This window comes from Citrobacter sp. Cpo148, assembly GCF_030332375.1.
Taxonomy (GTDB): Bacteria; Pseudomonadota; Gammaproteobacteria; order Enterobacterales; family Enterobacteriaceae; genus Citrobacter; species Citrobacter portucalensis.
The window spans coordinates 692,058-749,728 of sequence record NZ_JAOWHY010000043.1 but is presented as its reverse complement, the minus strand read 5'-3'; the positions used below and the strand labels follow the sequence as shown (position 1 = coordinate 749,728).

The window sequence follows — 57,671 nt, the reverse complement described above, 5'->3', positions numbered from 1 at the left end:
TCTCTTCTTCAATGAAGCGGAAAGGACGTTCTTCTCCCAACAGACGGTCTACGGTATCAGCATAGGCTTTACCGGCATCAGCATTGATGTCGAGAATAACCGGCTCACCCTGGTTAGACGCGCGCAGGACTGACTGATCTTCAGGAATCACGCCAACCAGCTTGATTCGCAGAATTTCCAGTACGTCTTCCATGCTCAGCATGTCACCTTTATTTACGCGGCCAGGGTTGTAGCGCGTCAGCAACAAATGCTCTTTAATTGGATCTTCACCGTTTTCCGCGCGACGAGATTTCGACGCCAGAATACCCAGTATGCGGTCAGAGTCACGTACAGAGGAGACTTCCGGGTTGGTGGTAATAATCGCTTCATCGGCAAAATACAGGGCCATCAGCGCACCAGTTTCAATACCCGCCGGAGAGTCGCAGACGATGAAGTCGAATTCCATCGTTTTCAGGTCGTCCAGAACTTTCGCGACGCCTTCACGCGTCAGCGCGTCTTTATCGCGAGTTTGTGAGGCCGGAAGAATAAAGAGATTTTCGGTACGCTTATCTTTGATTAGCGCCTGATTTAACGACGCATCGCCCTGAATAACGTTGACGAAGTCGTAAACGACGCGGCGTTCACAACCCATAATCAGATCGAGATTACGCAGGCCGATATCGAAATCAATAACGACAGTTTTCTTTCCCTTCTGGGCCAAACCTGTAGCGATGGCCGCGCTGGAGGTGGTTTTGCCAACGCCCCCTTTACCCGAAGTAACAACAATAATGCGTGCCATAGAAATTCCTTGTTAAAAAGGGATCAATTCAACGGTTGAACTGTCAAAGCGTTCTCTGCTAATTGCAGACGTGCCGCTTTGCCATAAAATTCTGCTGGGATTTTATCACTCAGCCAATAAACACCTGCGATAGACACCAGTTCTGCCGTCAGATGGGTACAAAAAATTTGCGCTTCCCGGTCACCGCTTGCGCCTGCCAACGCACGGCCTCTCATCATTCCATAAACATGAATATTGCCATCAGCGATAAGCTCTGCGCCTGCACTGACGTGGCTTGTAACAATCAGATCACATTGTGGTGCATAAATGCGCTGACCGGAACGAACCGGCACATTTATTAATCGTGTTTTTGTGATGGGAGTAACGTTTTGTGGCGGAGCGACGGGAGCCGGGGCCTCAACGGGCGCAGGACGAATAGCTTTTTCTTTACCTTCAGTCAGTAAAGGAAGACCCATTTCGTCGATTTCTGCCTTGAGTCTGGCGTCTTTGCATCCGCTAACGCCGATAATGCGCAATCCGGTAGACGCGACAACCTTCTGCAGCGCTGACCAGTTTACCGGGCTTTCAAGACCACTCACGTTAACCACTACGGGAGCATGTTTTAAAAAAGCAGGTGCCTGCGCGATTTTGTCTTCCAACGCCTGACGAATAACCTCGGGTTCTGCTTCATGTAAATGAACCACTGATAAGGTGAAGCTACTGCCTTTAAGCTCGATTGGCGTGTTTGACATCCTGGCCTTACTCAATTTGCTATTTATCATCCCCAGCGCGGGGTGATATTCCGAAGACTATAAGGCATGTTATAGTCAGTATTATATTGAGGCAAGCCACCATTCCGTGAATTCAGAGTAAAAGATATGTTTTGTGTGATCTACCGAAGCAGTAAACGTGACCAGACCTATTTATATGTCGAAAAAAAAGACGATTTCTCGCGAGTTCCTGAAGAACTGATGAAAGGATTTGGTCAGCCGACGCTGGCAATGATGTTGCCGCTTGATGGCCGTAAAAAGCTGGTTAATGCCGATCTGGAAAAAGTAAAACAGGCACTCACCGAGCAGGGCTATTATTTACAAATACCACCGCCGCCAGAAGATTTACTTAAACAGCATCTGGCCGCGACGAAACAAAATACACCAGACGATAAACGTTAAACTGCATCCGGCAGCAGCACGCCCCATCGATGCAGTACCTGAAATTGATAACTACGTTAGGGGAAAGTAATGTATCAACATCATAACTGGCATGGTGCTCTGCTGGATTATCCGGTGAGTAAGGTGGTTTGCGTAGGGAGTAACTATGCCAACCATATTAAAGAGATGGGTGGAACGCCTCCGGAAGAACCGGTGCTGTTTATTAAACCGGAAACCGCGCTGTGCGATTTACGCCAGCCGCTGGTGATCCCATCTGATATGGGTTCGGTTCACCATGAAGTTGAGCTGGCTGTTTTGATTGGCGCGACCCTACGTCAGGCGACGGAAGAACATGTGCGCAAAGCCATTGCGGGCTATGGCGTCGCGTTGGATCTGACCCTGCGTGATATTCAGGGTAAAATGAAGAAGGCGGGGCAGCCGTGGGAAAAAGCGAAGGGTTTTGATAACTCTTGCCCGCTGTCAGGGTTTATTCCGGTAGCGGAATTTAATGGTGATCCTCAGGATACGATGCTCGGGTTAACGGTTAACGGTGAGCAGCGCCAGCACGGCACCACGGCGGATATGATCCATCAAATCGTGCCTTTGATTGCCTATATGAGTCGTTTCTTTACCCTCAAAGCGGGCGATGTTGTGTTGACGGGGACGCCAGCAGGAGTTGGGCCGTTAAACAGCGGTGATGAACTGGCTATTAGTTTTCATGGTCAAACGCTGACGACACGCGTGCTGTAATCTCTTCTTGCCGCCTTTTCGGGCGGCAAAACTTGCATCAGCGTGCCAGACTGGTTATAAGGTGCAGCTTTATTGCAATAGCGGATACCCTGATGAGCGACATACCTTTCTGGCAAAGTAAAACCCTGGATGAAATGACCGATGCCGAGTGGGAGTCATTATGTGACGGGTGTGGTCAATGCTGCCTGCATAAGCTGATGGATGAAGACACCGACGAAATCTATTTTACTAACGTCGCGTGTAAGCAGCTCAATATCAAAACCTGTCAGTGCCGTAATTATGAACGCCGATTCGAGTACGAGCCTGACTGTATCAAACTGACGCGCGATAATCTGCCCACCTTTGAATGGCTGCCGATGACCTGTGCGTATCGTCTGCTAGCGGAAGGTAAAGGGCTGCCGGAGTGGCATCCACTGCTGACGGGATCAAAAGCGGCGATGCACGGTGAACGTATTTCAGTACGTCATATTGCGGTGAAAGAATCGGAAGTGCGTGATTGGCAGGATCATATTTTGAACAAACCTTCATGGGCGGACTAAACCGCCCATCGATTAGCAGGCGTTAAGGCTTAAGACTTTTTCGCCTGATACATCTCATCGCCATGGTTGTCATCTTCAACCCAGAAATTGATGTTGAATTGGGCGTCGTCGCTTAATTCAACGCGATGCCAGTACTGCGGTGGACTGGTCGCAAACTGACCGGCATTAATCACCACTTTCACTTCAGGCTCTTTTGCGTCTTCATTGGCAAAGCCGTAATACGTTACCGTACCTTCCATCACACAAAGCTGGCCAAAAACGCCTGCTGCAGTGTTATGGTGAGAAAGAAGTGCTGCCGGGACGTTGTCTTTCGTGAAGAAGGGAGTAGAGCGTTTAACTTTCCAGTTTGCCGGGATGCGTAAATGGGACATAAGACATCTCCTTGGTGTGGCATCTATAAGATGTATTTAATATACATCTTATAGATGCCAGCAGGCAATGAATTTAAGGCAAAAAAAACGCTCCCGAAGGAGCGTCTCTGTTAGCGACCGAAGAGGTCACGTTTTTTCGGTTTGAACGGCTGTGCTATCACTACCAGCACGGCGACCACCAGGTAGGCGGCGAAGATCCCCAACAGCCACTGCGGCATTTCCAAGGTTAAAAAAGACCACTGGCGCTCAGCACAGTCACCGGACGCTAAAAACACCTGCGGCAGCCATTTGTCCAGCGGCAGCCAGCTTGGGAAGCGTGCGGCAAAATCACAGGTCATAAACGGGGATGGGTGCAGCTGAATCATGGTGTGCTCATACGCTAACTGAAGTCCGCGCCAGGCACTGTAAATCCAGATTATCATCGCCACATAGCGCAGCGGTGTTTTTGGTGCGATAGCACCCACCAGCCCTGCACCCATCACGCCAAATAATGCGCTACGTTCGTAAATACACAACACGCAAGGTTTTAGCAGCATGACGTGCTGGAACCACAGCGCGACGAGCTCCAGCGCAAAGGCGGTTAACGCCAACAATAACCATGCTCCACGACCTCGGGAGCACTGGTTTAAAAATCGCAACATAATCATTTCCCTGCAACATGCGTAGAGACCGCAGTTTAAACCAATTCACTTTATGCGCCACTAGCGGGAATTGAAAATTTGCGTAATCGGATATTTATCATGCAAAAAGTCAAACCGGGCAGTGATTTGCCCGGTTAATTGTTATGAAAGTGTAGCTAACCAGCCCGTTTGGGTCATCCACTCGGTCACCGGAACTAGCGTGAACTCGACGCAAAGCAGGCCGACGAGCGTCAGGACGAGAGTATAAGGCAGGGCCATCCACACCATGCGACCATAAGAGAGGCGAATCAACGGCGCCAGTGCAGAGGTCAGCAGGAACAGGAATGCAGCCTGGCCGTTTGGCGTGGCCACCGAAGGCAGGTTGGTCCCGGTATTGATCGCCACTGCCAACAGCTCAAATTGGTTAAGGCTGATGGTCCCATGTTCCATCGCGGCTTTGGCTTCATTGATATAAATCGTACCAACAAAAACGTTATCAGAGATCGAAGACAGCAGGCCGTTGAAGAGATAAAACAGCGTCAGTTGTGCATGTTCAGACGACTGCAACACAAACTGAATAATCGGTGAAAAGAGTTGTTGATCGATAATCACCGCGACAATAGAGAAGAACACGGTCAGCAGCGCGGTGAAGGGTAGCGACTCGGTAAAGGCCTTACCTATCGCATGTTCGTCGGTTACGCCGGTCAACGAGGTTGCCAGAATGATGACCGACAAACCGATCAATCCGACTTCTGCCAGATGCAGGGCCAAAGCAACGACCAGCCAGACGCCAATAATCGCCTGGACAATCAGTTTGATTTTGTCCTGGCGGGTACGTTGTTGGCGGCTCTGATCGTCAAACTGTTGCAGGACATCACGGACGGTCTCCGGCAGCGTTTCGCCATAGCCAAACCAGCGCAATTTCTCGACCAGTACACAGGTTAACAGGCCGCAAATCAGTACCGGGACGGTAACTGGCGACATGCGCAGGAAGAAGTCGCCAAAATGCCAGCCAGCCGCTTTGGCAATAATCAGGTTTTGTGGCTCGCCCACCATGGTCATCACGCCGCCTAACGCCGTACCGACACCCGCGTGCATCATCAGGCTACGCAGAAAACCGCGGAACTGCTCAAGTACGACTTTATTGTGCTGATCGATATGGCTGTCATCAAGCATGTTGTTGTCTTCCGCGCGAGAAGATGCAACGCGATGGTAGATACCATAAAACCCGACCGCAACGCTGATTACCACGGCAACGACGGTCAACGCATCGAGGAACGCCGAGAGAAAAGCGGCTGCAACACAAAAAGACAGTGACAGCAGCGTCTTGGAGCGAATAGTGAGCAGCAGACGAGTGAAAATAAACAGTAATAGCTGCTTCATAAAGTAGATGCCTGCCACCATAAACATCAGCAGCAATAACACCTCAAGATTTGCGGCAACCTCTTCACGCACATGCGTGGCGCTGGTCATGCCAATAATGACAGCTTCGATAGCCAACAGCCCGCCTGGCAGCAGTGGGTAGCATTTTAACGCCATCGCCAGCGTGAAAATGAACTCGGCCACCAGCAACCAGCCGGCGATAAAAGGGTTGATGAAAAAAATAATCGGGTTAACGGCTAAGAAGACAAGCAGTGCAAGTTTGTACCAGTCTGGTGATTGACCTAAAAAATTACGCCACATAGCGCGGCCCCATGATAGCTCCATGGTGATTTCCCTACCTTTAAAAATGAAATCATGTTTTTATGTTTGACCGCAAAGCTTAGCGGGAGGAGGGAGTACAGGCAAGCTATTCACGAGACTGGCAAGGTTGGCTGTGCTGTAGCGTTATTTGGAAAATGAAGCCTTGATCCACTTTTTCTTCATTGCGTCAGCTATCAGCTAAGATACCCATCTGGTATGATGTGTGTAACTATGTTTTGCTGTGTAATGGAATTTTTACTATGGTCATTAAGGCGCAAAGCCCGGCTGGGTTCGCGGAAGAGTACATCATTGAAAGTATCTGGAATAACCGCTTCCCACCTGGCACTATTTTGCCCGCTGAACGTGAACTCTCCGAACTTATTGGGGTGACACGTACCACGCTACGCGAAGTATTGCAGCGGTTGGCGCGAGATGGCTGGTTGACCATTCAACACGGCAAACCGACGAAGGTGAATAACTTCTGGGAAACTTCCGGGCTGAATATTCTTGAAACGCTGGCGCGTCTCGATCACGAGAGTGTCCCGCAGTTGATTGATAATCTGCTGTCCGTGCGTACCAATATTTCGACGATCTTTGTTCGCACTGCGTTTCGCCAGCATCCTGATAAAGCACAGGAGGTTTTGGCGACGGCAAATCAGGTGGCCGACCACGCTGACGCATTTGCCGATCTGGACTATAACATTTTCCGCGGCCTGGCATTTGCCTCCGGCAATCCGATTTACGGTTTGATCCTCAACGGTATGAAAGGATTATATACCCGCATTGGTCGTCATTATTTTGCCAATCCGGAAGCGCGCGCGCTGGCGCTGAGCTTCTACCGTAAACTGTCAGAACTCTGCGAGCAGGGCGCTCATGAGCAAGTGTATGAAACGGTGCGTCGCTATGGTCATGACAGTGGCGAAATTTGGCATCGCATGCAAAAGAGCCTGCCGGGCGATTTGGCGATTCAGGGCCGTTAATTGCTCAAAGCCGGATGGCGACGCCAAAGCGTCTTATCCGGCCTACAATACGTGCACTTCGTAGGCCGGATATGGTGTTTACACCGCCTCCGGTAATAAGATTTACAGACCGTTCATCCTTGGCGGGCAACGCTCCAACAGCTCCACGCTACCATCTTCATTCTGTTGCTCCAGCATCACGTCAAAACCCCAAAGCCGGTGTACGTGCTTGAGCACTTCTTTGCGTCCTTTATCCAGCGGTGCGCGATTATGCGGAATATAGCGTAAGGTGAGCGAACGGTCGCCACGCAGATCGACATTCCAGATTTGAATATTCGGCTCCAGGTTGCTGAGGTTGTATTGCGACGACAACCTGTTGCGGATCTCACGATATCCTTCCTCGTTATGAATCGCAGAAATCTCCAGATAGTTGTGACGATCGTCATCCAGCACGGTGAACAGACGGAAATCACGCATCACCTTTGGCGACAGGAACTGGCTGATAAAGCTCTCATCTTTGAAATCGCGCATCGCGAAATGCAAGGTTTCCAGCCAGTCGGAACCCGCTATGTCCGGGAACCAGTATTTGTCCTCCTCGGTCGGCGACTGACAAATACGTTTGATATCCTGGAACATGGCAAACCCCAGAGCGTACGGGTTTATCCCGCTATACCATGGGCTGTTGTAGGGCGGCTGAAATACCACATTGGTATGGCTATGCAGAAACTCCAGCATAAACCGTTCGGTGACTTTACCTTCATCATAAAGATGGTTCAGGATGGTGTAATGCCAGAAAGTGGCCCAGCCCTCGTTCATCACCTGCGTCTGTTTCTGCGGATAAAAATACTGGCTGACCTTGCGTACAATGCGCAGGACTTCACGTTGCCAGGACTCCAGCAGCGGGGCGTTCTTCTCCATGAAGTACAGCAGGTTCTCCTGTGGCTCAGAGGGATAACGCCGGGCTTCCGCCACGGTTTTCTCTTCCTCTTTCTTCGGCAGCGTGCGCCACAACATATTCACCTGGCTTTGCAGATACTCTTCACGGCTTTTCTGACGGGCTTTCTCTTCCTGTAGGGAGATTTTTTGCGGGCGTTTGTAACGGTCAACGCCGTAGTTCATCAGCGCATGGCAGGAGTCGAGCAGCTTTTCGACTTCATCCACGCCGTAACGCTCTTCACACTGGGTAATATAGTTTCGCGCGAAGATCAGGTAATCGACAATGGAACTGGCATCCGTCCAGCTTCGGAACAGGTAGTTGTTTTTGAAAAAGGAGTTGTGTCCGTAGCAGGCATGCGCCATCACCAGCGCCTGCATGGTGATGGTGTTCTCCTCCATCAGATACGCGATGCACGGATTGGAGTTGATAACGATCTCATAGGCCAGCCCCTGCTGACCATGCTTATACAAGCGCTCGGTTTCAATAAACTTTTTACCAAACGACCAGTGAGGATAGTTGATCGGCATCCCGACGCTGGAATAAGCGTCCATCATCTGTTCGGAGGTGATCACCTCGATTTGGTGCGGGTAGGTATCCAGTCTGTAGAGTTTCGCCACGCGGTCTATCTCTGCCAGATAGACATCCAGCAGATCAAACGTCCAGTCGGGTCCATCGCTTAACCGTGTGCTGTCCTTGTTCATGGAATCAATCGTAGCCATTCGCGCACCCTCATTGTTGGCGGCACTCTCTGTCTGGAGTACCTCATGTCAAGCATAGATCATGGTGTTAAAAAACGTGCTGCGGCAGAAATTTTTTCTTTGCGATTTCACGTTAGCGAGGCGTCGAAAAATGGCATGGCCGCAAAATTTTATGCTGGATAAAAATAACGCACAGCAGGAGATGCCAAAGCGGAGAGTCCCCAGCCATCACCGCTATATGTGAGGTAAGTCACCATAAAAAAGCCATATGTTGAATAATATTTTCAACTGAGTTATCAAGATGTAATTAGATGATTGTTCTTTTACTGTTAACGGAGTGGCTATGCGAGTTGTCATACTGGGAAGTGGTGTCGTTGGCGTGACCAGCGCCTGGTACTTAAGTCAGGCTGGACACGATGTCACCGTCATTGATCGTGAGCCCGGTCCGGCACTGGAAACCAGTGCGGCGAACGCGGGGCAAATCTCTCCAGGTTATGCAGCACCATGGGCGGCACCAGGCGTACCGCTAAAAGCAATTAAGTGGATGTTTCAGCGCCACGCTCCGCTGGCCGTCCGTCTTGACGGAACCCAGTTCCAGTTGAAATGGATGTGGCAGATGCTGCGCAACTGCGACACCAGCCACTATATGGAAAATAAAGGACGCATGGTGCGACTGGCGGAATACAGCCGTGATTGCCTGAAAGCGCTGCGCGCCTCTACCGGTATCGAGTACGAAGGGCGCCAGGGCGGAACCCTGCAACTTTTCCGTACCGCTCAACAGTATGAGAACGCTACCCGCGACATCGCCGTGCTCGAAGACGCTGGCGTGCCATATCAACTGCTGGAAGCAAACCGTCTGGCGGAAGTCGAACCCGCACTGGCAGAAGTAGCGCACAAACTGACCGGTGGTCTGCGCTTACCGAATGATGAAACCGGCGACTGCCAGCTGTTTACCCAGCGTCTGGCTCAGATGGCGGAGCAGGCGGGCGTTAAGTTTCGCTTTAACACCCCGGTCGATAAGCTGCTGAGCGATGGTGAGCAGATTTATGGCGTCCAGTGCGGCGAAGAGATAGTTAAAGCCGATGCCTATGTGATGGCGTTTGGTTCGTACTCCACGGCAATGCTGAAAGGGATCGTTGATATCCCGGTCTATCCGCTCAAAGGCTATTCGTTGACTATTCCGGTGGCGCAAGACGACGGTGCGCCGGTTTCTACTATCCTTGATGAAACCTACAAAATCGCTATTACCCGCTTTGACAATCGTATTCGCGTTGGCGGCATGGCGGAGATTGTCGGCTTTAATACAGAATTGCTACAACCTCGTCGTGAAACGCTGGAAATGGTCGTACGCGATCTCTTCCCGCGCGGCGGTCATGTGGAGCAGGCAACCTTCTGGACCGGACTGCGTCCGATGACGCCGGACGGAACGCCGGTGGTGGGGCGCACCCGCTTTAAGAATCTGCTGCTCAATACCGGCCACGGCACGCTGGGTTGGACCATGGCCTGCGGCTCCGGTCAGCTGCTGAGCGATATCCTTTCTGGCCGCACGCCAGCCATACCTTATGACGATCTGAGCGTGGCGCGTTACAGTCCGGGGTTTACCCCATCTCGTCCACGGCATTTACATGGCGCACATAACTGATAAGGACGTGAGATGACCCGCCCGATACTGGCCAGCATTGACCTGCAGGCGTTGAAACAAAATCTGACCATTACCCGCCAGGCCGCACCGGACGCCCGCGTCTGGTCGGTGGTGAAAGCCAATGCGTATGGACACGGTATTGAACGCGTCTGGAATGCGCTGGGCACAACCGATGGTTTTGCCATGCTCAATCTTGAAGAGGCGATAACCCTACGCGAGCGCGGATGGAAAGGCCCGATACTCATGCTGGAGGGTTTTTTCCACGCCGAAGACCTGACGGTATATGACAATTATCGACTCACCACCTGTGTACACAGTAACTGGCAGCTAAAAGCATTGCAGAATGCGCGCCTGAAGGCGCCGCTCGATGTTTACCTGAAGGTGAACAGTGGTATGAACCGCCTTGGTTTTTTACCGGAAAGAGTTCCCACGGTCTGGCAACAGCTGCGGGCGATGCCCAACGTCGGTGAAATGACGCTGATGTCGCATTTTGCCGATGCAGAGCACCCGGAAGGTATCCAGGAGGCTATGGCGCGTATTGCGCAGGCGACTGAAGAGCTGGAGTGCAGACGATCGCTGTCGAATTCGGCAGCCACGCTGTGGCACCCTGAAGCGCATTATGACTGGGTTCGTCCGGGCATTATTTTGTATGGTGCGTCGCCTTCAGGACAATGGCGGGACATCGCTAACACCGGCCTGAAGCCAGTGATGACGCTGAGCAGTGAGATCATCGGCATACAGACGCTGAAAGCTGGCGATCGGGTGGGCTACGGTGGACGCTACACTGCCAGCGGCGAGCAGCGCATTGGCATTGTAGCGACCGGCTATGCAGACGGTTATCCACGCCATGCGCCAAGTGGTACTCCGGTGCTGGTGGACGGTGTACGTACCGGGACGGTGGGGACAGTCTCAATGGATATGTTGGCGGTAGATCTGACACCATGCCCGCAGGCAGGGATCGGGACGCCGGTAGAGCTGTGGGGCAAAGAGATTAAAATTGACGATGTGGCCACCGCCGCAGGTACGGTAGGCTACGAGTTAATGTGTTCTCTGGCGCTACGCGTGCCAGTTGTGACGGTGTAACTTTATATAGCATTGCCTGATGCTGCTGCGTTTATCAGGCCTCCAGAGTCAGTGCATTTTGTAGGCCGGGTAAGGCGCAGCCGCCACCCGGCAAAACATCCGCTTTACTCATCCTCATCTTCAGCAACGCGAACACCGACCTTCAGCACCGCATTATCTTCCTTCTCGGCTACGGTCCAGATCATGCCAGCGAATTCCACCTGGTCACCGACGACCGGCGCGGCACCAAGCAGATGCTGGACAATTTCACCCAACGTTTGCTGCTTATCACGATACTCGGTGCCATCTTCCAGGCCATAAATCAGCGCCACATCGGCATATTTTGCGCTGGCTTCAAGAATAAAATCACCGAAGAAGCGCTGGTCTAACGACACAGGTGGCGACTGGCTGAACAGCTTGCCAAGAGCTGGGAGATCGCGCTCGCGGCCAATAACACACAATACGTCGCCTTCGCGCAGACGTGTGCTGCCGGAGGGGTGAAACAGCACGTTGTCACGAAACAGGGCGGCTATTCGCGTTTCTTCCGGCATATGTAGGTCGCGCAATGCGGCTCCTACGCACCACTTATCGGCGCTGAGCTGATAAACAAACTGCTCCCACGGGTTATCCGGATGAATATCCAGGCCAATGCGCGACACGGGCCAGCCAACAGGAGGGACCACCACTTTGGCTTTTTTAGCGGCCCAAGAAAGAGAGGTTCCCTGAAACAGCAACGAGATCAGTACCACGAAGAACGCGACGTTAAAGAACAGGCGCGCGTTCTCCAGACCCGCCATCATTGGGAAGACGGCGAGGATGATGGGTACCGCACCGCGCAGACCCACCCAACTGATGAAAATGCGCTCGCGCAGATTGAAGCCGCGAAACGGCAGCAGTCCGGCGAAAACCGAAAGCGGGCGGGCAATGAATATCATCCACGCAGACAAAATCAGTGCCGGGATTGCGATAGGCAGCAGGTCGGACGGCGTAACCAGCAGTCCGAGCACCAGGAACATGGCGATTTGCGCCAGCCAGGCCAGACCGTCGAAGTTTTGCAGAATGCCAAACCGGTTGCGAATAGGGCGATTACCCAGCAAGAAACCACACAGATAAACCGCCAGAATACCGCTGCCTTCCAGCGCAGTGGTCAGGGCAAAAATCAGGATCCCACCGCTTAACGCCAATAGCGGATACAGTCCGGCAGGCAGAGAAATGCGGTTAATCATCTGCTGGAGCATATATCCACCGCCCAGACCGATAACGATGCCTAAGCCAAACTGCTGGATAATGTGCACCGCGAACATCCAGCTTAAACCGGTTTCGTGGTTTTGGATCATGGCGATGAGCGTGATGGTCAAAAATACGGCCATCGGGTCATTACTGCCGGATTCAATTTCCAGCGTAGAGCCAACGCGTTCGTTAAGCCCCTTACCGCCAAGCAGAGAAAAGACCGCCGCGGCGTCGGTTGAACCAACAATCGCGCCAATCAGGAGTCCTTCAATAAGATCCAGATGAAACAGCCACGCGGCCATCATGCCAGTAAGTCCGGAAGTAATCAGCACACCGACCGTCGCCAACGATAGCGCCGGGCCTAACGCAACGCGAAAAGAGCTGGCCTGGGTGCGCATCCCGCCGTCGAGCAGGATAACTGCCAGTGCCAGGTTACTCACCATGTAGGCGAATGGATAGTTATCGAAAGGTATGCCGCCTATACCATCTACGCCCGCTAACATACCGATAGCGAGAAATATCACCAGGATAGGGATACCAAGGCGTGATGAGAATGAACTGAGTAAGATACTGCAGGTGACGAGAACGGAACCCAAAATAAAAAGGCTAATAATTGCTGCGGCATCCAACGTTCGGTTACTCCTGAATTACGCTGTTTCGTATTAATAAACCCTACCATAATAACGACAGAAACAGCGTTTTGCTTAGCCCCATTAGCCGCTTTTTTTACGATTTTAGTACCGGATGCCCACTTAAGGTGAGCTGAGTGCCGTTTTTATCATTTTTCAGCACCGCATTGGCTCCCAAAGGCAGGGTGACAGTGCGTTGTTCATGGCCAAAATCGAGGCCGCAGATCAACGGTACTGACAATCTGGCGCGTAGAAAATCACAAACTGAATCAAGATTGTAACCGGCATCGTAATCATTGGGTGCGCTACCGCTAAAACTGCCGAGAATAATGGCGTTTTGCTGGGCCAGTATTCCGGCGTGGTACAGCTGCAGCAGCATGCGCTCGACACGGAATGGATGCTCGTTAATGTCTTCCAGCACCAAAATGCCGTTTTTGATGGCCGGCATCCACGGTGTACCCATCAACGAAATGATCATCGCCAGATTTCCGCCCCACAGTGTACCTTCAGTTGCGCACTGTGGACCGTCACCCTGCCATTCGAGGGTAAATTGGGCATTACGCAAAGCCTGCCAGAAATGGTGCTCGGTGAATGCGTTCATTTCTTCGGCGCCGAAGTTCGCCGCCAGCATCGGGCCGCTGAAGCTAATCACATTCCCCTGTGTCAGCAGACCACACTGGATCGCCGTAAAATCGCTGTGTCCGCACAGCAGCAGCGGATCTTGTTGCTGGCGGGCTGCCAGCCCCTGCCAGTCAATTTCTTCCAGTAAACGGCTCGCGCCATAGCCGCCGCGTACCGCCATCACAACGGTATCGGGGGTTTTCAGATTAACGAGCGAGTTCACATCAGCAAGCCTTTCTGCCTCTGTCCCCGCAAAACGCTGGCAGCGGCGCGCAATGACCGCTGAATTGTCGACCTGATGACCGGCCTCAATAAGACGCGCAAGCCCACGTAAGGCAGCCTGCTGATTGATACAGTAGCCCGATGGGGCAATTAAGTGAAACCGGGACATGGCATTTCCTTGCTACAACTAAAACCAAATGTATATCATGCCGCTTAGGTATGTCGTTGTCACCTCAGCGACAGGTTCCGGCTATAAGGATAGATGACGTGAAATTGAGATGGTTTGCTTTTTTGGTTGTATTACTTGCAGGCTGTAGTTCAAAACAGGATTACAAAAACCCGCCGTGGAATGCTGAAGTTCCGGTTAAACGCGCAATGCAATGGATGCCAATCAGTGAAAAAGCCGGTGCGGCCTGGGGTGTCAGTCCACAATTGATTACCGCTATTATCGCCATTGAATCAGGCGGAAATCCGAATGCGGTCAGTAAGTCCAATGCGATTGGTCTGATGCAGTTGAAAGCCTCAACTTCAGGACGCGATGTTTATCGCCGCATGGGCTGGAGCGGAGAGCCGTCGACCAGCGAGTTGAAAAACCCCGAGCGCAATATCTCGATGGGGGCCGCATACCTGAGTATTCTCGAAACCGGGCCGCTGGCCGGGATTGAAGATCCGCAGGTGATGCAGTACGCGCTGGTAGTATCGTACGCCAACGGTGCGGGCGCACTGCTACGCACGTTCTCCTCCGACAGGAAAAAAGCGATCAATAAAATCAACGACCTCAGCCCGGATGAATTTATTGAACATGTTGCGGACAATCATCCGGCGCCGCAGGCCCCGCGCTATATCTGGAAGCTTCAACAAGCGCTGGATGTGATGTAATTCAGGTGATGCTAATCGCGCACCTTGTTCGACTTTTCCCGGGCCTCGCGTTCAAGGGAAAAAATAATCCGCTGTAAGTTCCGCTCCACCGCCGGGCCGACGTTGAGAAAACGAAAGCTCAGGCGGGGAGTGGTAATCGTTTCGTTTTTCCCATCGATAACCTTGCGCTCACTAATGGAAATAAGCTGGGCGTCAACGTGATACACCCCCCATTGCTCCATATTTAGTTCAACCTGCGAGAAGCGCATACCTTCTGCCAACCCCTCTGGTTTTGCCACTTCTAACAGCCCGCCCATGCCGCCGAGAGACAGATCGAATAAGCGAAAATGCAGAATGCTGTTGTCCGGCATTTTTGCCGTGCAGCGATAGGGAGGATGCAGCGGAGCGCCAATGCGGAAATATTCCCGACGCTGCACAAACCACAGAGAAGGCGGCAAGGATGAAATAAAGGCCGGCAGTTGCTGATACTCACCTTTTTTCAGCTGTGGCAGGGTGAATTCTACTTTGGCTCCCTGCGTTTCGGCGATAATTGAGATCTGGCTGGCCCGCTGTACGGCCTGGTTTTCATATTCCTGGCTGCCAAAATCCATGATCAGTTCATCGGGACTGACGGTCAGAATTTTGCTGATGAACTGGCCGCCTGACCAGGAGATACGCAGTGGAACCTGCTGCGACTTCAAGTCCCGAAGTACACCTAACACCGCTAACGGATTTTGCTTCAGGAACTGCTCATTGTAGTTACTCACACCTAATGACTCCTGGATGCCTGGTTTGTCGTTGGGTTATCGGCATTAATCTACGGAACTTAATACAAATGGATGAAATTTTTTACCAAACCCAATGAATTAAGTCTGAGTGATAAAAGCATGTCGCGATGGCTTGCCTATACTTTAAGTGCTGGCGCAGGAATGTCTTGCGCGTGCGTTCACTGGAAAGAGGGCCTGAAAATGGGAATTATTGCCTGGATTATTTTTGGTCTGATTGCGGGGGTTATCGCCAAACTGATTATGCCGGGGCGCGATGGCGGGGGATTTATCCTGACCTGTATCCTGGGTGTCGTCGGTGCTGTGGTCGGTGGATGGCTGGCAACGATGTTTGGTATTGGCGGCGATGTCAGCGGATTTAATCTCCATAGCTTCCTGGTGGCCGTGGTCGGCGCGATTGTTGTGCTGGGTGTCTTCCGGCTTGTACGACGAGATTAATCGAACGGCCCCTGTGGGGGCCGTTTCTCTATGTCGCTAAGTCAGAACTGATACTCAATCCCAGCCCAGTAATTACGGCCTTCTTCGATAAATCCTTCGCTGTACACGTATTGTGTATCGAACAGGTTATTGACCGAAGCGTTGACGCTAAGCCCGTGACCGATGGCGTAGTCGGCGCGTAAATGGGTAATGGCGAAACCTGCGGCTTTCTGCGAGCCGTCGCTATTGCTATAGCTCGATGAGCGGGCCTCTTCAGACAGCGTAATGCTCAGCGGATCCCACGGTTTCAGCGTCATCCATGCGGTGAGGGTTTGCGTCGGCAAATCGGTTATTTTGCCGATGTCGCTGCGTTTGACGTCCGCATGAATCAGGCCATAGCTCAGCCCAACATCCAGCATATCAAAGACTTTACCTTTAACGCCTGCATCCAGACCGGTGTAATCCACCCGGCCGCTGTTCTGATTCTGGATGGTATCGGCATCAATATTGTGTGAAAGAATGGCATCGCTGATGCGGTTGTAATAGACGCTGGCTTCGAATCCCCAGTCTTTGCCAAGTGAACCATTCCAGGTCAGATCCACGCTGCGGGCGCGTTCCGGTTTAAGCTGCGGATTGACCAGCGCCACCTGGTTATAGGCCGGTTTCGAGGTGGTGTAGCGCTCTTTCAAAGTCGGGAAACGTGTTCTGTCAGAGTAGGACAGCGCTAATGTGTCTGAATTTTCAAAGTGATATTTGGTCATCATCTGCCAGTTGAAGGCCGACTGATTGTTGTCATCATAGTGGGTGACGCTACCATTTTTTTCGTGCTTCATGCCTTCCAGACTGTCGCGCCAGTCATAGCTTATTCCAGCTACTACATCGACGTTATCCGCCGCTGCCCACTGGTATTCGCTGGCAACGGACCAGGTGCGGTCTTCGTAACGGTCGTAAGCTGCATTCGGAGCGCCTTTCTCGCGGTGAACATCATCTTTCCAGTTCACGGCGAAAGATAGTAGGTCGTTTTCACGCATATCCGCAGCAAGTTGCAGGCCAGCGCCATCGCTATAGTCTGAATAATGACTGTAGTTGCCTTTCTTGTTTTTCAGATCGGCAAGTGAGTTGTACATCATCAGCGTATTTTCAAAGGTATCGCGATACAGACGGCTTTTCAGGGTGAAACGATCGCCCAGATGGGTGGTGCCCTGATAGTAATAGCTCTCTTTATCGTACTGTGGCCATTGCCAGTAGCGTGATTTCTGACTGCTGGTTCCAGCGTACGGCGGGTTATCTTTTTCACCGTCCTGATTAATATAGGTCAGCACATATTCGTCATTACCACGTGGGGTAAAGCCCAGCTTCACGATACCGCGTTTGTCATCGGCGGAGGAGTTAATCATCTTGCCGTTGCTGCCCGCAATAGGGTTGTCCACACCGTGCGGTAAGCCAAGGAAATCCTGCTTCAACTGACTGCCGCTGAGCTGGATGTAGCCGAGATCATTGCTGGCGCCAAATGAAGCGTGCATATCGTGGGCATTGCCTTTGCTACGACTCCAGCCCTGGCGATAGCCAATGCTGCCTTCAATCGGTTTGGTAGTCTTTTGGGTGGTGATATTGATGGCGCCGCCCATCTGGTTCGGCCCTTGTAACAGCGACGAGTAGCCTTTGGAGACTTCAACCGAAGCGATATCGGAGGTCAGAAAACGGCCTAAATCGAGGTTGCCATCATAGGGGATGTATACCGGCACGCCGTCAAAATAGACGGGAACCTGACGGCTGTCAAAACCGCGGACTTTCACCTGCTGTTCATTGCGGTTGCCTGACTTTTGCAGCACGACGCCGGGGACAACGCTCAGTGCCTGCGCCACGTTTTGCTTATCCAGTTGCTGCATCGTTTCCTGGCCGAGAACCGTGGTGGTTGCGGCGGAGGCCGGACTTGACCAGACGGTCATGGTTTCGCTTTCCTGCCCAGCAAAAGCACTGTGCGCGAAAGCAAACGACAGGGCTGTGTAAAGACAACTTTTGTTGAAATTCATTATTTTTAGTCCATTTATTAATGTTATATGCCACGTGCGTCCGGGCTCAGGCTAACTTTGATATCCGCGGGCGGAGCGTAGTAAGGCGCGGAAGTGATGAAAAGTCTGATGCCACAGTCGAGATAACTCGCCAGCGAGGCGAGGGTAATGCCGCCAGTCAGCGCCAGCGTGCAATGGGGGGCCAGAGAAGGGGCCTGGCGAACAATTTCTGTTGCTTGCTCAGGGGTAAATTTGTCGAGTTGCAGGACATCGGGCGCGGCGCGTAGCGCGGCTAATGCCTCATCTGGCGTATCTGCCTCAACCACAATCTTTTTTTCTGGCGCATGGCTGCGTAAGCGCGCAATCGCACCTGACCAGTCGTTTGGATTGGTAAGAAAATGGCGGTGATTAGCAAACAGCAGTACCGTTTCGGCGCATCCTCCGCGATGGATAATGCCTCCCGCGGCGAGTATTGCTTGAGTCGCCAACAAACGCGTGCCGGGAATGGCTTTGCGGGTACAGGCAATCTGCCCATCAGGATAGCGTTGGCGCAGTTGGCTCAACATGCACTCAAGATAGCCCGAAACCCCGCAGCTCCATTCCAGGACATTTTGTACCGCTTTCCAGCCCTGGTGCAGCGCCGCCGCATTCCCATGTGCGCAAATCAATCGCTGTCCTGCACTTACCTGTTCACCATCGGCAACCATGTCGCTGATGGTCAGCCCTAATGAGGCGAGCATTTGCCTGGCAACGGCGGTGCCGCTAACGCACCCGCCCTGGCGATGGTAAAATTCCATAACGCCCGGCTGTGCGCCGATCCCCAACGCGCGGGTAGTCAGGTCGCCGCCCTGAATATCTTCCAGCAGCAGCGCGTCGGTTTGCGCCTGCGAAAAGTAGATCATCGCAGCGCCTCCCGCGGAACGCTGTCCCACCAGATAAGCGCCCAGTCACGGCTGGCGGGGGCAATCGCGCGTGGATCCTGCTGCTGATACCAGCTTTCCAGACGTTCGACCTCGTCGGCGCTCAGTTCACCCATACTCCAGCGCACGTTTTCCAGAAAACGCGTCCAGGTGCTGTTGTCCTGCTGGCAGTTGGGTCCGCGGATAAAATCAACATGCGCGTGGATCCCCATCTGATACAGGACATTAAGCGCATAGATATAGTTGGGAAGCTCAATCACTTCGCGGCCCAGTGCACGCTGAATGGTGGGGGAAACGAAAGATGAACTGACGAGATGAGTGGTGTAAACCCGCAGTCGGGCCTGATTATTCAGTTTGGTCATCGCCTGGCGCATATCGGCAACCAGCGTAGAGCGCGAGGCGACGGCGATATCGCACTGGGGTAAATCATCCCAGTGTTCCTCCCAGGCCCGCTGCACCCACTGCACGTGACGGGCGTTCATTTGCGCAGCGCGGCGGGCAGCTACGCTAAGCATGCCCTGGCTGTAATCTACGCCGTAAATTATTGGCATCTTTTTAGCCAGCGCCAGCGAGACGGTACCGGGACCGCAACCCATGTCAAACAGCGACTCCGCCCCTTTCAGGTCGATTTTCCCCAGCAGTTGCAGCAGATAGCTGTCGGTTAATGAGGCGCAATTTTCCGCCATTTTTTCCGCACGTTTATCCCAGTGCTCCGGCTTTTTCTCGGTTCTGTTCGCCAGCTGTAACTGTTTACGGTAAAGATCGGCAAAATCAATGTCGTCAATGAGCATTCTTATTCCTTAGTTATGTGAGCCAAAGAGATGGTGAGCGATTTGTGACGGTGTAACGCGATACAGTTCCGCCAGGCGATCGGTGGCGAGCTGATGTTCAGGAAGTCCTTGTGACACTTCGCCATCCGGTTCAACGCGTACCACGCTGTCGGCAATTGCCCGGGCGTGCAACGGATGATGCGTCGACATCAGCAGGGCCATACCCGAATTTTTCAGCGTCACCAGCGTGTCGAGCAGACGGATCTGATGCCCAAAATCCAGGCTGGAAGCGGGTTCATCCAGCAACAAAAGGCGTGGGCGTTGCGCCAGCGCGCGGGCAATTAACACCAGTTGCCGCTCTCCGCCGCTCAGCGTGTTCCAGCGTCGGGGCGCCAGGTGAGAGATTCCCAGCATCGTCATCTGCTGGTGCGCATTTTCACGCTCTTTAGCGCCGGGAACCGCAAATGCCGCCAGTTGCGGGGCCAGCCCCATCATCACCATGTCCAGCGCAGTGAAGGCAAACGCGCCGTCATGTGCCTGAGGAACCCAGGCGATAGCGGCGGCGCGTTGCCGATCGCTGAGATGATTTATAGCGACGCCATCAAGCAGAATGTCACCGTGAAGCGGCGAAAGAACGCCGAGAATGGTGCGCATCAGGGTGGTTTTTCCACTGCCGTTGGCCCCAATCAGACAACAGACGGAGCCGGGCGAAACCTGAAATGAGACATCGCGTAACACGGGCTGGTGACTGTGGTATCCCAACGACGCATGGCGGAGGGTCAGAAGCGTCATGGGCGATTTCCCCGTAGCAAAAGCAGCAAAAAGAACGGTGCGCCAATAAATGCCGTCAGGATCCCCAGCGGGATTTCTGTGCTGCTCAGCGTGCGGGCAAGAGTATCGGTGAGCAGCAGCAAAATGGCGCCGATCCCCATGGAAACTGGCAGCAACTGCTGGTGGTTATTGCCACTGAGGAGTCTGCCGATGTGCGGTACAACCAGCCCAATCCAGCCGATAATGCCCGCGATGGCAACGGTACAGGCGGTGATTAACGTTGCGCAGACGATCAGTCCCAGTCGCAATCGGGAGACGTTGATCCCAAGCGATCGTGCTTCATCATCCGACAGGGTGAGCAGGTTCATGCGCCAGCGCAGCAGCAATAGCGGGACCAGTCCTGCGAAGATCAGCGGTGCCGAGAACCACAGATCGTGCGGCGTGATCGTCGATAAACCGCCAAGCAGCCAGAAAGTGATAGAGGGGAGTTGGGTATACGGGTCGGCCAGCGTTTTGATGAGTGAAATTCCCGCGCCGCATACCGTGCCCAGCGCAATCCCGACCAGCACCAGCGTTAACACCGGGTCGTGTCGCTTGACTCGCCGGGTAATTAACCAGACACCGGCGACCACGAATAAACCGCCTATGAACGCATACAGCTGAATAAACAGGATCGGTAAACCTAACAGGATTGCTAAACAGGCACCTAAACCCGCACCCGCCGCCACGCCGAGAATATCCGGCGAGACCAGCGGGTTGCGGAACATGCCCTGATAGGTGGTTCCTGCGCCCGCCAGCGCCGCGCCGAGCAGCAATGCAGCCAGTATGCGTGGCAGGCGGATTTGCCAGAAGACGATTTTGTCCTGCATTGGAACGCCATCTGTACCGGCCACGAGATTCAGAACCTGCTGTGCATCCAGGCGATACGCGCCTGATACCGCAGCGACGCTCGCGCAAAGCACCACCGCAGCACTCATCAGAAAACCGAGGGTTGATGTTTTCATCAGACTGCCACCAACCTTTGATACTGTGCGTCGCTTAGCGTGGTGTGCCAGAACAATTCACTGTAGCGTTGCATATCGGCTTTAAAGCTCGCGTTAACCTGAGGATCAAGCCAGGCATGCAGGCGGCGTAACCCCAGTAAACGGTTGATGCCAGGAGGTGCATCCAGCCAGCCAAACGGCAGACCGCTGAGAAACAGAATGCGCCGGTCAGCAACCGCTTTGACTCCTTGCCAGACCGGATCTTCTCGTAGGAACTGCGCTGTCACCGCATCCTGCACCAGGATAATATCCGGCTGCCAGCTGAGAAGATTTTCCATTGAGACCTGTGTGAGCCCCTGTCGTCCGGGGATGTGCGCCACATTGTGCAACCCCAATAGTTCTGCTGCTTCGGTATGCAGAGAACCTTGTAAACCAGTCTCCAGTCCTCTGGCACCGCGCGCGGCATAAAAACGCAGATTCGCCGCGGGTGAATGCGAGAAAGCTATTGCATCATCGATAAATCGACGGGCCAGAGCGGCCTGCATTGCGGTTCGCGAGATGACGCCCAATACTTCACCGACTGCGCGCAGCTGTTCTGGGGTATGGCGCAATTCGCCGTTAATCAGCAGCCAGGGAATGTGTGTTTGTGCGCTCACTTGTCTGGCTTGAGAAAGCCAGGTTTCATCGGCATTACCGCAGTCAATAACCAGGTCAGGTTTAAGCGCCAGGAGTGCTTCAAGCGAGAGTGTGCTGGCGCGCCCCGCCAGCCTGCCGAGTTTCGGCAAAGTCCGAATGTTATCGTTAAACGGGATAGCGGTCTGGCGAGAGAAATCAAAGGAGGAAAGTCCCACCAGTTTTTCCGGTGCGACGGCCAGCAGCAGCATGTCAGCAGGTGCGCCCGCGCTGACCACGCGTTGGGTCGTTTCTGGCTTCGGAGAGTCTCCAATGGCCACAGTCAGCGAGGTTTGAGCAAACGCGGGAAGATGGCGTAGCAGCAGTGCAGATGCCACGAGTTGGGCAAACATCCGTCTTGTCAGTGGCATTATTGTTATCCTGAAGGTTACAAAATCGCTATATATTTACATATACAGCGAATAAAAACATGTTCAGAATCAATTTCTCACGGATGAAAACCCCGGATACCCCATAAGGGCTAGAGGCCATAGAGACAGCTGGAAGGGGGAAATATAAGAAAGAAAAATCCGCGACGAAGCGCGGATTCAGGAAGTAAAACGGCTCAGGCTATGATGTTATGGCGTCGGTTGAGTCTGTTTTTTAGACTCGACTGGCGCAGTACTTGCCGGGGTAGGTCGTGATGCGGGTACGTTGTCACAGGGCTTTTCTTTGGCGCAAATCAGGTCGAGCATTTTCAGCGTTACGCCGTTGGTCCAGCCGAAACCATCCTGCAACGGATACTCACCACCGCCACCGCCGGTTCCAGTGGTGCTCACGTCATACTTCTCAACCAGCTTTTTCTCGCGATCGTAGGTGTGTTGAACATTGGTGAGGAATCGCCAGGTCACGTCCATGGCAACAGTATCCTGACCGTAATTCTGTAACCCGGATGCTGCGACCCACTGGAGCGGGGCCCAGCCGTTGGGTGCATCCCACTGCTGGCCGCTTTTCACCGACGTGGTAGCAAGGCCGCCCGGTTGCAGCAGATGGGCCTGGGTGGCCGTGGCGACTTTACTGGCGCGATCTTTTGCCGCTGCATTGACATATAGCGGGAACAGGGCGGCAGCCGTGAGCTGGTTGCGTACTTTGTGGCTTTTCAGATCGTAGTCGGCATACCAGCCTTCTTTGTCGTTCCACAGGTACTTCTCGATCCCTTTTTGTCGGGCATTAGCGAAGCCATCGTACTGCGCCGCTTTGGCATCATCACCGGCAGCCTTGCTGGCGAGGGCGATCATTTTTTCCATTTTGTACATCAGCGCATTGAGATCGACCGGAACGATGCTGGTGGTGCGCAGAGTGCCCAGCTGATTAGGATTGTCCATCCAGCGGGAACTAAAATCCCAGCCGGACGCGGCAGCTGAACGCAGGTCGCGGTAGATTTCTGTGGCCGGGCGGTTTGGGTTGCTTTTAGCGGTGGCAATATCCTCTACCCAGGACTCTGGCCGAGGCGAATCGCGCTCATCCCAGTAGCGGTTCAAAATGGTGCCGTCATCCAGTTTAACTACGCGCTTATTTTGCTGACCGGGCTGGAGTGTTTCGACGCCTTCCATCCAGTAGCTGTACTCTTTGAGCATCTGTGGGAGGTATTTTTTCAGCGCGTCATTCCCGTCGTGCTGCGCCAGTAGTTCAACCATAAAGGCAAAGAACGGCGGTTGCGAACGACTCAGGTAGTAGGTGCGGTTGCCGTTAGGAATGTGTCCCCAGGAATCAATCTCGTAAGCGAAGTTTGCCACCATGTCCGAGACCTTATCCCAGTGATTGCTCTCGGCAAGCCCCAGCATGGTGAAATAGCTGTCCCAATAATATATTTCGCGAAAACGCCCGCCAGGTACCACATACGGTTCCGGGAGCGGCAGCAGCGAATCCCATTTTTCAGCGTCGGTTGTCGAACGGGTGAGTACCGGCCACAGGCCATCGATATGTTCGCGTAATGATTGCCCGGCCGGGGGCACGTATTTCTCGCCGTCTTTCGGCAAGGTGAAATTCACTTGCACAAAATGGCGTAAGTCGAATCCGGACTGGTTTTTCTGCATCCGGTAATCGGCAAGGATCATTAATGGATCGCTGTTTGGCACCGCGTCCGCAAAGGTTTTCTGGTCAGGAAACAGTTTGGCTGTTTGTACATCGTTAAACAGGGGGCCAAGCAGAATATCAGGCGGCGCAGGCGTAGCGGCTGGTGCGTCCTCGGCGTTGACGGCAAAAGAGGAAAGGGCAAAAAAGGTGCTTGCGAGCGTCAGTTTTATTGCAACAGAGAGCAGGCCAGGATGGCGAGTTGCTGGCGTTATCATCGGTTAATCTCCTTAGCGGCGTGCCGAAGTAGCGGCATTTACCATGAGAAAACCTTAGTTCAGGAATGACCGTTGCGCGTGATCGGCTCCCCATTTTGCGAATAAACAGACATTTCCCGGCGTGAATAGAGAAGAAGCACACCCTTTGTTGGAAAGGGTGTGCTTCGGAATCAGTTTGCGCGGGTTATCCGCTGTGTGACACAGTCAATGGTCAGAGTATCGCCCATCTTGATGCTATCGAGAGCCGCGCCTTGCTGACACATCCAGCACAGGCCCATTTCACGAGCGATAATCGCCGGATGTGAGGCTTCGCTGCCGTCCCGCAGGCAGATACCTTTGATGGTCTTCGGATCGAGTTGCAGTACCGTAGACGGATAAATGACATCAGCGACCAGGATAGTGGGGCGCAAGAACGCGGGAATTTGTGCGCTCTCTCCCGTCAAATGCTGCAGTGAACGAGACAGCAAATCTTCAATATCAATGTATCGCGCCTGCAGATAAGGATCATCGAGCTGTAAATACTGCTGGCTGAGATCGCTCAGCACCTGATGCCAGGCCCAGGCGGCGCTGCACTGCTTTTCGCGCATTACATCGCAGGTCATTTCAAACAGTTCAGGATCGTCCAACAGCGTATGGTGACCGGAGAAGATGGCGGCGATATCTGCGGAATATCGTTCTTCAGCAAGTGCAGTGAGTTCGCTCAGGTCGTTCAGCGTACTTTGGATGGCGGTCTGTAATAGCTGCTGCTCAGCCTGGAGTGATGCGGCTGGCTGCGGGTTTACCTCGGGCGAGAACGGCGTGTAACAGAATGCCGTCCCCATGACTTTTGAGGGAGCCTGAGTTGCCTTGTTATCAGCATTAGCGGACTCGAGCGATTCACCAAAATTCTCCGCTGCCAGCTGTTTAAATGCGGCCAGCGCATCCTCTGCCTGTTCGCCTTTGGCAATCAGGCGCAGCGTGTCATTACAGCGAACCTGCAGCAGAGCTATCTGATTCAGGCTATCAGGAACCACACACTTGCCGTTTTTCTCCAGCCACATGTCGGCGTTAAAACCAGACAACGCGGAAACCAGCCGCGAAGCCGGGCGAACGTGGATGCCGTTAGGGTTTTTCACCACAATGGCAACAGAACGGGCATCTGCATCGGGAGACAGTGCAGCAGATGCGGGTTTCGCTGCGGATGGCGAAGGTAAACCCAGTTGCTCACATTTGGCGTCGAGGGCGTTCATGGCATCACGGATGACCCGATCGATATCAGCACCCGCGGCGGCGCTAACCGTCGCGGCCAGTGTGCCTTCAACCAGTGGTGCTGCGCACAAACGCACTTTGGCGGCAATGCCAGGGTCGAGCAGTTCCAGCGCGGTTTCCGCACTCAGTAATGCACTACCGATATCCATCATCACCAGCACGTGGTCCGTATCGGCCACGGACTCGATGGCTTCCATCACCTTGATCGGATCGGTGCCAATCGGATTCTCAGGATCATCAATGCCTGCGGCAATGGCGATTTTGCAATCACCGCCCATTAACATCTGCCGGGCCAGCGCACCGACGCCTTCGCCCAGTTGGGCGCTGTGAGAAACAATAACCAGGTTTACCATCGCTTTATCCTTACTCTCTGGACGCCTGAGCTAGCATTTGCATCATAAACATGACCGACGTTGCGCCGGGATCCTGATGCCCAATACTGCGCTCACCAAGATAGCTGGCACGGCCTTTGCGGGCCTGCATGGTGATGGTGCTTTGCGCTGCGGCTTCCGCTTGCTGGCTTGCCGCTTCCAGCGCTGCCTGTACGCTTAACTTTTGCTCGCAGGACTGACGTAAAGATTCGACCACCGGTAGCCAGACGTCGCACATGGTTTTGTCGCCAGGTTCAGCCTTACCGCGGCTAATCACACCTTCTGCGCCATCACGCATCATTTGATACAGTTCTTCAAGCGTCAGGCTTTGATGAGCCTGAGTCACCTGGGCGGCGCGAATAAAAAAGGTGCCAAACAGCGGTCCACTGGCCCCGCCGACGCTTGAGAGCAGCACCATACCGGTGTTTTTCAAAATAAAGCCGATGTCTTTGTCTGCGATTGACGGCAGCTTTTCAACGACTTTGCTGAAACCACGATGCATGTTCAGACCGTGGTCGGCATCGCCGATCTCCCGGTCAAGTCCGGTGAGAAAATCACTTTCTGTGGTGAAGATCTCGCCGCAGCGATAGAGCCAGTTAACAATTTGCGTTCTGTTGAGGGACATCATGAATCTCCTTATTTACCCCAGTTGAGGGCAGGGGTGTGAACCGGTGCATCCCATAAGCTCAGCGTTTCGTCATCTACCTGTAACAAGGTGATCGAGAAACCGGTCATATCCAGAGAGGTACAGTAAGAACCGATCAGGTTGCGCTCAATGGCGATGCCTGCATCCTGACAACGGCTTTCCAGGCGGTTATACACGCCGAAGAGTTCAGACAACGGCGTCGCGCCGAGATTATTGACCAGCGCAATAACGCGATCGCCACTTTGTAACGCACGCTTGCTTTCTTTACCTTCCTGCCACGCGCCCTGGACGTTGTCCCAGTGGCGGAGTGTACGGCTGTAGTTACCGTTTTCCAGCAGGGTATCGAACATTTCATCAACGGTCTGATCGAGAGAGGTGAAGGGGCGACGGTCAATGCCGGGTTCCCCGTGGATACCTACGCCAAACTCCATTTCGTTATCCTGCAGCGTGAACGACGGTTGTCCGGCGGCTGGAACGGTACAGGCGCCAATGGCTATGCCAATGGAGTGGCCCTGGTTATTCAGCTTACGGCCCAACGCCGCACAGGCTTCCAGCGAATCACCGCGTTCGGCGGCCGCGCCGACCAGTTTTTCGATCAATACGGTATTCGCCACGCCACGTCGACCGGCGGTATACAAACTGTCTTTCACCGCCACGTCGTCATCCACCACCATGGTGGTGACTTTGACACCGCTTTCATGCAGCAGCTCGGTGGCGGTTTCGAAATTAAGAATGTCGCCGGTGTAATTTTTGATTATCAGCAGCACGCCTTCGCCACCGTCAATTTGCATGGCGCATTCGAACATTTTATCCGGCGTGGGTGAGGTAAAAATCTCACCCGGGCAGGCGCCAGAGAGCATGCCCTGACCAATGTAGCCGCAGTGCATAGGTTCGTGTCCGCTGCCGCCACCGGAAAGCAGAGCCACTTTGCCCATCACCGGTGCATCTGCGCGGGTGACATATACCGGATCCTGATGCAGTGCCAGGGAAGGATACGCTTTCGCCAGTCCGGCGAGTTGTTCATTCAGTACGTCTTCAACACGGTTAATCAATTTTTTCATTATTTATGCTCCGCAGACAGTCCTGGATGGCTGCCAAATTCGGGCAGGCATCTGATGTAGGGTATCGGTTAGTTCAACGTCACGGCGACCGCTCGCTGCCGATAAGGTAATTTTGCACACGGGTAGTCAAAAGAAAATTGATGTGATTGGTGTTTCAATACGGAACATTAGCATCTTTTAATGTTCCATATTGAAACGTGGTGGTGCATAAAACAGCGGAAGTGAGAGATGCGGCAAAGTTTATGCTGACGGCATCATGAGTAAAACGTTATTCCTTACTCTTCTTTGCCATTAAAATCGAAAAACCAGAACAAGATAAAACCAATAAAACCAAAAATTAGCAGAATAGCCAGGGTATAGACTTCATATCGCGCGGCATCTGCAGCAATCGTCTGTAACTTGTCCATTGCCGGGGCTGGCTGCTCTTTGAATAGCATGAGTTGCCATTCATAAAGGTTTGTTGTTTTTATCTCTTTAATCGGTTCCCAAATATGGTTAGCCGCCGCGCCGAGTGCTAAAGCAGAAAACAGTGCGCCGTAAATACGTTGGCGTTTTTCCTGGCGCTGACTAATAGCCTGGCGCATGAGCTGATCCAATTGCTCTATCTGCGTCATGAGCTCCTGACGTTGCTCAGACAATCCCCACTGCCGAGAGAGATCTTCACTCAGCTGGTTATGTAGGGCATCGTTGCCGACTAAAGCACCTTTATTCATGGCTTTTAGCGCCTGGGCTTTGGTTTCCAGCATCATTTCGGACCAGTCAGATAGACGACGAATTTTTCCCTTTCGGTTGTGTTTTTGCTGCGACTCGAGCAGATCCTTGAGCCACTGTTCAATCTGTTGGGCTGAGTTCGCCAGAAAATTTTCATACTCATGGCTTACATCCGCTACAGAAATGGCCGCTTTAATCAGTATCGCCAGATGTTTATCCTCTTCTTCGCGACAGAAGATTGTGACGCCATGACGGTGAGCGACAACCAGAATATTGCTGTACCATTGGCAGTGGTACTCGCTGGTGGGGGGGAGATCCGCAGGACTCCTAACGACGCGCGTGCTATCGCTCTGTGCTGCCAGCCAGGCATGAAAGGTGGGGGTATCGATCATTCGCATCAGCGGGACGATCGTAATATCACCACCCTCTGGGATGCGATGCTGATAGACACGAATGCATTTACCTTTTGTGCGGCAATCAAGTTCGGGTAAAGCTATTGGCACAATGGCGTTATCAAGATAACGGGTAAAATAATTTTCCCAGATTGCGGGCAAAACGTCTTTTTGCCAGGTCAGTTTCGAGCCGGGCTCTCCGGGAGCAAGCTGCTTCGGTGCCGCAATTAGCGTCATTCTGCCTTGATCGTCGTACCAGGGTTGGTTCGGTGCGCCTGGGATCAATTTATCGCTTCCGGCCAGGCGATAGCTTTCGAGAAAACGCGGAGTATCGTGCGGGCGTAGTCCTTGCCAGGCCACATCTTCACGTTGTTCCAGAGCGGACCACAGGGCATCAAGGCGTGTCCCCTGAATCGGGTTGAGCGAAATAACGATATCATTTCCCGTACCCACTTCTCGTGGTCGATAAATGGCCAGCAACCCAAATCCATTGTGCGTCCAACTGCGTTCTTTATCGCAGCGCGCGAGAATTTTCAACATCCCAGAAGGGAGCGTTTCGGTAATAAACAATGCATCAACCACCGTTTGCCGCCGGCCTGTGCCGAGATCCAGCAGGAGTTGGCAGGTAACCGAACGCTTGATCACGTGTTGGTAAATCTGTTGCTCATACGCCAGACTTGCGACCGCACTTGCATAACATTGCGTGTGCATGGGCATAATGCCTGCGGTGGGGTCTGGGTTGGCTATCATCATATCGCTCAACAGGCGAAGGCAGGCCAGCATGTTGTGGCGAACAACGACAGTATCATCCATGGATTGCTCGCACAGGCTGCTATGCGCGAGTGCGGATAACAAGCAAGCGGCAGAACGAGTTGTATCATCACCGTCCAGATAAATACCGCTTTCCCATGCGGTGACGTATTCCAGCCACGGATGTGCTGATAGCGACAGCGAACCAGCGGCATCGAGATGGTTCAAAAACAGCAACAGCGTAAAACAGGTATCCAGAGAGAAATCTTCGATAACGATTCGTTGTATTCCCTGGACACTTGAGAGTTTACTGCGCCATATAGACCATTGACGATCGTCGGCATTTGCCACCAGTTCACTCACCGAATTGTAGTGACCTGCACGGTATCCTTTGTTATTGAGCGCGACACCCTTATGGCTTTCCGTATCATTGCCGTCGCCCAATCCGATCAGTAGGCTGCCTGCCGGTGCATCACGCTGCGACGGATTGAACTCGAAAGTAAACAGCGGCCATGCATTATTGAATGCGAGCATATAATTCTCTTTCGATGAATGTGTTGTTGGATCGCTCATTATTTGACTACGTTATAAATGACCCGTTGTGAGCGACTCCAGTTATCGCCAATCGCAATATTGGGTTCATGGTTTTCTTGTTTTACGCAGTAGTTCTTAACCAGGCTTTTTAACTCTGCCTCGTTGAGTGTGCCGAACATCAGACGCGTATTCAGTTCTTTCAATAACACATCATGGAGTGAATAAGTGGTCGGTCTTTGCAGTGAAAATTGCGCCGCGTCAGCCAGTAACTCACGCGCATTATCGGCCATCAGACGGCGCTCACAGCGACCTGCAGGTTCATTTTTGGCCATTTCTTCATCGTAAGCTTTCTTCTGGGCTTTCTCAAAATTAAGCGCTCTGTCGAGTTCCGCTTTAATACCCTGAACATCCTTGGCAGAAGAACAGAATGTTTTTAAATAACGAATCTGTATGGGGGTCAGCGTGCCATTGTGGTCCGCTTGCTGACGTAATTTACCGGCCATTCTGAGGCAGCCGTTTTTTTCATCCATCAACGATGCTGATTGTAATAGGGCATTCAACGTTTCCTGGCGATCTTCCAGTAATGCGGCTTCGGCATAATACAGTTTCCAGCGCATGCCTCCGGCAAGAAACAGATTGACAACCTGGGTATCACCGCGATCGATAGCGGCGCGAAGATTTTTTTCATCCCAGGCAATGCCGATATTCGCCAGTTCTTTACGCGGATCGTTACTGGTTTCTTTTTTCGCCCCAGCAACCGTTTTACCCACTTCCCCGAGATCGCTACGGATGGACTCCGTATTCACCAGCGTCTTGGTTGAGGTTCCGAAAGTCAGTACTGAGCCAACAATAATGACGACGATACCGCCCAGCACCCAGGCTACTCGATTGCGAATGATGCGCGTATCAATTTTGATTTTTCCAATATCCTGAGCCTGAGCCACCAGATCATCCTTTATTTCCTGAACGTCACCGCCGAGATCTTCAATTTTTTTGGCTGTCTGTTCGAAATAGTGAGCAACCTCAGCATTGCTGTCATCAAAAAAGCGATCAGGGTTAACTTTTACCCGGCCTTCGTCGAAGGCCTCCTGTACCGGCTCAGTAATTTCTTGGTAATAGTAATTCACCAATGTTGTTTGGACGGAGGTTACCCGCTTATGATGCGCCAGACGGTTGCGAATTACGCGAATATCGTCAAGAAAGGTATTCAGTGTTCTACGTTTATCGTTAACAAAGCTGAGCAAAGGGGTATATTGATAAAGTGGAGAGTAGTGGATGGGATATTCGTCTTTATCAATAAATAGTGAGGCGAGTTCACTGAAAAGGGTACCGCTCAATACGTCATCACGATCGGCAACGTTGAGCCATTTTTTTACACGTTCCTGACCAAATAGTTTGTTTAGGTGCTCAAGTAGGGCTTGTTGGTTATTGTACGCTTCATTAATTAAACTACGAATGGTCAGCTCTAATGCTCGTACCTGCTGCAAACTACGTAACTGCTTTTCTTCGCCTTCGTTATGCAGCGTCGTTGAATAAGTTAATTGAGGCTGTTTTTCTCGCAAATATTCGAGCTGCCACAAAAAACGCAACGCGGCAATGGTCAGATTTCTGTCGGCAGGCTGGCCATCTGTATTTCTGCCGAGCCATTTGTTCAAGGTGCGTAATGCCGCAAGAAAGCTCGCCATTTCCTGCTCATTATAGTTAAACCGGGCCGCTACACTGCTCCAGTTGCCCAATCTCTCTCGGGCTTTATCAAGTGAATAATAAAACGTATCAGGCGAAAGTTGCGTGGGGGCTGGTATACCCAGCAGGGATAAGATTTGTGGAAATGCGCTGTCGAAAAGAGACAGGCAACGAGTAAAATCGTTGTACTCAGAAGCAGATGAATGATCGACCATTATATTCTCACGTGGTTATTCGCTGAGTTTTCCCGGCCCGATCTAATCGCACTGTGTCAGGCAACTTTCCCTGCAGCCAGAATGCCATAATTCGACAATTATTCGGGATTTTTAATCAGTTCGTCAATATATATGGGGGGCGTAATATTGGTAGTAGACATTGCAACCAATAATGCGTTGCTATGGGTTCTTAACGCAAATTATGGTTGCAGCGATGGAATTTAATGTTTATTGGCTAACAAAATGCGCAGATATTGGGTAAGTAAAACGCAGAAAGCGGGGCAGATGAATCAGGCTACTACACGCCAATAATGCCACAAATAATGCAGCATTATTGGCGTAACTCACGACTGGCGTTTATCGTCGGTCAAAAACGTTGGCGTATCTGCCGTCGTATTAGCCCGGATAAATTCCGCGATCTTTACGTGCCAGCAGAATGCGTTCGCAGGCAACAATGTAGGCTGCTGTACGCAGGGAGCAGGATTTCTCAGCTGCTTTTTCCCATACGTGCACCATCGCATCAGTCATGATTTTGTCCATGCGATTGTTGATCTCTTCTTCACTCCAGAAGAAGCTTGCCATGTCCTGGACCCATTCGAAGTAGCTGACGGTTACGCCGCCTGCGTTACATACGACGTCAGGTACCACGATGATACCGCGGCTTGCCAGCATATCATCGGCATCCGGGTAAGTCGGGCCGTTAGCGCCCTCAAGTACCAGTTTGCAGGTCAGCATTTCTGCACGCTGACGGGTAATCTGTCCTTCCAGCGCGGCAGGGATCAGGATATCCATCTCCACGCTCCAGAAGGCTTCGCTGGTGATGGTTTCAGCGCCCGGGAAACCGGCAATCTGTTTGTGCTCTAACTGCCAGGCAGACAGCGCGGTCATGTCGATACCCGTGGAGTTAAACAGCGTTGCGGTGTGATCCTGAATAGCGACGACACGCGCACCCGCTGCGGCGAACAGGCGGGCGGCTTCGCTGCCGACGTTACCAAAACCTTGTACCGCCACGCGAGCGCCTTCAACTTCAATGTTCGCACGACGCGCGACTTCCAGACCGCTGACGAAAACGCCGCGACCGGTGGCTTTATCACGGCCTAACGAGCCGCCAAGGTGAATAGGTTTACCGGTGACCACACTGGTCACGGTGGTGCCGTGGTTCATGGAGTAGGTATCCATCATCCAGGCCATGACTTTTCCGTTAGTACCTACATCCGGCGCAGGAATGTCTTTCTGCGGCCCAATGATAATGCCGATTTCGCTGGTATAACGGCGGGTTAAACGCTCCAGTTCACCTTCAGAAAGTGAGAACGGATCGACGCGCACACCGCCTTTGGCTCCGCCGTACGGCAGATTCAACGCTGCGCATTTGATGGTCATCCATGCAGACAGGGCCATCACTTCATTAAGATCAACATCAGGATGATAACGCACACCGCCTTTGCCCGGACCGCGGGAAAGGTTATGTTGCACGCGATACCCTTCAAAATGACGGATAGTGCCGTCATCCATCTGCACCGGGATATCGACAATCAGCGCGCGTTTTGGGTGGCGCAGGGTGTCCACCCAATGGGAAAGTTCGCCCAGGTAAGGGGCCACACGCTCGATTTGTTGCAGGTAGGTATTCCAGGCAGATGTGCTGCTATCTGAAGCGTAAGATAACTTATCCATGATAAACCTTAGTTATAAAAGTAATATGTTCTTAATTTGGCCGTGGTATACAGTGAATCTCACCATATAAACCTAAATTTAACATTTTTTTCATAGAACAGCCTGCCTGGCTAACACGGATTATCGGTATGAGTAGTGTGGGTTTTGGCTTGGTGATGAATAGTTATTCTTTATTTTGGCTGTAATCGCGGTTGTTTTGCGGTTTATGTAATTTAATATGCATAACTTGTAAAAATAGCAATTTGTCAGATTTATGACGCACCTCTAAAAGTAAATAATATGATAATAAAATGTGTTTGCTTTATTGCTGTTAAGCTGGGCGTCAGTAGGTCACGGCGATGGTGACAGTATCGGCATAGTTGTCTGGCGTGTAGTTCGCGCTGGGAACGGTGGCGTAAACCGGGTAGGTAGTCGTTGTCCCCGTGCCGCTGCCCGCAACGGTATTGAGCGATGTATTGCCCCACACCATACCGGAAGGACCTGGCGTCGAACTAAGCTGGTAGGGGACTTTATCCGTATTTGACCCCGTGCCTGCCATCACGCCGCTGCCTGCCGTATTGCCGTTGGAGGGTTGAAGTCCGATGGTATAAGGCGTGTTATTGGAACAGGCTACGCCTACGTTATTTGACGCCGTGAGATTACGACCCGTTCCGCTGGTGGGAGCAAAGTTGATGTTAGTCGCGGAGGTGATATTACACTGTTTGCTGACAGCAGCTGTGACGGTGAAAGGAAACCTGGCGGCAACGGTATCACCACAGGTGGTTGGCGGGAAAAGCAATCCGGGATTGAGGGTGACAAGGGCTGTTGCCGTCGTATAGCTATCCTGATAATTTCCGGGGACGGCTGCCGTTTGTGGCGTGACGATCTGCGCCGATACCGTGAGTGAACCCGTCACTGGCGTCAGATTCAGCAGGTTAAGCTGTACCATGGGAAAAGTGGTTCCTGACTGATACTGGCTGCCCCAGACTTTGGTGCGCCCGCTATCCTGGTAAAGCTGGTATGCCAGCGTTCTGGCGGGGTTTCCGCTTAACGACATATTTCGGGTTGTCACCTGGCCACTGACGGCCGAGGCGCCAATATTAAAACAGAGATTGATCCCTGCCAGCACGTCACCAAGCTCTTTGGTGCAAGTGTAACTGAACGTCATTGATGACGTTGCGCCTGTCGCAGACAGTGGATTGACCGAACCTAAATTTATGGGTTGCACATTGCTCACCGAACAGGTTACCGCATGGCTAATTGCCGGACAAAAAAGTACGGCAGCGATGAGTAGCAGATGTCTTAACCTCATGAGCGCACTCCTGTTAGTGTGGGCGACAAACCAGTGGGCCTATTTGCACAATCCCCTTTGCTGACGCGGGATAGTCAAATTGCACGCGACAACTACCGGTGTCCGTATCAACGCGCAGCGTGTTGTGCTGCTCAAGAGTGTCGAACCATGTCATTCCATCAAAGCCAACGACAGACGATTGTCCTTTTTCGTTGATGGCGTAAGCCATGCTGCCTTCAGGAATTGGCTTACCCTGATTGTCGACGAGGATAATCTGCGCAGCGCGGACGGGGGTGATGCCAAAGCTAACCAAAGTACCGGAACGATCGGCTGGCGTGGCATTCGTCTCAACGCGTGCGATCCGCATATTGGCAGGGAGATCCATCGGGTCAATACTGATCAGGTTTTTTTGATAACTGTTGAGCGGTGTGACCAGCAGTAGTCCCTGGTCATCGCTACGACCGATCAGGTTATTTTGCAATTTGACCGGAACATCAGGCACGCCGTCAGTTGAGACGACGGCAAAACCATTATTGATTTCTCTTGCTGCAAACAGGCCGCCTCCCATGGTCACCAGCGATCCGGTTGCGCCTGCATAACCGTAATGGTTATCCGGTAAACGGCTGAATCCCGCGTACGCTTTACCATAACGTCCCAGATATCCCACTTCTCCCTGGCCACTTTGCCGGGAAGCCTGCTGACTGGCAGCCAGATTCCAGCCCCAGCCGCCGTCGGCAGGGGGCGTCAGGCTGGCGTTGAGCTGGTAACCGGTTTCGTCGTTGGTACGTTGTAGGGTGCTGCTGGCGCTCAGATTGTTGTCGGTCGTGATCGTCACCATCAAATAGAGACTGCGATCGCGGTTGTCGTCAATGTTCTGGTTGAATCCGGCATTCAGTGAGATGTTGTCTGTAACAGACTTAAACCAGCTGGCATTGGCGTAGCGCACCGCATTTTCTTGTGGATATCGAAACTGCAAATAGCTCAGGCTGACATTACCGGCTGCTTCCAGCGAATAGCCAATGACAGTGTTGCTGTTAAGCGTGGGGGGCGGCTCACCGTAATGGGTGGCGACATCGCGATAATCGCCGGAAGTTGCCGTGGTACTGGTACTGAAATTAAACCGTTCGCCGGACCAACGGTAACCAAAACTGTACAAAAACCCGTTCTTTCCTGAGTCGGTACTTGCGGCAAGTGAGGTCGAAAACGTGCCGCTGCGGGTTCCTGGGATCCAGTCGTTACTGAAGCCCGCGTTAATCAGTCCATCGCTGGTTTCCGCGTGAGTCCCGGCGGTGAACGTATTGCTAAACCCGCGACGCCACGTAGCGCTCAATACTGGTGCGCTGGCATAATCAAAAGAGGAGTAACCATAATTTTCGCGTACCGTGCCTAATTCTGCCGACCAGGCGGTTAATCCTTCCCGCAGGAGTTGCTGATCGTTGTAGAACGAGAAATTTTGTACGCTCGTTCTGCCCAACGCATCTGTCATCATCACCTGACCCGTTCCCGCGCCGCTGATGTTAGGCATTGTGTTGATCTGAAAGCTACCTGCGGGGACTTCTCCGTTGTAGTACCTGACGCCGTCGACGTACAGCTCAACGTTTGACGGTAACGTCGCGGATCCCAGATATGCTGGAAGCGGGGTGGTTGGCATATAGGGCTGTAACCCAAAATCGGTGCCTATCTGAATGCCGCCGATTCGCGTCGGTCGGGACCAGATGAGTGAACTAGTCAGGGTATCGCCAACGGTTAACGCCAACATCGAATCAGGAAATGACGTACGCCAGCTGGTGTCGAGGCGCTCAACGCTGTTATCGGCATATTCCTCGGTAGAGTACTGCGTCAACTGAGTGGTGCTGAGCACGCCGGTCGCATTGAAGGCGCGAATTTCGCTGAAGGTATTGATTGCGCTTTCATCCCCCTGTTGCGTATAGATATCATAATTGAGCAGCGCCCCGCGTGATGTTGTTGCCGTTGGCGCGGTTTCGGTGGGCGAGTTAAGCTGCGTGGTTGCAAGATCGAGTGAACTGAGTGGCGCAGTAAGCGAGAGCGTTTGCAACTGAACGTTGTAGTCAATGGTTAGCTGGGGGATATCGTTCAGGCAGACGGCGTTAGTGACGTCTGGAGCAAAGCGAAAGCCCATTTTACGCAGAGTATCTGCTCCTGCATAAAGCTTTCCATTATCGTAGCCAAAATGTACCAGCCCAACGGGATTCCCATTTAAGGTGACGTCGAGATACAAATCGACTCCCGTAATCTGTGAGGCGCTATTAATAACACCATTTTCGTTCTGGTTATTATTCAGCGTTTGTGCGCAAACCATTCCCGATATTAATACTCCATTGAGAAAGCAATATTTCACCAGAAGCCAGGATCTGTTACAGATCTTGTACTGTTTTTTGGCCATTGATTGTGACTTCAACTTTCCCGCCGTAATGATTATTCCTGGCTGACGGGGAAACTATCCAGCGCATTGTTGATCCGGGTAAAACGTAGCCTAATAGTCCGGGTGTAATGACTTTTTTAGTACCGTCAGGGCTTATAAATGTTGCAGCAGATAACTGTGCATGCCCATTTCCCTGATTACTGACTTCAATAAATTTTTTGCCATCCAGCTGCTGTAATTTCCATTGCAGTTTTGCCTGCGTTTGTGCCGCTGATGTTGGTTGAATGAAAACGGGAACAGAATAATGCAGCACAAACTGAAGCTTGTTTTTTTCTACTTTTGCAGGCGGTAACTCATCTATCGACAAACGATAAGCGTCTTCGGCATGTGCCGAGGGAGGGCTTGTACGAATAACGCGTATCAGCTGTCGTTCTCCAGGGGCCAATGCCAACATCGGCGGGCTAATCACCAGCCCCTGAGAGGGAGAAAGTTTGTCGTCATAAGCGCTTTGACTCCAGCGAAAAACCCGAACCTGGGCATTGAGCACATTTTCACCCGCGTTACTCAGCCAGATACCATCGGCATTTTGCGTCGCTTGCAACGTTAACGTGACCGGGGCTATTTGCAGTCCGCTGGCGGTGGCAAGATTGACGCTCGCAACCATCCCTAGCAGGCATGCGCAGGCACACTGCTTTACAGGCAGTTTTACTCTCATATGGCTTCCTGAAGTTAGTAGTTAACGTTAACCGTTACCGTGTCGGCATAGTCATCAGGAGTGAAGTTGGCACTCGGTGCGGTGGCATAAACAGTATACGTTTGCGCCAGACCTGTACCCGTCGCCGCTACCCCATTTCCAGGTGCGGTGTCGGTGGCGGTATTCCCCCACACCGGACCTGTTGCTGACGTACGATTTAGCTGATAGGGCACTTTATCGGTATTGGTGGCAGCGTTAGCTACGGAGGACATGGCGCCAGATCCCGTTGTCGTCCCTCCATTGGCAGCCGACGGTGCCAGACCGATAAAATAGGGCGTGGTTTTTGAGCAATTAATTGAAATAGTGTTGCTTGCACTGGTATTTGTCGCCGTGGTATTCACCGGACCAAGTGTAATATTTGAAGCCGAACCGGCAGTCACGGTACAGGCCTTTTGAATCGTCATCAGCACCTGAAATGTTCCGTTAACGGTTGCTGCATTTGCCACAGAAATAATGGAAAAGGCGCAGCAACAAAGAATTAAGCGTTTGTCTAAGACTAGAGCCATATCCTTTACCTTTTTCAAATAACCACATTTATTACTTTAGAAAAACAATAATGTGGCACAAGAAGACATAATTTAACCCTAGAATAAGTATTAGATGTACGCCAGTTGATCTAATGAATTTTACTTAGGAAAAAGGTGATGTCGTCTGCAAAAAAATAATACCAATGGGTTAGTATATTGTTTTATTTATATGCTATGGTCGGGGTTAAGTCAGGAGGATAGAGGGCAACATATTCCTTGGGTGGTACTCAAAATAACCAGCCAAAAAATGAGAGTTGTATGATTTATCTTACACGTATTACGTGTAGGTTACGGGCTGTGGAAAATGACCTTATAACCTTGTTCATTCCAGTGTTGGAGCAGTTCATTTTGTCTGCGGGTTGGCGTAATACCGGTCCAGACAAAAAGGGTTTGCCCAGGGAAAAGTTCAGGTCTTGGCGATTCAATGGGTTCAGCCAGAATGGCAATATGCCAACCAGATAGCGATAAGCGCCAGGCTTCGAGCCACAGACGGGTTCTGTCTTCAACATCCCAGGCCATCAGGAGGGCATCCTTTCCTGACTTGCGCCGCGTTTCAGACAGCAGTGTGGCAACATATTCAATCAATGCGCCATCAAGCATGCTGTTCATTATGCGGGATGTATTATGGTCAAGTATCAGCCGTTGACGTACGGGAAGATAAACGTGATCGATCAGCGCATCTACGGGGTGAACGCGACCGAGTGCGGTAATTTTGGCTCGCAGCTTCGGTGGATGCGCCATGCGAAGAATGCTCATCATCTCTTCTTGTAATTGATTCCAGTCGTCGTCAGCTTGACGGGTACTGGTTTCCAGCAATGCCTTAACTTTCCCAACAGGTATGCCATTGCTAATCCAACGTTTTATTTCTTCAATACGCTGAATATCTTCTTCATCAAAGAGTCGGTGGCCACCTTCACTGCGTTGAGGTTTGAGTAAACCGTAACGTCGTTGCCATGCCCGAAGGGTAACAGGATTTATCCCGCAACGTTCTGCGACATCCCCAATGCTGTAATAAGCCATAGTTCCCCCGGACACTCCTGATTCTCCGTCACCGATATGCGGTTCCTGTTACTTTGTACAACATGCATCAAATTGTACAAAACATACAGAGGATTCTAGCAAAATTAAGATTTACTTTACTATCACGCAGGGAGTAAATGCTGAATTTTTATGTTCAGCATGAGGGCGGTTGTGGCGATTGTTTATTTATAACAATGCGTTAGTTATTTTGACGCTGAGAAATCATTTTTCTCTGGCCATGCAACAGACGGAATACCATTCAGGCAGGCTTGTGCAAAAAGGTTACCCTGGAAGATTTCAATACCTGCGGACTCAAGCCACATCCACTCTTCAGGTTTTTCAACGCCGACTGCGGAAATCATGATTTCCAGTGAAGTGCAACATTTGATAATTGCCTGAATGATGGCCTGTCTTGGTCCACTTTTATGCACATCCGTGATCAGCTCGCGGCTTATCTTAATTCGGTCGGGTTGAAAACGAGACAGAAGCTGAAGCCCGGCAAAACCTGCCCCAAAATGATCTATCGCCACACAGATCCCCGCAGCCTTGAGTGACTTTACGGCCTGCGCGAACGTATCAAAGCGCGATATAACTTCGCTTTCGGTAAACTCTACAATGATTTGTTCAGGCACCAGTCCGTGCGCCGCGATTTCGTTTATCAGAAAGCTGACTGCATCGGGTTTGTTTACCAGGGTCATGGGGAGCAGATTGACTGACAGCATTTTGTCGTTAAGTCCCAGCGCGCTTGCCATTGCAAAAGCAGTCTTTTTGCTCTGCAGATCCGCGGTATACAGTTCTTCAGGATTTAAGTTGTCAAAATAAGTTGCGGGCGTTTCACCGTCTCTACCACGAATAAGTGCTTCCAGAGCAATGACGCGCTGCGACATAGGATCGATAATGGGTTGAAAAGCAAAGCTGAAATCGATATTGGACGGGAGTGTGCTTTCATCCAGGAGATTACAAGAGTTGTCGGCAATAAAACTCCAGTAATCAGGCGCAGGTATTTCAAAATAACTCGATTTTTCCGTCGCAAGGACAAATGTGCGGAAAAACTGTAATGCCCGGTCATCATAGGTGAGCTGAAATTTTGATGTTCCCTTGTTAAGTACCGCTTGCAGGACGTCATTGCGTTCATGTTTTTGTAAATCAAATAACTCCATTCCCACCTTTCCGAATCTTCTCGCAGGCGCGTAATCACACATCAGCTCAACGATATTGTGGTGCCGTGGATCGTTACATATACAACGATAAATCTCTTTTACCTGCTCCTCAGGTCCTTCAAGCAGTTGGAAAAAGTGGCGGCCATTAAAGAGTAAAATCCCCGTAACATCGGATCGCCGGTTTTTTAGATTTGCGGCTGTCACCATATCCTCAAGCGCTCTGAGGGGGGCGTCATCACGTAGATGGCTACGGTAAATAATGGTCGTGAGCATGGACAGTCCGGGATCAAGGGAAGGGAAGAGATATGGACAGTATCAAACAAACCAGCTTATGTCCTGATTTTAATACGTTATTCTAACTTTATTTTTACAAACAAAGACCCTCAAACAGATCGAATTCATTCGTTAAACGAAGTGAATTGTACAACTGAATTTGATTTTATGTAGTTTGATACTTATCTAACTTACTGATTGTATTGATTTAGCACTTTTTGATAAAAATTGATGGTTCGCGTTGTACACATTTTTAGTACAACTTTGCTACTGTTATAAAACTTAATATTCACCAGCATTTTGTTACAGGAGCATGACATGCAGCAGCATACCGTTCGCACTGATACTGCAAGCGCGATTTCTCGTTACTTTGCGAAGGCGCATCTGCCAACTCAACAGGAAACATTGGGAGAAATCGTCACTGAGATACTCAAGGATGGACGAAATCTGAACCGCAAATCACTTTGCACCAAGCTTCTGTGTCGTCTTGAAAAAGCATCCGGGGAGAAAGAACAGAAACATTACAATGCGTTAATTGGCCTGCTTTTTGAATAAAATAAACCCCTTACTTATAGGGGTAAGTAGTGAAGGAGTTATGAAGAAAACTGATAGTGAACGCCTGAAACATGAAATTACAGGTTTGGCTGTGCTAGAAATTTTGCGAATGCATACAGACGTTTCGTTAGCTGCAGTGATTAAGCAATTGCGACTTATGCAGGCCAGTGAAATAGATGGCACACGCAAGCAATTAATTGACAGTGTTATCAATGATTTTACAAACATCAATCCGGGGAAGATAAGTAGAAAACCGGATAAAACCAGAGATGAGAGTGCTTTCAGTGCCAGCAAAAACCCTAAATTACATTAAAGATAATCTTCCAGACTATACAAGCGAGGTTACCATGCTTCATGAAATTAATGTCCACAGTGTAATGACGGATAAAGCTTTATCAAGTTACTTCCATAATGCAGGTGAGCTATTAGCAGATGAGTCTGTGGTATTGGGACAGGCGGTAACAAATGTAATTCTGGCAGGTGATAATGTTAATAATAAAAACATCATTTTAAGCCTGATTAGTTCTCTGGAATCAACAGTTGATGTTGTCCAGGCAGATGTTATCAGAAAAACCCTGGAAATAGTGCTGCGCTACACAGCTGACGACGTCTAAAAAGTCTTCATATTAATATAATATGTACAGTACCTTTGTTATATGCTGAAAGCACTCATGCTGAGCATTTTTTTGATTAAGACTATACATAGCACCCTCTATAGAACAATTGTGATTTTTCATTGAGGCCATAATGATGAACATCGTTCAGGAACACACTGGAAACGCAGAGTTATGGATAGATGATATTTTTATCAGACAAGGGCTAAAGAATATTCTTGCAGATATTGTTTTCGAAGATGATAAGACGCATCTGGTTTTTTTCACCGCCAATCACTTTGAGGCGGTAAAAAGGCAAAATTACGATCTGAAAACGCATCGTCTGGTACTGCTGATTGATGGCCATCTGTACAGATATCTCAATGATTTATCACTTTACAGACTGCCAATAGATGTTAGCGTTGCCACCTTCAAACATTATATTATTGATATTACTCGTTCTGGCGGTATACACGACAATCAGTCGGAACTAAATATTTCGCTGACTGCGCGAGATAAATATATTCTAACGAAGTTAGGAGAAGGTCGAACTATTTTTGAGATATCCGCCTTGTTAAATCTACATTTGAAAACGATTTACCAGGCCAGGCAGAATCTGATCAAGAAGCTTGGTTGTTCTGGGCTGATTGATTTTCAGGGAATACTGCGAGCGAAAATATTCCGCAAATGGCTGGAACATGCCTGAGTAAATCGACAGTTCGTACTTACTGTTGGGGGATACGACAGGGCCAATGGCCCTGTCCGATATATTTTAAACTTCGCTACTCTGTCACCAGTTCATTTCCCATCTTCTGCTGATGATGTTTTTTGCTCAACGAGAAGTAGCCAAATATTAGCGTTATTACCACAATGCTGGCCATAATCAGGAAGATTTCCTGATAGCCCACTTTATCAAACAACTTACCGACAGGCAGTGACAGCACGATAATGCCAATGGAACTGGCGATATTGAAGCCAATAAGATATATCGTTGATGACAGGCGTTTATCAAAATTTGCTACGCTGAATTTAAACACTGAAATAACAAACAGTGGGACTTCCAGCGCATGAAGCATTTTAATCAAGGAGATAATATAGATATCGGTGAACAGTGCTGAACCCAGGATTCGACAGGTCATGATTGTGCCACCCAGCAGCAATGCGGATTTAGGCCCGATGCGGTTAATCAGGAATGGAACCAGCGCCATACCGACGGCTTCCATAAAGACCTGTACCGAGTTGAGGTAGCCGTATACGCGTGGTGCCAGTTCGGGATCGTCAAATAAGCTGGCGTAAAATACCGGGAACATCTGCTGATCGTAGATGCTATAGAACGACCAGGTACCGACGATAAAGATAACGAAAAACCAGAACTGCGTATCTTTAAAGATAGTGAGAAAATCCTTTCGGGTCAGCGCGTCGGGTTCAGGAGAACGCGTTTTTACAGAAGATGGGCGGGTGAGTTGGTTTTGAACAACACGTTAATCAACAGGAATAACACCCCCATTACCGATACGCACCAGAAGTTAATGTGTGGGTTGATGCTGAAGAAGATACCGCCAACAAATGTCCCTGCGGCGTAGCCAAGCGATCCCCACAAGCGGGCGGTGCCGAATTCAAAGTTGAATTTGCGGCTCACTTTTTCGACGAAGCTTTCTACCAGACCACAACCCGCGAGGTAGCCAAGGCCAAAGAAAATGGCTCCCAGCGCCATACCAAGTTTGAAGTTGGAGGTCAGCAGCGGTTCGTAAACATAAATCAGGAACGGGCCGCTGAGCGTGATGACTATCCCCATCAGCCAGATAAGGTGTTTACGGGTGCCGAGCTTATCCTGCAGAAAACCGTAGACCAGCATAAACAGCATGCTAAAGAACTGGTTTACGGCATACAGCATTCCCAGCTCCGTTCCGGATAGGCCAAGTTTATTTTTTAGCCATATTGCATAAAAAGACCACCACAACGACCAGGCGGCAAAGAAAAAGAGCAGATACCCGGATGAGTATCGATATTTGTCATTACTGAACGGCATATTTATCTTCATGATTTTTCCAATCCAGATCAGGTCATTGTAAGGTCTTTCTGATACGACGTAACGAGTGCGCTTTATTACGGGGTAATCGTTCTCCGTAGCGACGGTTGTGACTGAATAAAGCTGCTCAGGTGTTGGCTGTCGGGAAACGCGCTTAGCGCGCCACGCCGGGTGGTCGCCAGAGCACCACAAGCGCTGGCCTGCTCGATAAGTGGAAGTAGCGTTGCCGTCGATGTGGGCCAGCCTTCCTCGGCGAGTGCCGCCAGCAGCCCGGCCATAAAGGCGTCACCGGCGCCGGTAGTATCGATACTTTCGACGTTATAGCCGCTTAAAGTTAGCCTGCTGTTTTGCCAGAAAGCGATAGCGCCGTCGGCACCGCAGGTGACGATTTTCAGGCGTGCAGGAAAATCAACCAGACGTTCGCAGGCGCTACTGAGACAGTTGGTCTGTGTTAGCCACAGCAGCTCTTCTTCCGACATCTTCAAAATGTCGCTCCGCCGGGCAAACTCGTTGACAAGGTCAAACATCTGCATCTCGTTGCTCCACATCTGCGGACGCAGATTGATGTCAAAGCTCAGAGTACCGCCGGTCTGTCGCAATGCGGCCATAGCCTGGGCGAGGGTGGCGCGGCAGTCAGGGGCAACCAGCGCCAGCGAACAGAAGTGCAGAATATCGGCGCCAAAGCCGGGCAGTCTCGCCGGGCTGAGAAATTGATCGGCAGACGGATTGACCAAAAACTCAAACTGCCGCTCGCCGTTGGGAGCCAGTGAAACCAGTACGGTACTGGTGTGCTGATGTGCATCAAACTCCAGACTTCCTGTATCCACCTGCGCTGTTTCCAGCGTCTGATGCAGAAATCGACCAAAAGTGTCATTGCCCACACGGCCAATAAAACCGCTGGCGCGGCCAAGGCGAGCCACGCCGATTGCCACATTGAAGGGAGCCCCTCCCGCGCAGGCTTCAAACTGCATATTGTCGCGCGGCAATAAATCCACCACAGCGTCTCCGAGCGTCCAGATAGTCATTATTTTTCCCCAAAGCAGTAAGACGGGTGTTTATTTGGCGCTGAGCGGCCAGGCATGCCCTTGATTAAAAATGGCGTGTCCGTTCAGGCTGAATAAGGTCAGTTGGCGATCGTCCGGTTCAGGATAAATACGACTGCTAAGGGTATATTCACCGTGATTGACAAATACCTCTACCGAGGAGCTGTCGATAAATAAGCGCAGATCCAGCCGGTCACCAACTGGCAGCGGCACGCTGCGATAACCAGAGAGACCATGCTGCGGGTAGCGACGATCCAGCACCAGACGCTGTGCCTGAGCATCGACGTAGACCCGTAGTCCGCCACCCAGCGCGATACCATATTCTTCAGCACTGCTGCGGGCGATATCGATGCTCAGTTCGACTTCAATAGCGTGCGCCTGCTCCTCTACCATCAGGATGCGATTGTGCAGTTCGCTGACCGGCCAGACATGAAGCTCACCGCGTAATAATTCCAGCTCTTTCACCGGGTTCATACGCAGCCGCTGATCGGTATCGAGCGTCACCTCGCGGGGGAGAGTAAGCATGCCCGCCCAGCCGTCGGCTTGTTCTGGCATTGGCGATTCCCACATCGACAGCCAGCCAATCACGATGCGGCGCCCATCCGGGGTGGTAAATGACTGGGGGGCGTAAAAATCATGCCCGTGATCCATCTCCTGGAAGGCGTGGGTGACGTGAAAATGGAGATTATCCTGCCATTCGCCGACCATATAGCCGCTCTGGAACAGGTTACGGCAATCGTATCCGTCTGCGGCGATGCCCTGAGGCGAGAACATGAAGACGAGCTTATCGTTGAGTGGGAAGAGGTCTGGGCACTCCCACATGTAGCCCATGCCGTCATCGGCCCTGCCGAGCGTGCTGGCAAACTGCCAGTGCTGTAGATCTTGCGAGCGATAGAGCTGCACTTCGCCCACGTCATCGACCCGGGCGCCCACCACCATGTACCAGTTGTCTCCCTCTTGCCAGACTTTCGGATCGCGAAAATGGTGTACACCTCGCGGGGTATCCAGAATCATGCCCTGGCGTTCAAAGTGAATCCCGTCGGTGCTGGTGGCCAGGCACTGTACCTGATACAGGTTTTCCTCTTTCGCCTCGCCGTCAAACTTATGTCCGGTGTAGATCAGAGCCAGCTTATTGCCTTCAACCACCGCTGAACCGGAAAAACAGCCGTCTTTATCTTCCGGCCCTTCTGGTGCCAGTGCGATGGGTAAGTGCTCCCAGTTCACCATATCGCGGCTGCGCGCATGGCCCCAGTGCATTGGTCCCCAGACCGGCTGCCACGGATAGTGCTGATAGAACGCATGGTAGTAACCATCGAACCAGGACAGACCGTTGGGATCGTTCATCCAACCCGTTGGTGGCGCCAGGTGATAGCGTGGATACCAGCGCGGGTTTACAAGGTCTTTCTGCTGGCTTAAGGCTTCGTTGGCTTTGGAAAGTAGTGACGTCATTTGCTTGTCCCTGTAAGTGAATTGATCAAAAGATAACGTTAACATTCTCGGTTTTCTCGCAGATTTGATGGTAATATCGATGTTAATCACAAAAGTTAACGTTAACATTTTGCGGGCGTTATCGAGATCGCATTTTCAGACCCCGGCAAAGTGAACATCGGCGAAGGAGAGGGTATGGCATCTTTAAAGGATGTGGCGCAGCGGGCTAACGTCTCGTTAATGACCGTATCGCGGGCGATTAACGAGCCTGAACGACTACGGCCTGAAACCTATAAAAAGGTGATGGAAGCGGTAGATGCGCTGGGGTATGTCTCCGATCTCTCCGCTAAAAAAATTCGTGGTGCGAAAACCACAGCTAACACGATTGGGGTGCTGGCGCTGGACACCATGACTACGCCATTTTCCGTGGAGATAACGCTCTCTATCGAAGAGACCGCGCGGGCACACGGTTGGAATAGCTTTGTGGTGAATATGTTCAGCAATGACAAGCCAGAGAAAATGGTTGATCTGCTGTTGGCGCATCGCCCGGACGGTATTATCTACACCGCGATGGGATTGCGCCAGGTACCGGTACCGGAAAAGCTGCATAAGTATCGCTGCGTGCTGGCGAACTGTGAAAGCACAAGCGGCCCTTTTCCCACCTATATTCCGGATGATGAACAAGGGCAATATCTTGGTGTGAAAGCGCTGTTGGCCGCAGGCTATCGCCGACTGCTGTGCATCCACCTGCCGAAAGGAATTGTGGCGACCGATCGCCGTCGGGCGGGAATGGAGAGGGCTTGTCGTGAAGCGGGTGTCGACCCTGATGCAATGTTCCACCACTATCTTCCGCCGGGCGAGCGCCACCATATTGATGCGGCGGAGATTGCAGGGCATTACCTGAGCGCCGCGCGCCCGATGTTCGATGCGGTGGTGTGTGGTAACGACCGCGTGGCTTTTGTTATCTACCAGCTCTTGCTGGGGCGAGGGCTGCGCATTCCGCAGGACGTCGCTGTGCTGGGCTATGACAATATGGTGGGCACCGGCGAGCTTTTTTTGCCGCCGCTATCAACGGTACAGCTGCCGCACTATGAAATCGGTCGTCTTAGCGCGCTGCATCTTATCCAGGGGCTCGATCACCGGGATACCGTGCGGGTAGACAGCCCCTGGCTTCCGCGCGCCTCAATATGAGTACGCTCACGTGGCTACTGCTGCTTTGCCAAAATAGCTCAGCCTTTTTGGTCATCGTGTTTGTTGCCAACTTTCAGATGCGCAGCAGCGGGATCCTCTGAGATGCTACGAAATGAAAAATCCACGCAATTGCGTGGATTTTATAGGGTTTATTCATTGTTATGAGATTCAATGAAACCTCATAAGACAACAAATTTTATTTAGACGTTGAACAGGAAGTTCATGATATCGCCATCTTTGACGATATAGTCCTTACCTTCGGCACGCATTTTCCCAGCTTCTTTCGCACCTTGCTCACCTTTATAGGTGATGAAATCTTCAAACGCGATGGTTTGTGCGCGGATAAAGCCTTTCTCGAAGTCGGTATGGATTTTACCGGCTGCCTGCGGAGCCGTGGCACCGACAGGAATGGTCCATGCACGGACTTCTTTCACGCCAGCGGTGAAGTAGGTCTGCAGGTTCAGCAATTCGTAGCCAGCACGGATAACGCGGTTCAGGCCCGGCTCTTCCAGACCCATTTCAGCCATGAATTCTTCACGGTCAGCATCATCGAGTTCTGCGATGTCAGCTTCAACGGCTGCGCAAACGGCAACCACAACAGAACCTTCGGCAGCCGCGATTTCGCGCACTTTATCGAGGTACGGGTTATTTTCAAAACCGTCTTCGTTGACGTTGGCGATGTACATTGTTGGCTTCAGCGTCAGGAAGCTCAGGTATTTGATGGCCGCTTTGTCTTCGTCAGTCAGCGTTTTCAGCGCGCGCAGCATGCCAGCGTTTTCCAGCTGTGGCAGGCATTTTTCCAGCGCAGCCAGTTCTGCTTTAGCGTCTTTGTCGCCGCCTTTGGCCTTCTTCTGCACGCGATGGATAGCGCGCTCACAGGTGTCGAGGTCGGACAACGCCAGCTCGGTATTGATAACTTCAATGTCATCAGCCGGATCCACTTTGTTATTAACGTGGATGATGTTGTCGTTTTCAAAGCAACGCACCACGTGGCCGATAGCTTCGGTTTCACGGATGTTGGTCAGGAACTGGTTACCCAGGCCTTCACCTTTGGACGCCCCTTTTACCAGACCGGCAATGTCGACGAATTCCATCGTTGTTGGCAGGATACGCTGCGGTTTGACGATTTCGGCCAGTTGATCCAGACGCGGATCGGGCATCGGGACAACACCGGTGTTCGGCTCGATAGTACAGAACGGGAAGTTTGCCGCTTCAATACCCGCTTTTGTGAGCGCGTTGAACAGGGTGGATTTGCCTACGTTTGGCAAACCGACGATACCGCATTTGAATCCCATGTTTAAATCACCTTAATCTTTTGATATTCAACCTGTTATGGAAAACAGATTGTAGAAATGTAAATAACTTTGCCTATTATACACAGCACGCGAGAAAAATGCCGCACATCGCTGCTTATTGCGCTTTAAAGGTGTGTAACCGGCTCGTTGCTTTGGTCAGGCCGTCTTTGAACAATATCTCGGTACAACGTGCCGCTTCGTCAATTGCTTCATCAATTAACTTCTGTTCTGAAACAGGCGGTTTGCCTAAAACAAATCCGACAACTTTGTTTTTATCGCCCGGATGGCCAATTCCAACGCGTAAACGATGAAAGTTGGGGTTATTACCTAACTTACTAATGATGTCTTTCAGGCCATTATGTCCGCCATGACCGCCGCCAAGCTTAAATTTGGCCACGCCAGGGGGCAGGTCTAACTCATCGTGTGCGACCAAAATTTCATCGGGGTTAATACGATAAAAACTGGCCATCGCACCGACAGCCTTGCCGCTCAGATTCATAAATGTGGTTGGCACCAGCAGACGGACGTCTTCACCTTCAAGCGTAACTCTGGAGGTGTAGCCGAAGAATTTCGGCTCATCGCGCAGGGGAGCGCGTAATCTTTCTGCCAGCAGATCGACATACCATGCGCCTGCATTGTGTCGCGTTGCCGCATACTCTGCGCCGGGGTTCGCCAGGCCGACAATCAATTTAATCGCCACGTGTTTTGTCCTGAGTGTTTCGATAAACGACGTGTAGTTTACTGTCTGACGCTGCTGTTGACAAAAAACTGCGTGCTTATCGCCAAAAGCTGAATAATTGCACAAATGGACTATTAGAAAATGAGTGTGTTCAGTGGCTTATTTGTAAAGTTTTGTTGCATGAGTGTTTGTAATTGTGATCGCTCCCGCACTTGCGAACGGCAGTGTTGTCTATACTTTACACATAAGGATTAGGGGTATTCCCTGTAACAACCCAAAGTTCCGGAGGTGACACATGAAACGCAAAAACGCTTCGTTACTCGGTAACGTGCTCATGGCTTTAGGGTTGGTGGTGATGGTGGGTGGTGTTGGTTACTCTATTTTAAACCAACTGCCGCAATTTAATCTGCCACAGTTTTTCGCACATGGTGCCGTGCTCAGTATTTTTGTTGGTGGTGTCCTCTGGTTGGCGGGTGCCAGAGTGGGGGGGCACGAACAAATCAGCGATCGTTACTGGTGGGTGCGCCACTATGACAAACGCTGCCGTCGCGGTGATACCAATCATCGGCATAACTAAATAGCTCTCCCAACTCGGAGTGCAGTTGTTTGAACACAAAGTCCTGGTTTAAAAACCAGGGCTCTGCTTGTTCGTCAGTACTGGATTAAACGACTTCTACCTTTGGTGGCATACTACAAAGAAGCGTTATTCGAATAACCGATAATGTAACGCTTTGATCGCGCTGTCTGCATTGTCAGCCGGCAACAGGATACTCAGGTTGTCGTTTGACGCCCCATGGCAAATCATTCGTACCGTATGCTCTTCAAGCCAGGCAAAAACGTCTTTGCAAACTCCCGCAGCCTGTGTGAGTTGATTCCCCACCAAAGTGACCAACGCCAGCCCGGTTTCCACTTCCACACGACAGTGGGAGGACAAGGCGGTAAACAATGCGGTGGTCAACACATGGTCTTCACCTGAGGTTGCATGAGTGGCGTCCAGCGCCAGCGCAATACTATTCTCTGAGGTTGTAACCAAATCCACCGTGACCGCATGGCGAGCTAAAATGGCGAAGGACTGCGCCAGGAAAGAACAGGCAGTTTGCTTCTCCAGACTGTGTAACCGCAACAGCGTCTGTTTACGACGCACGGCGAGCGCGCGATAGCGAGGTGGATTATCGGTGGTGTTGTGCACCAGCGTACCTCCGGCGGCAGTATCCTTACTTGAGCCAACAAAGACCGGAATGCTTTTACGCATTGCCGGGAGCAGTGTCGCCGGGTGGAGGACCTTCGCACCGTAGGCGGCCATATCGCTGGCCTCGGAAAATGAGATATGGTCGATTCGTTTGGCCCGCGGCGCAATGCGTGGGTCGGTGGTGTAGATCCCTGCGACGTCGGTCCAGATGTCAACGCGTGTGGCGTGAAGCGCCTCACCGAGAAGCGTAGCCGTGTAATCACTACCGCCGCGTCCAAGCGTTGTGGTGTGTCCTGCGGCATCACGCCCGATAAATCCCTGAGTCACCATAATCGCTTGCTCAAGACGAGGGCGCAGGTGAGTCTCCACCTGGTGGTGCAGTGTGCCAAGCTCGGGTTCGGCGCAGCCGAAGTTCGAGTTAGTACGCATCACGCTGCGGGCGTCAAACCACCCGGCCTCGGCATGCCGTTCACGTAAGACTTCAGTAAACAGTAGCGAGGACATCAGCTCGCCATGGCTGACTAACTCATCGCTTAACGCATCAGACGGCGAAACCATCGCCGTTTGTGCAAGACGACGTATATTGTTTAGAAGATTATCGATTTCCGTGCTGATAACGGACGGCTGCTTCAGGCGGGAAATAATGTTGTATTGGATGGCGCGTAAAGTCTCAATCTTATCTAATTGTTGATGTGTTTCCAGACCTTCAGAAAGCTCAACCAGTAAGTTTGTCACGCCTGCTGAAGCAGACAAAACGACTAAACGGACATCTTGATCAGCAAGGACAATGCTGGCGCTGCGGTTCATCGCATCAAAATCAGCGACGCTGGTGCCGCCAAATTTGGCAACGACGGATGGTGGATAAATGCGAGTCATAACAATCTCATATCAGGGCGCCATAAAAGTATGGCTAGAAAATTTTCATTCTCGGCATAAGGGAACGACGTTCGCCTTACGAAATGTCCGCCCGCGAACATTTCTGCTGACAACCCAGGGAATACCTGTTGTCGATAACGCGTGTCGCCTGTACGCGTTATCGGGTGCTGCGCATTAATTTTATCTACATAGCCTGCAAATAAGCGCGCCATACTAAGTGATTTATATTTAGGGATCGACTTTTTTATTCGATTTATCGACAAATAAGTGAAAAATCATGGCATCACAAGATATCGCGAGCATCATTAATGGTAAAAACGTGTAAAAAAATAATAAAAACACGAAAATTCCATGGTTTTTATTAGATTGTCTGCGTTGCAATTAGCTACAACATTGTTAATTAAATAGATATATTTCTTTAGGATTTAGTAATGGTAAATAGTTGTTACGCTTTGAATTTAAAGGGAAAAGTTGTTATTTTCAATGCCGAAAAATAAATGATTGAGTCCTAAGCTAAAACAACATATATTAGCCGCGCTTTTTTACAGGTAATCCTTATAACCATTTATTCAATCAGGCGTTAATCTACACCTGGTTGTAGGAGTGATATGATGACGGATAAAGTCCGTATTGATACTTTAAGTGCTAATTCATTACTACAGAGCAATGATACCTTTTTAGCAAGACAGGCTGAGTTTGAATCTAATGTCCGCAGCTATCCACGTAAACTGCCATTAGCGATCGCTAAAGCGCAGGGCGTCTGGATTACTGATGTAGAAAATAATCAATATCTTGATTGCCTGGCAGGTGCCGGAACCCTGGCGCTTGGTCATAACCATCCTGAAGTGCTGCAGAGCATTCAAAGTGTCATCACAAGCGGCTTACCGTTACATACGCTTGACCTTACCACGCCGTTAAAAGATGAATTCTCATCATATTTACTTTCTTTATTACCGGGTCAGGGCAAAGAATATTGCCTGCAGTTCACCGGTCCGTCCGGCGCTGATGCTGTTGAAGCGGCGCTGAAGCTGGCGAAGAAAGTCACCGGCCGTTCCAGCATCATCAGTTTCTCCGGTGGCTACCACGGGATGACCCACGGTGCGCTGTCCGTGACCGGCAACCTGTCGCCGAAAGAAGCGGTCAGCAACATGATGGCGGAAGTGCAGTTTATGCCGTATCCGCATCAATACCGTTGTCCGCTGGGTATCGGCGGCGACGCTGGCGTTAAAGCATTAACCTACTACTTCGAAAACCTGATCAACGACGTTGAAAGCGGCGTGCGTAAACCGGCAGCCGTGATCCTCGAAGCGGTGCAGGGTGAAGGTGGCGTGAATCCGGCTCCGGTCGAGTGGCTGCAGCGCATTCGTAAAGTGACGCAGGAGCACGGCATTCTGCTGATCATCGATGAAGTTCAGGCGGGCTTTGCACGTACCGGTAAACTGTTCGCCTTCGAACACGCCGGTATTGAGCCAGATATCATCGTGATGTCCAAAGCGGTTGGTGGCGGTCTGCCACTGGCGGTGCTGGGCATTAAAAAGCAGTTCGATGCGTGGGCTCCGGGCCACCACACTGGCACTTTCCGCGGCAACCAGTTGGCGATGGCGACCGGTCTGACAACGCTGAAGATCCTCAAAGACGACAAGATTGCCGATAAAGTTGCTGCCCAGGGCGAGTGGCTGAAAGGCAAACTGGCTGACCTGCAGAAACGCTACCCGGTTATCGGCCAGGTGCGCGGTTTGGGGCTGATGATCGGCCTGGAAATCGTGAAGCCGAACGAAGCGCAGGATCACATGGGCTGCTACCCGGCCGATGGCGAGCTGTCCGCGTTGCTGCAGAAAAAATGCTTCGAAAATGGGCTGATTCTGGAGCGTGGTGGCCGCAACGGATGCGTGCTGCGCCTGCTGCCGTCACTGCTGATCACCAACGCTGAGCTGGAAATCTTCCTCGATAAATTCGAAAACGCCCTGCTGGGCGCTGGCGTGAAGCCGGTTTAAACGGAGTTGGATCGAATGTCAGACGTAAACCCGATTCTGTCCGGCTCGGCGCAAAGCATTGCAGCTTATCAGGACGCTATCGAGCAGAGTACGCAAGCGGTCGTTGAATGGTTGAAGCAGCCTGAGATGTATCAGGGTAAAACCGTTGAGCAACTGCGTGAACGTATCAACCTGAATTTTACGTCTCAGGGCCTGGGCAACCAGGCCGCTATTGAGCGTGCGGTTGAATACTTCCTCAAAGACAGCTTGTTGGTTCACCATGCGCAGTGCGTGGCGCATCTGCACTGCCCGAGCCTGGTAATTAGCCAGGCGGCGGAAGTGCTGATCAACGCCACCAACCAGAGTATGGACTCCTGGGACCAGAGCCCGTCGGCCACCATCATTGAGATCAAGCTGATCGAGTGGTTGCGTGAGCAGGTTGGATACCCGACAGGCGATGCGGGCGTATTCACCAGCGGCGGTACGCAGAGTAACCTGATGGGCCTGATGCTGGCGCGTGATGCTTTCTTCGCTCGCCAGGGGCACTCCATTCAGCAGGATGGTCTGACCGGTGATCTGAGTAAAATCAAAGTGTTCTGCTCTGAAAGCGCGCACTTCTCCGTGCAGAAGAACATGGCGCTGATGGGGCTGGGCTACCGTTCCGTCACCCAGGTGAAGACCGATGCGTTTTCACGCATGGATCTGGCTGACCTGAAAGACAAGCTGGCCCAGGCGAAAGCCAACGGTGAGCAGGTGATGGCAATCGTCGTCACTGCCGGTACTACCGATGCGGGCGCAATCGATCCGTTAGCGGATATTGCAGCGCTGGCTGCAGAACATCAGATCTGGATGCACGTGGATGCGGCATGGGGCGGGGCGTTACTTCTTTCTGATAAGTACCGTGACTTCCTGAACGGCCTTGAACTGGCAGATTCCGTGACGCTGGATTTCCACAAGCAGTTCTTCCAGACTATCAGCTGCGGTGCGTTCCTGTTAAAAGATGCGCGCCACTACGAGCTGATGCGTTACCAGGCGGCGTACCTGAACTCTGATTTCGATGAAGAGGCTGGCGTACCAAACCTGGTATCGAAGTCGCTGCAGACCACGCGTCGTTTCGATGCGCTGAAGCTGTGGATGGGCCTCGAAGCGCTGGGCAAAAAGCAGTATGCCGAGATCATTGATAACGGTGTGACGCTGGCGCGTGATGTTGCTGAGTTTGTCAAAACCCAGCCGCATCTTGAACTGGTGATGGAGCCGCAGCTGGCAAGCGTGCTGTTCCGCTTCCGCCCGCAAAGTGACGACGTGGCATTTGTCGCGCTGCTGAACCAGCGTATTGGCGACGTTCTTCTGGCTTCAGGTAGCGCCAACGTCGGCGTGACCGAAGCAGATGGTGTCACCTGCCTGAAGCTAACGCTGCTCAATCCGACGGTATGTCTGGAGGATGTTAAAGTCCTGCTGGCAAGCGTGAAGGCAACGGCTGAGCAACTGCTGAACGCGTAAGCAATAAGCTTGTTATAAAAATGGCTCCCACGTACGGGAGCCATTTTTTTGTCTGTCATTTGTAATCCGGCGGCGTTTCGCCTGGCCGGGCTACACGTCAGCGGATATCTGCTAGCGCAGCATCTTTATTCGGGAAGAACGTCAGGCGCCCGGCAATCGGCTGAATGCCCGCGCGCGCCATGGTACGTAGCGGCTGGAATTCCAGATTACTGATGCGTAATTCACAACCTTCCGGCAGACGTTTTACAAAGCGTTGGAAAGCGTCCAGACCACCGGCATCCAGTACCGGGACCGCGTCCCACTTCAAGACTACGATGCGTTTACCTTCAATACGTGACTCGAGATCGGTAAATAATCCTTCCGCCGCGGCAAAGAACAGCGGACCAATAACGCGCAGCACCAGTACATCGTCCGGTACGTCTACGTTGACCGGCGCCAGGCGAGTCATGCGCGCAATACGACGCATAAACAGCAGAGAGGCGAGAACGATACCGACGCTGATGGCAATAACCATGTCGAACAGTACCGTCAGCGACATACACATCAGCATGACAATGATGTCGTCTTTCGGTGCATGGCGCAGCAAATCCACGACTTTATGCGCTTCACTCATGTTCCATGCCACCATCAGCAGCAGGGCGGCCATGGCGGAAAGCGGTAACCAGGAAAGCAGCGGTGCAAGTACCAGCAGGGCAAGGATCACCAGAATCGCGTGGATAACCGCAGAGATTGGCGAGGTCGCCCCGGCGCGGACGTTTGCCGCAGAGCGGGCAATTGCCGCTGTGGCGGTGATACCGCCAAAGAATGGTGCCACGATGTTACCCAGCCCCTGGCCAATCAACTCGCTGTTAGCTTTATGTTTGGTGCCGGTCATTCCATCGAGTACGACGGCGCACAGCAGAGATTCAATTGCCCCCAGCATCGCCATCGAGAAGGCTGCCGGTAACAGCGCCTGTAACGAGCTCCAGCTCAGGGTAAAGTTTGACTCCGGCATATTCCACGGCAGGACCAGCTGCGGCAGCAACTGCGGGATACCATTACCCTGTGAGCCGTCAGCCAGAATGTAGTGGAACTGAGAACCAATGGTGGCGACATGGCCGCCGGTCAGGTTCACGATACCCATTACCGCGCAGCCTGCCAGCAGTGCGGGAAGGTGACCCGGCAGTCGGATCCCCAGGCGCGGCCAGAAAATCAGGATCCCCAGCGTCACTACGCCAATGGCGGCATCGCCAACGTTGATGGTCGGCAAGGCCATAAATAGCGCGCCGACCTTCTGCAGATAGTGCTCCGGGACATGGGCCATCTGCAGGCCAAGAAAATCTTTAATCTGCATGGTACCGATGGTGATACCAATACCCGATGTAAAACCTAACGTTACCGACACGGGGATATATTCGATCAGGCGGCCAAAACGAGCGAGACCGAAAAGGATCAGGAATATCCCGGACATGAGCGTGGCAACCAGCAGGCCTGCCAGCCCAAACTGTTGCGACACCGGATACAGAATGACCACGAAGGCGGCGGTTGGGCCAGATACGCTAAAGCGCGATCCCCCGGTAAGGGCGATAACAATCCCAGCGACGGCTGAGGTATACAGGCCGTACTGCGGCGCAACGCCACTGCCTATTGCCAGGGCCATTGCCAGCGGAATGGCGATGATCCCAACGGTTATCCCGGCGATCAGGTCACGGGTAAAGCGAGAGGCAGTATATTTTTCTTTCCAACAAGCGTCGATGAGGGCGCGGAAAGGCATCACATGTGAGGAAAATAATCTGTTCACAATAATGTTTCATCCATGAGCGCATCATCTGTCAACTAAATGGCAGGTGAAGGAGGCATAAGTCATACAAATAAGTATTGCAGATAAAAAAACCCGCCGCAGCGGGTTTTTGAGCCGGGCTCGATTAATGCTCGAACATAGCAGAGATGGATTCTTCGTTGCTGATACGACGAATCGCTTCGGCCAGCATACCCGACAGGGTCAATGTACGCACGTTTGGCAGCGCTTTGATTTCGTCAGTCAGTGGGATAGTGTCACAGACAACGACTTCATCAATCACTGAATTGCGCAGGTTGTTTGCCGCATTACCTGAGAAGATCGGGTGAGTGGCGTAAGCAAATACGCGTTTAGCACCACGTTCTTTCAGTGCTTCTGCTGCTTTGCACAGCGTACCGCCGGTATCGATCATGTCATCAACCAGAACACAGTCACGACCAGCAACGTCACCGATAATGTGCATCACCTGAGAAACGTTCGCACGCGGGCGACGTTTGTCGATGATAGCCATGTCGGTATCGTTC

Annotated in this window: 51 protein-coding genes and 1 pseudogene (2 of these 52 cut by a window edge); 16 read left to right on the top strand and 36 right to left on the bottom strand. The window is 51.6% G+C overall.

What is annotated here, in order from left to right; genetic code table 11:
- Both minD and minC read right to left on the bottom strand, forming a co-directional pair.
- A protein-coding gene (minD, locus tag OGY10_RS13480) for a septum site-determining protein MinD (RefSeq protein WP_003020956.1) crosses the window boundary here: on the bottom strand, window positions 1–778 show its 5' portion. 35 nt of this gene lie to the left of the window's left edge; 778 of the gene's 813 nt are visible here — the first part of the coding sequence; its start codon is at window positions 776–778; the stop codon falls past the left edge of the window.
- 23 nt (window positions 779–801) lie between these two features.
- Entirely contained in the window at window positions 802–1,509 is a 708-nt protein-coding gene (gene minC, locus OGY10_RS13475) for a septum site-determining protein MinC (RefSeq protein ID WP_003833736.1), read from the bottom strand.
- Window positions 1,510–1,635: 126 nt separating this feature from the next.
- Here minC and OGY10_RS13470 point away from each other — a divergent pair, with 126 nt between their 5' ends.
- From OGY10_RS13470 to ycgN, 3 genes are all read left to right on the top strand, one after another.
- Entirely contained in the window at window positions 1,636–1,929 is a 294-nt protein-coding gene (locus OGY10_RS13470; RefSeq protein WP_003833735.1) for a YcgL domain-containing protein, read from the top strand.
- Window positions 1,930–1,998: 69 nt separating this feature from the next.
- A complete protein-coding gene (locus OGY10_RS13465) occupies window positions 1,999–2,658 on the top strand; it encodes a fumarylacetoacetate hydrolase family protein (RefSeq protein WP_003833734.1) in 660 nt (219 codons plus the stop codon).
- Between the two features lie 92 nt (window positions 2,659–2,750).
- Window positions 2,751–3,197 (top strand): cysteine cluster protein YcgN, encoded by a 447-nt coding sequence (ycgN, locus tag OGY10_RS13460; RefSeq protein WP_003020944.1) that lies wholly within the window; start codon window positions 2,751–2,753, stop codon window positions 3,195–3,197.
- A 29-nt stretch (window positions 3,198–3,226) separates the two neighbouring features.
- On the opposite strand, the gene OGY10_RS13455 is transcribed toward ycgN, so the two are convergent.
- The 3 genes from OGY10_RS13455 to nhaB all read right to left on the bottom strand — a co-directional run bounded on the left by OGY10_RS13455 (window position 3,227) and on the right by nhaB (window position 5,895).
- A complete protein-coding gene (locus OGY10_RS13455) occupies window positions 3,227–3,568 on the bottom strand; it encodes a TehB family protein (protein WP_003020940.1) in 342 nt (113 codons plus the stop codon).
- A gap of 110 nt (window positions 3,569–3,678) precedes the next feature.
- Window positions 3,679–4,209 carry a disulfide bond formation protein DsbB gene (gene dsbB / locus OGY10_RS13450; protein ID WP_003844060.1) on the bottom strand — a complete coding sequence of 177 codons (531 nt, stop codon included), beginning with the start codon at window positions 4,207–4,209 and terminating at the stop codon, window positions 3,679–3,681.
- Window positions 4,210–4,350: 141 nt separating this feature from the next.
- Window positions 4,351–5,895 carry a Na(+)/H(+) antiporter NhaB gene (gene nhaB, locus OGY10_RS13445; protein WP_191227102.1) on the bottom strand — a complete coding sequence of 515 codons (1,545 nt, stop codon included), beginning with the start codon at window positions 5,893–5,895 and terminating at the stop codon, window positions 4,351–4,353.
- A gap of 236 nt (window positions 5,896–6,131) precedes the next feature.
- On the opposite strand from nhaB, the gene fadR reads away from it, so the two are divergent.
- Complete coding sequence (gene fadR / locus OGY10_RS13440; protein WP_003833559.1) at window positions 6,132–6,851, top strand: fatty acid metabolism transcriptional regulator FadR; 720 nt, start codon at window positions 6,132–6,134, stop codon at window positions 6,849–6,851.
- A 102-nt stretch (window positions 6,852–6,953) separates the two neighbouring features.
- Here fadR and OGY10_RS13435 read toward each other — a convergent pair whose 3' ends face one another.
- Window positions 6,954–8,486, bottom strand: coding sequence for a SpoVR family protein (locus OGY10_RS13435; protein WP_003833557.1), 1,533 nt, complete (start codon window positions 8,484–8,486; stop codon window positions 6,954–6,956).
- Between the two features lie 322 nt (window positions 8,487–8,808).
- On the opposite strand from OGY10_RS13435, the gene OGY10_RS13430 reads away from it, so the two are divergent.
- Both OGY10_RS13430 and dadX read left to right on the top strand, forming a co-directional pair.
- Entirely contained in the window at window positions 8,809–10,107 is a 1,299-nt protein-coding gene (locus OGY10_RS13430; protein ID WP_003833553.1) for a D-amino acid dehydrogenase, read from the top strand.
- A gap of 12 nt (window positions 10,108–10,119) precedes the next feature.
- Window positions 10,120–11,190 (top strand): catabolic alanine racemase DadX, encoded by a 1,071-nt coding sequence (gene dadX / locus OGY10_RS13425; protein WP_008785012.1) that lies wholly within the window; start codon window positions 10,120–10,122, stop codon window positions 11,188–11,190.
- Between the two features lie 104 nt (window positions 11,191–11,294).
- Here the strand turns inward: dadX and OGY10_RS13420 are convergent, their stop codons facing one another.
- The gene (locus tag OGY10_RS13420; RefSeq protein ID WP_191227103.1) at window positions 11,295–13,028 is read right to left on the bottom strand and encodes a potassium/proton antiporter; all 1,734 of its coding nucleotides are present in this window, start codon (window positions 13,026–13,028) and stop codon (window positions 11,295–11,297) included.
- Window positions 13,029–13,125: 97 nt separating this feature from the next.
- Entirely contained in the window at window positions 13,126–14,040 is a 915-nt protein-coding gene (gene ldcA, locus OGY10_RS13415; RefSeq protein WP_191227104.1) for a muramoyltetrapeptide carboxypeptidase, read from the bottom strand.
- A gap of 98 nt (window positions 14,041–14,138) precedes the next feature.
- Between ldcA and emtA the strand changes: the two genes are divergently transcribed.
- On the top strand, window positions 14,139–14,750 hold the full coding sequence (gene emtA / locus OGY10_RS13410; protein WP_016153365.1) for a membrane-bound lytic murein transglycosylase EmtA: 612 nt from the start codon (window positions 14,139–14,141) through the stop codon (window positions 14,748–14,750).
- Window positions 14,751–14,761: 11 nt separating this feature from the next.
- On the opposite strand, the gene ycgR is transcribed toward emtA, so the two are convergent.
- Window positions 14,762–15,496 carry a flagellar brake protein YcgR gene (ycgR, locus tag OGY10_RS13405; protein WP_048235228.1) on the bottom strand — a complete coding sequence of 245 codons (735 nt, stop codon included), beginning with the start codon at window positions 15,494–15,496 and terminating at the stop codon, window positions 14,762–14,764.
- A 201-nt stretch (window positions 15,497–15,697) separates the two neighbouring features.
- Here ycgR and OGY10_RS13400 point away from each other — a divergent pair, with 201 nt between their 5' ends.
- Window positions 15,698–15,952 (top strand): GlsB/YeaQ/YmgE family stress response membrane protein, encoded by a 255-nt coding sequence (locus OGY10_RS13400; protein WP_003020908.1) that lies wholly within the window; start codon window positions 15,698–15,700, stop codon window positions 15,950–15,952.
- Between the two features lie 41 nt (window positions 15,953–15,993).
- On the opposite strand, the gene OGY10_RS13395 is transcribed toward OGY10_RS13400, so the two are convergent.
- The 19 genes from OGY10_RS13395 to OGY10_RS13305 form a co-directional block, all read right to left on the bottom strand.
- Entirely contained in the window at window positions 15,994–17,964 is a 1,971-nt protein-coding gene (locus tag OGY10_RS13395) for a TonB-dependent receptor plug domain-containing protein (protein WP_191227105.1), read from the bottom strand.
- Between the two features lie 23 nt (window positions 17,965–17,987).
- Window positions 17,988–18,845, bottom strand: coding sequence for a ModD protein (gene modD / locus OGY10_RS13390; RefSeq protein ID WP_057066782.1), 858 nt, complete (start codon window positions 18,843–18,845; stop codon window positions 17,988–17,990).
- A complete protein-coding gene (locus OGY10_RS13385; RefSeq protein WP_191227106.1) occupies window positions 18,842–19,654 on the bottom strand; it encodes a class I SAM-dependent methyltransferase in 813 nt (270 codons plus the stop codon). Before OGY10_RS13385 ends, modD begins: the two co-directional genes overlap by 4 nt.
- Window positions 19,655–19,663: 9 nt before the next feature.
- Window positions 19,664–20,425, bottom strand: coding sequence for an ABC transporter ATP-binding protein (locus OGY10_RS13380; protein WP_136391973.1), 762 nt, complete (start codon window positions 20,423–20,425; stop codon window positions 19,664–19,666).
- The gene (locus OGY10_RS13375) at window positions 20,422–21,381 is read right to left on the bottom strand and encodes a FecCD family ABC transporter permease (protein WP_410733834.1); all 960 of its coding nucleotides are present in this window, start codon (window positions 21,379–21,381) and stop codon (window positions 20,422–20,424) included. The genes OGY10_RS13380 and OGY10_RS13375 overlap by 4 nt, the downstream gene beginning before the upstream one ends.
- A gap of 26 nt (window positions 21,382–21,407) precedes the next feature.
- On the bottom strand, window positions 21,408–22,430 hold the full coding sequence (locus OGY10_RS13370; RefSeq protein WP_191227108.1) for an ABC transporter substrate-binding protein: 1,023 nt from the start codon (window positions 22,428–22,430) through the stop codon (window positions 21,408–21,410).
- Between the two features lie 207 nt (window positions 22,431–22,637).
- Entirely contained in the window at window positions 22,638–24,350 is a 1,713-nt protein-coding gene (locus OGY10_RS13365; protein ID WP_060682091.1) for an alpha,alpha-trehalase, read from the bottom strand.
- A 170-nt stretch (window positions 24,351–24,520) separates the two neighbouring features.
- Window positions 24,521–25,951, bottom strand: a complete 1,431-nt coding sequence (dhaM, locus tag OGY10_RS13360; protein ID WP_191227109.1) for a dihydroxyacetone kinase phosphoryl donor subunit DhaM — start codon at window positions 25,949–25,951, stop codon at window positions 24,521–24,523.
- 10 nt (window positions 25,952–25,961) lie between these two features.
- On the bottom strand, window positions 25,962–26,594 hold the full coding sequence (gene dhaL, locus OGY10_RS13355) for a dihydroxyacetone kinase subunit DhaL (protein WP_020996617.1): 633 nt from the start codon (window positions 26,592–26,594) through the stop codon (window positions 25,962–25,964).
- Window positions 26,595–26,605: 11 nt separating this feature from the next.
- On the bottom strand, window positions 26,606–27,676 hold the full coding sequence (gene dhaK, locus OGY10_RS13350; RefSeq protein WP_191227110.1) for a dihydroxyacetone kinase subunit DhaK: 1,071 nt from the start codon (window positions 27,674–27,676) through the stop codon (window positions 26,606–26,608).
- Between the two features lie 275 nt (window positions 27,677–27,951).
- Window positions 27,952–30,063, bottom strand: a complete 2,112-nt coding sequence (locus tag OGY10_RS13345) for a hypothetical protein (protein WP_191227111.1) — start codon at window positions 30,061–30,063, stop codon at window positions 27,952–27,954.
- Window positions 30,064–30,101: 38 nt separating this feature from the next.
- Window positions 30,102–31,961 carry an STY4199 family HEPN domain-containing protein gene (locus OGY10_RS13340; protein ID WP_191227112.1) on the bottom strand — a complete coding sequence of 620 codons (1,860 nt, stop codon included), beginning with the start codon at window positions 31,959–31,961 and terminating at the stop codon, window positions 30,102–30,104.
- A gap of 396 nt (window positions 31,962–32,357) precedes the next feature.
- Entirely contained in the window at window positions 32,358–33,632 is a 1,275-nt protein-coding gene (locus tag OGY10_RS13335) for a Glu/Leu/Phe/Val family dehydrogenase (protein WP_079934758.1), read from the bottom strand.
- A gap of 322 nt (window positions 33,633–33,954) precedes the next feature.
- Complete coding sequence (locus OGY10_RS13330; RefSeq protein ID WP_258735334.1) at window positions 33,955–34,923, bottom strand: Csu type fimbrial protein; 969 nt, start codon at window positions 34,921–34,923, stop codon at window positions 33,955–33,957.
- 13 nt (window positions 34,924–34,936) lie between these two features.
- Window positions 34,937–37,222 (bottom strand): fimbria/pilus outer membrane usher protein, encoded by a 2,286-nt coding sequence (locus tag OGY10_RS13325; RefSeq protein WP_219988046.1) that lies wholly within the window; start codon window positions 37,220–37,222, stop codon window positions 34,937–34,939.
- Between the two features lie 55 nt (window positions 37,223–37,277).
- A complete protein-coding gene (locus OGY10_RS13320) occupies window positions 37,278–38,000 on the bottom strand; it encodes a fimbrial biogenesis chaperone (protein WP_003833508.1) in 723 nt (240 codons plus the stop codon).
- Between the two features lie 14 nt (window positions 38,001–38,014).
- Window positions 38,015–38,545, bottom strand: a complete 531-nt coding sequence (locus OGY10_RS13315; protein ID WP_003833507.1) for a Csu type fimbrial protein — start codon at window positions 38,543–38,545, stop codon at window positions 38,015–38,017.
- A gap of 309 nt (window positions 38,546–38,854) precedes the next feature.
- Window positions 38,855–39,586: a MerR family transcriptional regulator gene (locus OGY10_RS13310; protein WP_252430914.1), complete on the bottom strand. Its 732-nt coding sequence runs from the start codon at window positions 39,584–39,586 to the stop codon at window positions 38,855–38,857.
- A gap of 203 nt (window positions 39,587–39,789) precedes the next feature.
- Complete coding sequence (locus OGY10_RS13305; RefSeq protein ID WP_008784992.1) at window positions 39,790–41,019, bottom strand: diguanylate phosphodiesterase; 1,230 nt, start codon at window positions 41,017–41,019, stop codon at window positions 39,790–39,792.
- Between the two features lie 318 nt (window positions 41,020–41,337).
- Here OGY10_RS13305 and ycgZ point away from each other — a divergent pair, with 318 nt between their 5' ends.
- From ycgZ to OGY10_RS13285, 4 genes are all read left to right on the top strand, one after another.
- Window positions 41,338–41,574, top strand: coding sequence for a regulatory protein YcgZ (gene ycgZ, locus OGY10_RS13300; protein WP_003833500.1), 237 nt, complete (start codon window positions 41,338–41,340; stop codon window positions 41,572–41,574).
- A gap of 40 nt (window positions 41,575–41,614) precedes the next feature.
- A complete protein-coding gene (locus tag OGY10_RS13295; protein ID WP_008784991.1) occupies window positions 41,615–41,887 on the top strand; it encodes a hypothetical protein in 273 nt (90 codons plus the stop codon).
- A 34-nt stretch (window positions 41,888–41,921) separates the two neighbouring features.
- Window positions 41,922–42,188 carry a biofilm development regulator YmgB/AriR family protein gene (locus OGY10_RS13290; RefSeq protein WP_008784990.1) on the top strand — a complete coding sequence of 89 codons (267 nt, stop codon included), beginning with the start codon at window positions 41,922–41,924 and terminating at the stop codon, window positions 42,186–42,188.
- Between the two features lie 133 nt (window positions 42,189–42,321).
- Window positions 42,322–42,873 carry a LuxR C-terminal-related transcriptional regulator gene (locus OGY10_RS13285; RefSeq protein WP_286576880.1) on the top strand — a complete coding sequence of 184 codons (552 nt, stop codon included), beginning with the start codon at window positions 42,322–42,324 and terminating at the stop codon, window positions 42,871–42,873.
- A 76-nt stretch (window positions 42,874–42,949) separates the two neighbouring features.
- Here OGY10_RS13285 and OGY10_RS23725 read toward each other — a convergent pair.
- The 3 genes and pseudogenes from OGY10_RS23725 to OGY10_RS13265 all read right to left on the bottom strand — a co-directional run bounded on the left by OGY10_RS23725 (window position 42,950) and on the right by OGY10_RS13265 (window position 46,688).
- Window positions 42,950–44,208: pseudogene (locus tag OGY10_RS23725) on the bottom strand (MFS transporter).
- 65 nt (window positions 44,209–44,273) lie between these two features.
- Window positions 44,274–45,221, bottom strand: a complete 948-nt coding sequence (locus tag OGY10_RS13270) for a PfkB family carbohydrate kinase (RefSeq protein WP_191227115.1) — start codon at window positions 45,219–45,221, stop codon at window positions 44,274–44,276.
- Between the two features lie 30 nt (window positions 45,222–45,251).
- Complete coding sequence (locus tag OGY10_RS13265) at window positions 45,252–46,688, bottom strand: glycoside hydrolase family 32 protein (RefSeq protein WP_191227116.1); 1,437 nt, start codon at window positions 46,686–46,688, stop codon at window positions 45,252–45,254.
- 174 nt (window positions 46,689–46,862) lie between these two features.
- Between OGY10_RS13265 and OGY10_RS13260 the strand changes: the two genes are divergently transcribed.
- Window positions 46,863–47,858, top strand: a complete 996-nt coding sequence (locus tag OGY10_RS13260) for a LacI family DNA-binding transcriptional regulator (protein WP_032943717.1) — start codon at window positions 46,863–46,865, stop codon at window positions 47,856–47,858.
- A 200-nt stretch (window positions 47,859–48,058) separates the two neighbouring features.
- Here OGY10_RS13260 and ychF read toward each other — a convergent pair whose 3' ends face one another.
- A complete protein-coding gene (gene ychF / locus OGY10_RS13255) occupies window positions 48,059–49,153 on the bottom strand; it encodes a redox-regulated ATPase YchF (protein WP_003020818.1) in 1,095 nt (364 codons plus the stop codon).
- 115 nt (window positions 49,154–49,268) lie between these two features.
- Window positions 49,269–49,853 carry an aminoacyl-tRNA hydrolase gene (pth, locus tag OGY10_RS13250; protein WP_003020814.1) on the bottom strand — a complete coding sequence of 195 codons (585 nt, stop codon included), beginning with the start codon at window positions 49,851–49,853 and terminating at the stop codon, window positions 49,269–49,271.
- Between the two features lie 274 nt (window positions 49,854–50,127).
- Between pth and ychH the strand changes: the two genes are divergently transcribed.
- Entirely contained in the window at window positions 50,128–50,409 is a 282-nt protein-coding gene (ychH, locus tag OGY10_RS13245) for a stress-induced protein YchH (protein WP_003833480.1), read from the top strand.
- A gap of 126 nt (window positions 50,410–50,535) precedes the next feature.
- On the opposite strand, the gene lysC is transcribed toward ychH, so the two are convergent.
- The gene (gene lysC, locus OGY10_RS13240) at window positions 50,536–51,897 is read right to left on the bottom strand and encodes a lysine-sensitive aspartokinase 3 (RefSeq protein WP_191227117.1); all 1,362 of its coding nucleotides are present in this window, start codon (window positions 51,895–51,897) and stop codon (window positions 50,536–50,538) included.
- A 608-nt stretch (window positions 51,898–52,505) separates the two neighbouring features.
- On the opposite strand from lysC, the gene OGY10_RS13235 reads away from it, so the two are divergent.
- The gene (locus OGY10_RS13235; protein WP_286576877.1) at window positions 52,506–53,891 is read left to right on the top strand and encodes a diaminobutyrate--2-oxoglutarate transaminase; all 1,386 of its coding nucleotides are present in this window, start codon (window positions 52,506–52,508) and stop codon (window positions 53,889–53,891) included.
- 15 nt (window positions 53,892–53,906) lie between these two features.
- Window positions 53,907–55,370, top strand: coding sequence for a pyridoxal phosphate-dependent decarboxylase family protein (locus tag OGY10_RS13230; protein WP_502873678.1), 1,464 nt, complete (start codon window positions 53,907–53,909; stop codon window positions 55,368–55,370).
- A 97-nt stretch (window positions 55,371–55,467) separates the two neighbouring features.
- Here the strand turns inward: OGY10_RS13230 and dauA are convergent, their stop codons facing one another.
- Entirely contained in the window at window positions 55,468–57,150 is a 1,683-nt protein-coding gene (dauA, locus tag OGY10_RS13225) for a C4-dicarboxylic acid transporter DauA (RefSeq protein ID WP_008784981.1), read from the bottom strand.
- Window positions 57,151–57,274: 124 nt separating this feature from the next.
- Window positions 57,275–57,671, bottom strand: the final stretch of a protein-coding gene (prs, locus tag OGY10_RS13220; protein ID WP_001518537.1) for a ribose-phosphate diphosphokinase. It continues 551 nt past the right edge of the window; the window shows 397 of its 948 coding nt (coding positions 552–948); its start codon lies off the right edge, out of view — the gene reads right to left on this strand; the stop codon is at window positions 57,275–57,277.

Bases quoted from the DNA above. Each gene is read 5' to 3' on its own strand.
- minC (WP_003833736.1), bottom strand. From the start codon at position 1,509: ATGTCAAACACGCCAATCGAGCTTAAAGGCAGTAGCTTCACCTTATCA.
- OGY10_RS13230 (WP_502873678.1), top strand. From the start codon at position 53,907: ATGTCAGACGTAAACCCGATTCTGTCCGGCTCGGCGCAAAGCATTGCA.
- OGY10_RS13260 (WP_032943717.1), top strand. From the start codon at position 46,863: ATGGCATCTTTAAAGGATGTGGCGCAGCGGGCTAACGTCTCGTTAATG.
- ldcA (WP_191227104.1), bottom strand. From the start codon at position 14,040: ATGTCCCGGTTTCACTTAATTGCCCCATCGGGCTACTGTATCAATCAG.
- OGY10_RS13325 (WP_219988046.1), bottom strand. From the start codon at position 37,222: ATGGTTTGCGCACAAACGCTGAATAATAACCAGAACGAAAATGGTGTT.
- OGY10_RS13385 (WP_191227106.1), bottom strand. From the start codon at position 19,654: ATGCTCATTGACGACATTGATTTTGCCGATCTTTACCGTAAACAGTTA.
- OGY10_RS13290 (WP_008784990.1), top strand. From the start codon at position 41,922: ATGCTTCATGAAATTAATGTCCACAGTGTAATGACGGATAAAGCTTTA.
- dhaK (WP_191227110.1), bottom strand. From the start codon at position 27,676: ATGAAAAAATTGATTAACCGTGTTGAAGACGTACTGAATGAACAACTC.
- OGY10_RS13370 (WP_191227108.1), bottom strand. From the start codon at position 22,430: ATGCCACTGACAAGACGGATGTTTGCCCAACTCGTGGCATCTGCACTG.
- dsbB (WP_003844060.1), bottom strand. From the start codon at position 4,209: ATGTTGCGATTTTTAAACCAGTGCTCCCGAGGTCGTGGAGCATGGTTA.
- dadX (WP_008785012.1), top strand. From the start codon at position 10,120: ATGACCCGCCCGATACTGGCCAGCATTGACCTGCAGGCGTTGAAACAA.
- OGY10_RS13320 (WP_003833508.1), bottom strand. From the start codon at position 38,000: ATGAGAGTAAAACTGCCTGTAAAGCAGTGTGCCTGCGCATGCCTGCTA.
- OGY10_RS13335 (WP_079934758.1), bottom strand. From the start codon at position 33,632: ATGGATAAGTTATCTTACGCTTCAGATAGCAGCACATCTGCCTGGAAT.
- OGY10_RS13295 (WP_008784991.1), top strand. From the start codon at position 41,615: ATGAAGAAAACTGATAGTGAACGCCTGAAACATGAAATTACAGGTTTG.
- OGY10_RS13315 (WP_003833507.1), bottom strand. From the start codon at position 38,545: ATGGCTCTAGTCTTAGACAAACGCTTAATTCTTTGTTGCTGCGCCTTT.
- OGY10_RS13340 (WP_191227112.1), bottom strand. From the start codon at position 31,961: ATGGTCGATCATTCATCTGCTTCTGAGTACAACGATTTTACTCGTTGC.
- modD (WP_057066782.1), bottom strand. From the start codon at position 18,845: ATGATCTACTTTTCGCAGGCGCAAACCGACGCGCTGCTGCTGGAAGAT.
- ychH (WP_003833480.1), top strand. From the start codon at position 50,128: ATGAAACGCAAAAACGCTTCGTTACTCGGTAACGTGCTCATGGCTTTA.
- OGY10_RS13430 (WP_003833553.1), top strand. From the start codon at position 8,809: ATGCGAGTTGTCATACTGGGAAGTGGTGTCGTTGGCGTGACCAGCGCC.
- OGY10_RS13305 (WP_008784992.1), bottom strand. From the start codon at position 41,019: ATGCTCACGACCATTATTTACCGTAGCCATCTACGTGATGACGCCCCC.
- OGY10_RS13435 (WP_003833557.1), bottom strand. From the start codon at position 8,486: ATGGCTACGATTGATTCCATGAACAAGGACAGCACACGGTTAAGCGAT.
- dhaL (WP_020996617.1), bottom strand. From the start codon at position 26,594: ATGTCCCTCAACAGAACGCAAATTGTTAACTGGCTCTATCGCTGCGGC.
- OGY10_RS13270 (WP_191227115.1), bottom strand. From the start codon at position 45,221: ATGACTATCTGGACGCTCGGAGACGCTGTGGTGGATTTATTGCCGCGC.
- OGY10_RS13465 (WP_003833734.1), top strand. From the start codon at position 1,999: ATGTATCAACATCATAACTGGCATGGTGCTCTGCTGGATTATCCGGTG.
- nhaB (WP_191227102.1), bottom strand. From the start codon at position 5,895: ATGGAGCTATCATGGGGCCGCGCTATGTGGCGTAATTTTTTAGGTCAA.
- ycgZ (WP_003833500.1), top strand. From the start codon at position 41,338: ATGCAGCAGCATACCGTTCGCACTGATACTGCAAGCGCGATTTCTCGT.
- OGY10_RS13365 (WP_060682091.1), bottom strand. From the start codon at position 24,350: ATGATAACGCCAGCAACTCGCCATCCTGGCCTGCTCTCTGTTGCAATA.
- OGY10_RS13400 (WP_003020908.1), top strand. From the start codon at position 15,698: ATGGGAATTATTGCCTGGATTATTTTTGGTCTGATTGCGGGGGTTATC.
- OGY10_RS13285 (WP_286576880.1), top strand. From the start codon at position 42,322: ATGATGAACATCGTTCAGGAACACACTGGAAACGCAGAGTTATGGATA.
- ychF (WP_003020818.1), bottom strand. From the start codon at position 49,153: ATGGGATTCAAATGCGGTATCGTCGGTTTGCCAAACGTAGGCAAATCC.
- OGY10_RS13265 (WP_191227116.1), bottom strand. From the start codon at position 46,688: ATGACGTCACTACTTTCCAAAGCCAACGAAGCCTTAAGCCAGCAGAAA.
- OGY10_RS13345 (WP_191227111.1), bottom strand. From the start codon at position 30,063: ATGCTCGCATTCAATAATGCATGGCCGCTGTTTACTTTCGAGTTCAAT.
- dhaM (WP_191227109.1), bottom strand. From the start codon at position 25,951: ATGGTAAACCTGGTTATTGTTTCTCACAGCGCCCAACTGGGCGAAGGC.
- lysC (WP_191227117.1), bottom strand. From the start codon at position 51,897: ATGACTCGCATTTATCCACCATCCGTCGTTGCCAAATTTGGCGGCACC.
- OGY10_RS13455 (WP_003020940.1), bottom strand. From the start codon at position 3,568: ATGTCCCATTTACGCATCCCGGCAAACTGGAAAGTTAAACGCTCTACT.
- OGY10_RS13235 (WP_286576877.1), top strand. From the start codon at position 52,506: ATGATGACGGATAAAGTCCGTATTGATACTTTAAGTGCTAATTCATTA.
- OGY10_RS13395 (WP_191227105.1), bottom strand. From the start codon at position 17,964: ATGAATTTCAACAAAAGTTGTCTTTACACAGCCCTGTCGTTTGCTTTC.
- ycgN (WP_003020944.1), top strand. From the start codon at position 2,751: ATGAGCGACATACCTTTCTGGCAAAGTAAAACCCTGGATGAAATGACC.
- OGY10_RS13470 (WP_003833735.1), top strand. From the start codon at position 1,636: ATGTTTTGTGTGATCTACCGAAGCAGTAAACGTGACCAGACCTATTTA.
- fadR (WP_003833559.1), top strand. From the start codon at position 6,132: ATGGTCATTAAGGCGCAAAGCCCGGCTGGGTTCGCGGAAGAGTACATC.
- OGY10_RS13330 (WP_258735334.1), bottom strand. From the start codon at position 34,923: ATGAGGTTAAGACATCTGCTACTCATCGCTGCCGTACTTTTTTGTCCG.
- OGY10_RS13375 (WP_410733834.1), bottom strand. From the start codon at position 21,381: ATGAGTGCTGCGGTGGTGCTTTGCGCGAGCGTCGCTGCGGTATCAGGC.
- OGY10_RS13310 (WP_252430914.1), bottom strand. From the start codon at position 39,586: ATGGCTTATTACAGCATTGGGGATGTCGCAGAACGTTGCGGGATAAAT.
- OGY10_RS13380 (WP_136391973.1), bottom strand. From the start codon at position 20,425: ATGACGCTTCTGACCCTCCGCCATGCGTCGTTGGGATACCACAGTCAC.